The organism is Candidatus Poriferisodalis sp. (assembly GCF_965237655.1).
Taxonomy (GTDB): Bacteria; Actinomycetota; Acidimicrobiia; order Acidimicrobiales; family Poriferisodalaceae; genus Poriferisodalis.
In genome coordinates this window covers 171496-226794 of the sequence record NZ_CBDEGB010000002.1, presented here as the reverse complement: position 1 = coordinate 226794, position 55299 = coordinate 171496, and the positions used below count along the sequence as shown (strand labels likewise).

Here is a 55299-nt window from a genome sequence, read left to right as displayed (position 1 = left end):
GGTGTCCGATGGTGGCTAGGGCGTTTCGGTCGGTGAGCATCTCGAACACGCTGTCGGCGAGGCGCTGGCGGTTGTCGCGTATCTGGGCTGGAGTGCCGTCGCGTCCGCCGTCTTGGCGCCACAGGGCGTCGTTGTAGTTCTCGACTGCTTGGAGCACCAGTGCGTAGCTGACCGGGTCGAACCGGGCATTAAGCACGCCCATGCCGGTGGCCTTGTCGACGAACAGCGCCGCGGATCGGTCGCGGCGTTGGCGGTCCAGCACGGTCCGGGCGGCGTCGGGGTCGTGGCGGGCTGCGAAGCTGCGGGCGTCGTGGCGCAGCGTCTCAGGCGAGACCTCCCCAGCAGCGCGCAGCAGCTCTGCGGCGTCGTTGACGGCTTGGGGGCTGGTGCGCCGGGCGGTGTCGGCGAGCACTTCGGCGTGCTCCGCGGTGAGTTCGCCCGCGGCGAGGCCGCGTGCCACGTTGGGCATCTGGGCGACCTGTTCGCTGACCTGCACGGTGCGCTTGGCAGCGCGCCCGCTCGCACGTGCCTGGTCGCGCAGCGCCGTGCGGCCCGAGCCGGGACGGGCGGCTTCCAAAGCAGCGGTCGCTCCCAGCAGCAGCGCTTGTGTCGCTGAGCGCAGACGCGCGGCGGCGGCGATGACCTGGATGAGCGTCTCGCTGTCTGCGTCACCCAACGGCACCCGCGACGCCCCAGCGACCACGTCACGCGCCCCGCACAACACCGACAACACCGACCCGACAGGCGACACCGGCTCAAGCGACGACACCGGCTCAAGCGACGACACCGGCTCAAGCGACGACACCGACCCGACAGTCGGTGCCAGCCCAGCCGACACCGCCCCGACAGCGTCGCCCGGCGGCACCGAGCCTGTCGGCATTCCCTCCGCCAAACCGCTGCGAACGTCTGTGCGCTTCATGACAAGAACTATAAACACACTGTGTGACATCAAAAGCAGCGTCACGACAGCCACCACGGCCGAACCAGCAGCCGAAACCAGGCCCAACCCACATCGTCACAGGCCTGCTTCCCTCACCGCGATTTGTCAACCCGGTGCGCGGCCGCAGCGCAATCTCATGCCAGTCGTGTCACAGCAGGCGCATAGGGTGGTGCCATGCAGGGATCACCCGAGGTCATTGAGTTCTTGAACGAAGCACTGACGGCCGAATTGACGGCCATCAACCAGTACTTCGCCGCCTCGAAGATCGCCGACAACTGGGGTTACGGCCGGCTGGCCTCGAAGTACCACGAAGAATCGATCTCCGAGATGCGCGACGCCGAGAAGCTGATCGAGCGCATCCTGCTGCTCGACGCGCTCCCCAATATGCAGCGCCTGGGAATGGTGATGATCGGTGAGACCGTGCCCGAACAGCTCTCGCTGGATCGACAACTTGAGGAACACGCCATTGAGCGCTACCGGGCGGGAGTACGGCTGTGCCTGGACCACGGCGACGCCGGCACCCGAGAGCTGCTCGAGCACCTGCTGGTCGGCGAGGAAGAGCATCTCGACTGGATCGAGACCCAGCAGAGCATCATCGAAGACATCGGCGTCGAGCGGTACCTGCAGAGCCAGATCGGCGACGGCGACTAACGCTCGACGCCGACGAGCGTTTCGAAGCTGCCGTCGAAGGGCACACAGGGCTGATTCACCAGATGGCCGTCGGGAGGCACCTTGATCGTGTCAAGGCGCCGTGAGCCGGTAGCGTCGATCAGGCCGGTAGTCGCGGTCACTCTGGTGCACGTCAGCACGGTGCCGTGGCGCAACGAGATCAGTACGAGGTAGCGCTGGGGGCACTCCACAGGTTCATCCAGCAGGATCTCGATCCCGAGCAGCTCGCCGTTGGTGCCTTGGAGCCTCGCTGTCCAAGAGCGGTTCGATCCATCACCAGCAAGTTCGACGGGTGCGTCGGGGTTCAGCGCGCCAGCTTGAGCAGCTCCTGTGAGCACCGAAGGTTCAATGAGGTACTCACCGCGTACGTCGCCGTGGCTGATGGCGATCCCGTTGTCGAATTGCCTGAGTTCGAGTGGCCACTCGCCGTACTTGACATACGGTTGCGATGAGTCTCTCAAGCCGCCGATGACCCAAGGGAAAAAGTCTCGCTCGTCGATCAGCGAATCGTGGCGCACTTCTGGCGCAACGCTCCAATCGGCCTGTACGACAACCAGGTCGCCAGCGTGTGTGATTGCAGCTCCGTTGAAGCCAAAATCGATCCATCTCGGTCGTTGGGAGAGTTCAGGCCTGATCCAAGCGGTGCACGGAAGCACACGCAACTGCGGTAACGCCATCTCGCTCAGCCGGGATCGCCGCGTGTCGTAATAGCGAATCCGCGGCGAACCCTCTGCGGTGTCGACGTAAACCAGACCAACGAATGACGCCGACGGTGCCTTGCCGATCGAGAACGGCGAAATGGCAACGTCGTCTGAGTTCGCTGGGACGGTCGTGCCACCGGTGCTGGCGTAGTCCCGTCCGACAACAGCAGGCAGGTTGCCGTCGTAGGAGGCGCATGGCAATTCGTACAGATGCTGGCTGGGCGGCAGCTTCACTTCGTCGAGGGGGACAGTGGTTTGGTTGGCAACCAGGCTGAACCGGCCTCGGGTGACCGTGCACGAAAGCACTGCGCCATCACGAAGCGAGACGATGTACAGGTATCGCTGGCGACATCTGGTGGCGTCATTGTCGACGATCTGGATACCGAGCAGCTCGCCGTCGGTGCCGACCAGTCCGGCGCTCCACCAAGCCTGTGTGCCGTCGCCGTGCAGCACTACTGAGTCAGTCGTGGATTCGTGCGGAACTGGTGCTGGGCCCCTTCTGATCAGCAAGGGCGCCGGTGGACGTTCGCCGCCGGGGCCTTCGGTGAGGTAGCTCCGTGTGAGGTCGCCGCGGCGAAGCTCGAAGCCGTTGTCGTGGGGAATGAGCTCGATCGCAGCGTCTCCGATGTCGAGCGCGTATGACCACGACAACGCCAGTGACCGCCTCAGGTAGTCCTCTTCGTCATAGGCCGATCGGTGCAGAGGCTCGGGCGGCGAACCCCAGGCGGCATCCACCACCACCAAGTCCCCGGAATAGGACGTAGTCACATCCACGTATCCGAACTGCAGGCTGTGCTGGGTGCCCTTGGGACCAGGTGCGTTCCACGCCAAGCAGGGGTGGACATTGAGACGCGTCTCCCTCAGCTCGCCAAAGCGTGCCTGGGTGGTGTCGAAGTACTGCAAACGGGGCGTGGCTGATCCGCCGGAACTGGGGAGTGCATCGCTGTGGATGATCCCGCTGAACGACACCGGGGTCTGAGTCATGCGCTTAGGGCTGCCATGGGGCTCGTCAAGGTCGTCTTGAGCGGTCGAGCCGACCGGAGAAGTCGGACTCGACGGCCAGTGCACGGTGAGGTGAGTCGGCGCGTCATGGCCCGCGAGCGATGCCAAGTCGCCGTCGTAGAGTGGGCATGGCCGGTCGTGCAAGATCCCGCTGGGCGGCAGCCGCACTGCGTCGAGCCACGTGGCGCTGTCACCGGCACCGGCATACAGGGATGTGCTGCCGAATGCTGCGGTACACGACTCCACCGTGCCATCGCGCAGCGACAGGATCATCACGTAGCGCAGCGGGCAGTCGCGCTCATGGGGCACGACCTCAATGCCGAGATGGTCGCCGTCTGTGCCAATAAGCCAGGCACTCCAGCCCGTCTTCCCTTCGTCCCCAGGGGGTGCGTCGTTGCCATCGGCGGGAGCAAGAGCGTCTACGTCAATGAAGTACTCCCGCACGGTCTCACCTAAGCGAATCGTGAACCCGTCATCCGTCTGGTCGAGCTCGAACGTGCGGGCGCCGTAGTCAACTGTGCGGGCAAACGCCTCGTACTTGAACCACTCCGCATCTCGGAACCGGCGCGTGACCTCTCGCGACGACAGCAGCCGCATTGGCTCGCCCCACTCGCTGCGGTACACCACGAAGCTGTCGCCGAACCGCAGGTAGCCGAAGTACAACGATGTTGTGTCGTTGACGGTCCACGCAAAGCAATCCGCGCGTCCCGGCTGAACGACGCCGTGACCCAGCGCAGGATGCCCACCGTGCACTTCAGAGAGCTGACGTTGCTCGGTGTCGTAGAACTGGACGATCGCCGTCTGTCCAGTTCCCGCCTCTGGGACGTTAGCGATGCGACGCTTCGTCGGGTCGTAGCGCTGGAGCACCCTGTTCGAGGTGTGGTCTGGGTAAGCCCACGTCCCGGTAGCGGTTGCATGCACGATTCCCCGGAATGATGCCGCAGGCGCGACCGAAGCTGCTAGGGGCAGCCCCGGCATCTCTGGACCGCTCGCCGGGACGTCGGTTCGGTCCGCCGACGCTGATGATCCGACCGCAGCACTCACACCCATGCTGAGCAGCGCGCCGAACAGGACAACGACCGCAACGCCGCCTAGGCCGCTCCTGCCAGGCCATCGTGACCGGCCGTTCACCGCTCACCGTCCGTCCGGTACGTGTCTGGCGGCGTCTCCAACGTCGCAAGCAACGCCAAGTCACCATCGAATGCAGTGCACAAACCGTCATAGATCGATCCCTTCGGAGGAAGCTCGATCTCATCCAGCCACGCCTCTTCATCGGCCGCATCGGCTGTTGTGACAAGCGCAATCTGACCCTCATAGGTCCAAGTGCACGACCGCACTACCCCATCTCGCAGCGAGATCAGGAACAGATAGCTCACGGGGCTGCACGCAGGCTCGGCAGCAACGACCTCAATCCCGAGGATTTGCCCGTCAGTGCCGGCCAAGTAGGGGTACCAGCGACGTCCTATCTCGCCGTAGACGGCGTCGGCAAGCTCACCTCCGTCAAGTGGAGATGGCGAAATCGCCATCCGTGGCAAATAGCGATTCGGGTAGGAGCCGCCGTAGTAGCTGAGCGGCTGATCCAGATGGAGGGTGTACTCGCGCACGAGGTCCCCGTACCGCAAGACGAATCCCGTGTCGCTGTGTTCAAGCTCAATCTGTCCGTTTGCGTACGAAACCATGTGATTGGCACTGACGCGGCGTTGCCACCACTCGGAGTCATCGAGCGCCGATCGGGGCAGTGCTTGTGGCGACTTACCCCACTCTGCGAGGACGACCGACAGGCTGTCGCCCGTCGCTTCCTCGAAACTGAGGTGCAGGCCGTCGCGTTCTGGCCACATGGCCCAGTAACAGCTCGTGACAGCAGCTTCTCCGATGCGAAGTTCTACGAGTGTTTTGCTCGTGGTGTCGAAGTACCGCAGAAGAGGAGCACCGTGGTGATCTCCAGGCTCATAATCGACTTCGGAACTAACGAGGCCCCTGAACGGTGCCTGCGGGACCAATTTTCCGTACGACCGGGGTGGCGCTCTCAGCCGCCCCCACATGGATGTGACGCGATTGTTCGCCAGTAGCTCGGGATCTGGGGGATTCTCGATGTCGGCAGGCAGATGATGCTGCGCTGCCGGTGAGGCTTCGGCTTGGTCACTCGTTTGGTCCGATTGCGACACTTCCGAATCCGGCTCTGCGTCGGCGGAGGATCCGCCGCTATCAGCGCTCTCCGAGGCTTCGGCCAGTGTCGCCGCGGTCGTAGTGGTTGGGACAGCCGTTTCGATCGGAGCTCGAGGCGAGCTATCACCTGAATCGGCGAGTTCTTGGCCGCCAACTTCGGTGATGACGGGTGCTGAATGCTCGATCGCGGTTGTCGTTGCCGGGAGCGAGTCGAGTGGGCGCGAGTCCGAATCGGTGGCGCAGCCACTGATGACGATCGCCAGGGCAAAGAGAACTGCGACCGAGTGCTTCATGGCTGTGTGTCACTGGTTTCATTGTCGGATTCGGAAGAAGATCCCGAGACTCCTGACGAGCCCGGGGCGACGAGCGCGGCGAGGTTGCCGTCGTAGGGTTCGCACGGCATGCCCGAGAGGTTGGCGGACGGCGGCAGTTGCGCGTCTTCGAGCCAGACCTCGGTGTCGTTGGCGTCGGCGGTGGCGACCAGCGTGAACCGGTCGAAGCTCGACGTGCATGAGACCACGGTGCCGGTGCGAAGCGAGATGATGTACAGGCGATTGGGCCAGCCGCAGGCGTGGCCGTCGAAGGCCTCCACGGCGACGAATTCTCCGTTGGTTCCCGCCAGCCACGACAACCAGCCTCCCTCGACTTCGGGTCGGTAGTCGGGGTCGAGGGTCGTGGGCGGCGCCCCAGCAGGCCGCCCGGGATTCAAGTCGAAATGTGCCTGCTGCGAGCCGAGCGTGAGCGTGAACCCGCCGCTGTCCGCGGTCAGCTCGATCTGTTCGTTGCCGTACGCAGCGGCCGTCCCGAACGACGCATACTGGAAGTCCCAGTCCGAACGGTCGCTTGTGTGCACCACCATCGGTCCGCCCCACGGCGCCGCGGACACAACACGCCCGATCTGTCGCCCTCCGTTACCGGTGATCTGTATTCCGTAGAACCACAATTCGACCCCCACCGGCGACACGACCGGCCACATCAGGCACCCTTCCACGAAAACGGGTGCGGGCCCGAATTCGCCGGGGTCGAGCTCGGTTTCGGTCAGCTCAGCCCGGGCGGTGTCGAACAACAGCAGACGAGGAGGGGCTTCGCCCGCTCCCCAGACGTAACTCCAATGGGTGTGAACGATCCCGCGGAACGGGGCCGACGGCAGGTGCGTGTTCGGCGCCTGTGGTGGCACTTGTCCGATCGCGCCGGCGGTGTCGTCTTGAGCGTCGGGCGCCGGCTCGGTCGTCGCCGAACTTGAAAGCTCCGACGAGGAGGCCGTGTCACTGTCGGATGCTGTGTCCTCGTCAGGTTCGGCCGCGTGCTCGTCAACAATCACCTCCGCGACGGTGGTCGTCGCTGCCGTGGATGTCGTCGAGGTGATCGGCCCCAGATCGATGTCGCTGTCGACCGGCGCCGTGTGCCCTGCAGAAGTTGCCGGCCACGCAACCTGAACAGCGCCTAGCCCAGTACCCGACCCAACCGGTGCCTCGGCGCCGTCCGAGGGCACAGGCTGAGCGCACGACACCCCAGCACACACAACTGCGATACCGGTCGTCATCGTGCGAAGCATCGTGCTCATATCAGCTTCCTGAGAGATCACCGCTGTGTGCACCGGGACGCGTCATGGCTGTGTTTGGTTGGCTCGATTGTCACGTTACGGCGAAGAACCCGACGCACTCGACGAACTCGAGGTAACGAGCGACTCAAGTTCGCCGTCATAGCGGGTACAGGATCCATTGAAGAATGGCCCGCTCGGCGGAAGCTGCGGGTCTTCGTGCCATGGGCCTTCTGGGGCGGCAACCAATGCAATCAATCCACTTCGAAGCACTGTACAGCTCGTGACAGCTTCATCCTTCAGCGAAATGAGGTAGGTGTCTGAGACACCGCAAGCCGGTTCATCTGTTGTCAATCGGACACCGAGATGTTCACCATCAGATCCGACAAGGCTGGGCACATAGCCGTTGTGATTTGGGTCGCCAAACAGCTCAGGGTGCCCCTGACGCATGTGGCGGGTGCCCGCCTCACCGATGGGATTGGAGACCGGCACGTAGTATTCGCGATACTGGGAACCGAGTCGGATCGAGAAGCCATTCGCGAACGGCACGAGTTCAACTTCCACGTCCGCGAATGAGACAGTCCTTGAGATGAACGGCTGAGGTATGTCCAACGACTTGTGCTCGCTGTCGACGATGCCGCCTGGTTCAGACAGGACGACGGGAACTGATCCCCAAGGCGCATAGACCCTGTGAGGCTCACTTGCGGCGAGGTCACCATAGCTGACCATCAAGCCTTCGGGACTCTCCTTCGCCGAAACTATGCAAGGTGCCGAGTACGGCGACTGGAACGGCAGAGTCAAGTCGAACCTAGTTGAATCGCCGGTCCTGTAGTACTGCAACCAGGCTTCGTCTTTCCACCACGACGGATTCGGGCCAGCGTAAACTATTCCACCAAATGGAAGCTCAGGTGCTGGCTGCGATCGAGTATCGCCGTCGAAGACTTGACTAGGCGCCGAAGTTTCCGATTCGAGCTGTTGTCCTTCGCTTTGTGGAGCCGTCGTCGCAGGCACACTCTCAGATGTGCGTACTCTTGCGCCGGGTTCCTCGCCAACCTCAGTTGTCGAGGACTTGGCTCGATGTATCTGGGGGGGTGCATGTCTCTCTGCGGCGTCTCCTCGTTCGCGTGTCGCCGGCAATAAACCAGTGGTCAGTGCGCTAGAAGCCGTATCGTCACCTTTGGAAGCCTCAGCCGAGTCATTCACGGGAATGGCTGCCTCGCATGCAGCGGTCATCAGCACCGCAGATGCAAGCAACACGGTGCCTCGCCGCCGGCATCGAAGCGAGTCCCCGGTCATCAAGCCCGTCCCGCGCCCCGGTGGAGCGCCACGCTACAGGTCTTGAGCACCGCTCCACCTGAAGTGTCCGGCGGCGCGATCCGCGAACGCGTGCATCATAATGTAATCAAGGAATATCAGGTACTCAGAAATGTTGGTATCGATATCAAAGCAATCCATGCTGAGCGATGCGAGGAGGGCGTCCAGACTAGCTTGATGCGCCGTCGTCCATTGGTTGGGATTTGTGGCAGAGGTGCTCAGGTAACCGGTGGTCGTGTCCAATGTGAACGCACGAATACAGTCGCGCGCGAACAGTTGATTCGACTCTTTTCCAGTGGAGAAACTCACTGGGCATCCGGTGTCGGCATGGAAATGATCCGCGTGGACATATGGGAGTATCTCGCCGGTGTCAGGGTCGGTCCCCCGGTAGCCTCTTGAGACTACGTTTCCGAAGTACTTCCGCAGAGATGCTTCGACACCTACCATCCGTCGATACGCAGATGTTGATGAACTTACGTCAAAGTCCGCGTTGCACGGTCGGCATGCGGTGCCACTGCTCCAGTCGAACCACTTGATGTCAATTGCTTCACCAGTGTTGTGAAACGAAGGTGATGTTCGGTGGCTGACATACATGCCATCGTATACAAGCTTTGTCAACGAACCGTAAGCGCCGTATGCATCTGCGAAGTATTCCAGATTCGTTAGCCATGCACGCAAAGAGGGCGCAAATTCTTGATGGCAATCGCGACGATTGGTGTTTGGCCCAAGTAGTGTGGCATCGACATATGGGTTAATCGTCACTGAGCTCCCGGCAATAACCTTCGTCAGAGCGCAACGGTTAAGGGAGACACGTTCATGCGAACTGTTTGCAGCCAACCGCGTATTGCCAACGGACCAGATCGAAACACGATCTGATACATTGCCGCAGCCAACGGCCGGCTTCTCCCTGCAGCTGCCAACTTGTTCTGAGTCACATACATCGGTCATGTCATTGAAGCCTCAGGCTGCGTGTCGGTTTGTACGGTTCGGCTTTGGCGAAACCTGCTGAGCTGCCGATGATGACTTCTGGTGACACGCCGTGCAGGACCAGGTCTTCGGCAGTGAGTTTCTGAGCGGTGGCGGTGTACGGGGTCTTGAAGGTCTTGAGGACGCGTTCGCCGGTGGGGAGCTGCACCGCGACCTGGTAGCCGCCCTCCGTGTAGTTCACGCCCAGCAGGTGCTCCTCGTCGGGCAGGGCGAATGCGGTGTCGCCGGCGGGAAGCCGGCCTTGGACACCCGAGTGCCCGGTGGTGAGCACGACACTGCCGCTGGGGCCTTGGTAGGTGCCCCAGATGCCGCCGTGGGACACCGGCAGCGATGTTGCGTGCTCAACGGTGTTGCCCTGCAGGGCCTCGTCGAGCGAGACCAGGTCGACGGCGATGCCCGAGTCGGTGATGGACGAGTCGACATAGCGCAGCACGGCGACGGCGCTTTCGGCTTCCAAGATGGCGCCCACGGTGCCGCCTGGCAGCGGGTCCAGGCTGAACTCGACCTGTTTCCATTCGTCGCCGTCGGGAGAGACCAGTAGCACCGGCCGATGACTGGTGGGCCGGAAGGTGAAGCCGACCGGCTGCGGCGGCGCGCCGGGCTGGTTCTTGAGACGCTCGGCTTCGCCGCCGGCGTTTGCCAGCAGATCGGTGTAGGGCTGGCCGGACTTGAAAGTGACCGGCTCGAACTCTCGGATGAGATGACCGCCGGCGATGAGTAGGCGTCCGCTCGCCGCGATGCAGAAGATCTGCACATTGTCGGGTGCGCCGATGCTGTAGTCGACTTCACGCTGCTCGTCGCGCACAAAGAAGCCGGTGTCGCCGTTGCGAAGCGTTACGAGACTGCCGCCCCACACGGTGGCGTCGATGAGCCCTTCGCCGACGACGATGCGCTGCGGTTCGGGCTCGTCGGGGGCGCCGTCCCTGTCAGGGGCGCCGTCCTTGTCGCTGTTGGGGACGTTGTCGTCCTCGCCGGCTGCCGCGTAGGCGTGCCGGCCGACCGCGGCCATGCCTGCTGCGCCGCCGACGATCACCAAGAATCGCCGTCTGGTCATCTGCGGTTGACTGCTCATGGTCCGGACCTCAATGTCGGGCCGCTCAGGTCAGATCGGCGGGACGCGGACACGTATTCCCGTACGTGGTGCTGCCTTCTTCGGAGTCGCTGGCGCGGATGTACACGTCCACCGACGCCGCCCTGCTGGCGCTCGACGGAGCCGAGTTCGTGGTGGCCTCGATCGTGTAGTCGCCAGCCACGAGCCGCCCGTACAGACGCGAGTTGAGGTAGAAGCCGCCGTCGTCGTTGCTGCGCCGGAAGGTAGGACGGGCGCCACTCCCGTCAAGGAGATACAGGTAGGTGTCATCGGATGAGACCAGGTCAATGGAGATGATCTGTTCCTCGTCCAGCGTGAACCGGATGTAGTTCGACAGAAACAGCGTCTCGTATTCGCCGACAGAGTTCAGCGTCACCCTTCTGCTGATCGACGTGCACGTACTGATCTTGGACAAGGCCGTTTCCGCCCGGTGCGTTCCGTCGACGGAGCCGAGATCCAACGCGCACGAATCGCTGACCGACGGCAAGGTGACTGCCGTGATGCTCAGCGTGAAGCTGCCGCTGACACCAGAGGAAAAGGTCGTCGCCTCGATGGTGTAGTCGTCGGGCTCGAGCTCGATGGCCCGAAGCAGAGCGTTCTGGCTGCCCGCGCTGTCATCATCCTCATGATCCGTGTCGGGATCGGGCGGCGTGTTCTCATGCCCCTCATAGAGATGCAGATATGGGTCCGTAGTCGATACGAGCCGAACTGTGACGCGTGTCGCAGCTGCAATGTTGAACCGGTAGCGCACTGTTCGATGCTCAGTTCCCGAAACCGTTCGCGTCTCGGAATTGCACGTTGAAGTCCAATCGTTTTCATACGACGTCGAGCCCGGCGCCAGCGCACCGATCTGCACATCGCACGTGCTGGTGCCCGAATCCGTCCCCGTTCCTGTTCCGGTGCCCGTGCCGGTTCCAGTCCCCGTTCCGGTGCCGGTTCCGGTGCCTGTCCCTGTTCCGGCGCCGTCGTCAGGGCCGTCGTCGTGGTCGTCGTGGCAGGTGTTCGAGAAGGCGTGCCGATGCTGGCCATCGGTCGGCACGCACGGCGGCGGATGGTCGTCGTGGCAGGGGTCGTCGTGGCCGTCATCGCGGTGCTGGCCGCTCGAGCACGCAGGATGATCCGCGTGACACGTGTTGGTGTCCTGGTGCGCATGCCGTCCTGCTTGGTGGGTTCCGTCAACCCGGTGGGCGCGGCAGTCGTTGTTCGCGGCTGTGTGGTCGTTGTGACACCACGCGCTGCCGGTATAGGTGTGCTGATGCCGACCACCCGGACACGGCGTCACCGTGCTCGAGTCAGTGCCGTCATCGTCGTCGTCGTCGTCGTCGTCATCGTCGTCATCGTCGTCGGTGGTCGGACAGGGATTGGCCTGGTGAGTGCCGTTATCCCGGTGGGTGCGGCAGTCGTTGTTCGCGGCTGTGTGGTCGTTGTGACACCACGAGCCGCGGTAGGTGTGACGATGCTGCCCGCCAGCACAGCGCGGCGGGGGTGGCGCAGCAGTCGTCGGGGGTGGCGGAGATGCAGTCGTGGGCGGCGGCTGGGTCGAGTCGGTCCAGCAGTAGAGGTGACCGTTGTTCGGATTGGTGAGTCCGCTAGGGCCGCCCGTGTGGGATTGGCCAGCCCCACAAGTGTGCGCCCCTGCCGATTCCGCGGACAACGCATCTGAGATTGCCCACCCGGCCACCGCAATCACTGCAGCAACCAACCCCCATCCAAGGGCGATGCGCAGCGGACCCTTCGAGCCGACGCGTGGCTGTTCACGATCGAGTCCAGGATCCTGATTGTCTTCGAACATGATGTACCGGCATTACTTGATTATGTACAGCATGTCGTCAATGTCGGGCGAGAAATCGGTTGCCGGTCCAACCAGCAGGACCCGGCCGACCTCGTTATCGGCGATGAACCCGGCAGTGCTGGGATGCAGTCCCTCGGCCGGGGTGATGAGCCACGGAAGCGATCCGAATGCCGCGAGCAGCGCCGCAGCGATTGCGCCAGTCGGCTCTGCATCGTTCACCACGATGACGGCGTCCCCGGAATGTGCAGCGCCGGTGCCCACTCCCGCATGCTCAGCCACCGCCGCTGCTAGCGCAGAGGCATCGCGCTCTGTCTGACGCTCTACGGCGATGCCGAGTTCAGCCAGCGTCGCGAGCAGGCCGATTTTCGCCTCTTTGAAGTTGCCGACGAGCAACGCCTGCTGGACGTCGGCGGATTGCAGCAGAGAGATCGCCTCCCCACGCAAGTCCTCGGGCGGCACGAGCACCAGCGGCGCCCTTGGCGTGGATCCCTGTTGTTGGACCTGGGTTGTGGGAGTCAGGCGGCAGCTTGATGCCGGCAGCTTCGGTACCGAGAGCGAGCAGTCCTACAGACGACGAGCTGGCCGAACAAGCCCTCTCAGTCCCGGAGCGTGTCTTCGGGAAGGTGCTCGAGCCGGTCGACCGTGACCGACGCGCATCGGGTCTCGACCCGGCCATCGTGCGCCGGGTGGCCGAACCCCACGGCGGCACCGTGACGGTCGTCGCGTCACCCTTCGGGGCGAGGCCTTCACGCTGAGTCTCCCGTCATCGACCACTAGTCTCGTGCGGATGCCAGCGACCGGCACCCGTGCGCCGGGCTGTGTTTCTCGGCTCCGCGCGATGGCGCTCGCACTGGTCTTAGCAGCGCCGGCAATGGGTTGTGGAGCTCCGCTCTCGGAACCTTCCGCCACGGGACTGAGCGCGTGGGAGGCTGAGCGTCCCGACGCTCGACTCGCGGCCGCGGGCGCCGGGGTCTACCAGGAGATCTGCTCCAACTGTCACGGCGCGGCGGGACTCGGCAGCGAATGGGCACCGGCGCTGACGACCCTCGCGCTCGATGTCCGCGAGGTCTCCGCCCAGGTGCTGGCCGGGAATCCGCCATCGATGCCCTCGTTCGCGGGAACTCTGACGGAGGCCCAGATCGAAGCGGTCGCGGCCTACACGGTGCAGCTGCGTTATTCCGACTGACCCGCAGGGACGAGCTTGTAGGCGCGCCGGCCCCAGGCCGCTACCACGTATATCTCGCCCGCGGCGTCGACGCCGAACCCGTAGACGCCCTGAAGGATCTCTGGCTCGGATAGCTGCGCGGTCCAGTCGGTGTGTTCGATGACTCGGCCGTCGGGGCCGAAGGTGACCGACCTCAGCCATCCTGCGATGAAGTCGGCGTACAGGTAGCGGCCTGTCAGCTCGGGGATCGCCGAGCCCCGGTACACATGGCCGCCGATCACGGCGACCCCTTCGTCGTGGCTGTAGTACACGGCTGGCGGGACAGTGGCTACATCGCAGAAGTCGGCGCGGATGCAGACTTCTCCCTCGAACGCGCTCCATCCGAAGTTGATGCCCCCATCGGTGCCGATGCGGGCGGCGTTGATCTCCTCGCGATCATTCCATCCGACGTCCGCGATGATCAGAAGATCGCCGTCGATCGTGAAGCGCCACGGGTTGCGCAGCCCGCTGACGAACAGGGCGGGATGGCCCGATACTCCATCGGCGTACGGATTGTCAGCCGGGATCGCGTACGGCCCGGCGGGCGACGGCGCTGGATCGATTCGCACGATCCCCCCAAAGGGCGTGTGCGGGTTGAGGCCGTGGCACTCGAGGTCGCCGGATGCTCCGCCGTCGCCGACGGCAATGTACAGGTGCCCGTCCGACCCGAATCTCAGCTGGCCTGCCTTGTGTACCGGCAAGGACGGGTCCTGTTCGAACACGATGACGGTTCGTGCCGAGCCCATGTCGATCTCGCCGTCGGATCGGGCCCGCCACTCGGTGACAACGCTGTCCCCGTCGCCGAACCGGGTGTGGAAGGTGTAGAGCAGCCCGTTGGCCTGGTGATCGGGGTGGAACGCGAGCGAGAGCAGGCCCTGCTCGGAGGAGAGCGACTCGACGCCCGCGCCGGGGGGCGGCGCCGAGTCTCCGTCGGTTGCGTCGGCTTGAGACAGTACCTCGGCCTCGATGTCCAAGAAAGCGGGTTCGACCAGCCCGCCGTCGCGGGCTTCGCTGATGATCCCGTCGCGGCCGACCACGAACAGACGGCCCGTGCCGGGTTGTGACACCAACTCGACGGCGCGTGTGGCGCCGTTGATGGCGAGTTCGAGCTCGAACACGGCCGGGCCGTTCCAGGGCTCTGCGGGAGGTGTGGTGCCGCTCGACGTGGCGGAGGGCCACCGGGCCCTCTGGCCGGCGCAGTTCGGCGCGCTGCCGGAGGTCGCGGGATTCTTCCACACAGGCCGGTCAGCAGACGGCTGCCTCGTCGTCGAAGGCGCCTGCGCACTCGACGCGGCGCCGTTGGCGTCGTCGGGGCCGTCGCCCGGCGCCGTCTCAGCCGACACCCCATCTGCATGTGTCATGTCGGACGAGGCGACAGAGGCCGTGTCAGGGGAAGCTTCGACGGCCTGCCCTCCGTCGCCCGGCAACACCGCGTCGTCGGACGCGCACGCTCCAAGGCATAGCAGCGCAACCCAGACAGCGCATCGCACGAAGAGCGACATCAGATGCCGGTGGCGTCCGGAGCACGCCACCGGCGTTCGCTGGCCGAGCTGCGGGCTGGCGAGCGGCATAAGAGCATTAGGATAGGTGGTCATTGGGGTTGCCATCGGTTGCGGTGGTCGATGAGTTTGATGGTGATGATCAAGGTGACGGCGAGGGCGAGCTGGGCGAGGCGGTGCTCGGGCCGGCGGTCGGTGTTGCGTCGCAGTTGCCCGTAGTTCGACAGCCGCGAGTTGGTGCGCTCAACGGTCCAGCGCAGCCCCAGCGGCGCGCTGGCGGTTTTGGCGGAGCTGCTGTTGGGCTTGCGTCTGGAGGGCCGCACGATGTCGGTGATGCCCGCTTTGTGGGTGGCTCGGTCGACGCGGGCGCCGATGTAGCCGCGGTCGAGATGGACGGTGTCGATGTCGTGGTGCAGCTCGCGCCGTTCGATCTCGGCAATGGTCGGCTCGAACAGCATGATGTCGTTGCGGTTCGCACCCCCAGCGGCCCATCCCACCGGAGTGCCGGCCGCGTCGGTGGCCGCGGACCACTTCCAGCCCAGTTTTCGCCTGTCGGCAGGGCTCTTGCCGGTTCCTTCGCCGCCGCAAGGCGCCTTGTGGACCGAACCGTCTATGCACACATCAGCCAGCCGCAGGCCCATGATGCGGTCCCATGCGTTGAGCGGTACCGGCAGTTACAGATCGACGACGGAGCTTGACGCCGACGATCGTTCCCTACGGGGTGTCGATGAGCTCGATGTCGGGATCGTAGGCAGCCGCTGCGAACCAGAACGTGTCGACGTGCTCGATGGGCTGGAGCTGGGTTCCCACGAGCGGGCCGTCGAGCGCCCGGCCGAGCACTGTCCACGTCGAGCCGGTCTGATCGTCGGTGAACGCTCCCGGCCCTGCCGAACTTGCAGCGTCGGCCACACGCACAAATGTCAGGAGCTGCCCGTCCACGGTGGGGTCGAACACCCCGGTCGCGCCCACGTCGCGGCCGAAGGCCACCTGCTGGTTCTGGATCGGCGTCGCAGTGCCAGGCAAGTGGAAGGCAACCACCGGTACGCCTCCCAGATCGACCGGCATCACCCCGCCGACCTGCAGCGTGTCGAGTTCCACCGCTACAGCAGCGCCGCCGTGCCGAATGACCAGCACACGGGTCTGCGGAGGCAGGCGCGGATCGGGAACGTCGCCGAAGAAGGTCGGTCTGCCATCCGACTCGTCGTAGCCGACATAGGGATTGCTGCCGTACGACCGCCCGAAACCGCCGGGGCGAGTCATCACCAAGCCATTGGGGTGTTCGACCACAAACGTCTCGAAGGCCACGGTGGCGATGGGGATCAGCTCCAACTGGGATCCCGTGAGGGCGCCGGCGATGGCTTGCCCGGTGTAGTGCGCCCACAGGCTCTCGGTCTGGCGGTCGTACATGACCAGCGCTGACTTGTAGAGCCGGCCCGAGGTGCCGAAGTCGAAGATCCGATCGCCGAGCTGCCGGTGGTACCCGATGGCCGTGTTGCACAGCGGGCAGTAGGTGATGGTGACCGGTTCGCCGCCGACGGTGTCGTTGACGATCTCGTGCCAGATCATCACCTGCACCGGGTAGGCGCGGGCGTCGCCATTGAGCGTGAGCGTGACGACCGCCTCTTGGGACTGCAGGAACTCGACATCAGAGGCTCGCTCGAAGTTCGGAGCGTCGATGGAGGGGATGCCGTCGGGCGGCGGACCGCCGGAAAGGACGTCGATGGGGGACACCAGCGGCTCGGGCAGCAGCGGTGCGGTCATGCCGTCGCGCAACGCCGAGACGGTGGACTCGCGCGGACCGCCGGGGATCTGGGTGACCTTGAGGTCGATGATCGGCACCGCTGTCGTGGTCGCCGGGGCTGCGGCGGCAGCGGTGGTGGCCGGAGCGGAGCTGGCCGTCGGGTCAGGCGCGGATTGGTCGTTTTCGGACGCGGTGTCCGCGCATCCCAGTGCGCCGGCCAACAGAGCCGCTGCAAGCAAAGTCAGAACCCAACCGGTAGCGAGCCGTCGTGCCGGCGGGGACCCCAGCCGGGAGGCGTGCCGCTGTCGTGGAGCCATCAGGCGACGCTACTCCCGCACCCTGCTCAGAGGGTTCACGCGCCGGTGCACTCGCGAGCTGGCAGGTGCCAGAGCGCCCACGACGCTGCGGGTTCGTCGATGAGGTGCCGGGCGTTAGTGCACCGCTCGCCCAGGTCATCGTCAGCAATGACCAGCTCCGAGCACGGCCGGTCGCCAGCGGAAAGGCGTACCCGTTCGTGGGCGATCTCGGGCAGCTCGAGGCGGTAGAGCCACAGTGCGTAGTCCGGTACCGATGTCCGGTCGTGCGCGAGGCAGGCCAAACCGTCGTTGTCGACGGCATCGGCAACCGTGTGCGCTGCGGTGACCTGATCGCGGGCAACGGCGCCGACATCGGCGAGATGGCGGTGGTTCAGCACGGTCGCGGTAGCTCCGAGCGCGAGCATTGCTGCGACGAGTACGCCGAGAGCCGCAGCCGGCCATTCCCGTCGCCATTCGCCCCTGCGCCGCCTCGTTGTCCGGCTCCGCGTCGGGCGGCGGGATTGTTGCTTGAGGATCAGTCTCGCCGTGTCGGCGTTGCGCGACCGCCGCGAGCAGCACACCAAGCAGGACTGCGGTGAACCCAGCCACGGCGACAGCGGGCAGGCGCCCATCGAGCCAAGTCCATGCCGGGCTGAACGACAAGGTCATGATGCGGCGCGATGGTGCGTCGTAGGCATCGGCTGCCCCGATGACCACAGCGCAGGCAGCCAGCGCCACGGCTGCGCTGATAGCCAGCACATGCGAGTCGCGACGACGCCGTGCACGTCGTGTCGCGAGCCAAGCGATGGCAACGGCAGTGAGCGGCACGGCCCACGGATCGACATAGCGGCCATACAGCAATGCGTCGGCACGATCGCTGCCGGTCAGCGTCCAACCGCCAAGCACGACTGCGCCTAAGGCACCCAGCGAGACAAACAGCGCTGACGCGGCCAGCGGACCGAGGCCGTTCGAGCTGCCGGTCTTGTTGCCGGGCCACCTTCGAACGAGCCGGACAGCGATGCCCAGACCGGCGATCAGGCCCAGCAGCCCGAGTCCGACGGTGCCGCCGCCCAGCGCCAATAGTTGCCCCGACACGGTGACGATCGGTTCCACTCCGCGATCGAGCTGCGCGGCTTCGTTCAGTCGGGCCGTCGGCCAGGTGTGGGTGAGCGTGAGGGCCACCGCAGCCGCAGTTCCGCCGACGAGCAGTCCGCCGACGAGCCCCGACCAGTCTCGGCGGCTGATCCGGCACGCCAGCGCCGTCATGACGACGGCGACAACCAGCACGACCATGCGGGCGTGCAGCGCAACAGCCAAGGTCGTCAGCAGCCCTGCGCGACCCCACCAGCGCCAACTCGTGGCTGTACCGGCGTGCAGCGCCGCGCCGGCCACCGCGAGCGCCGCGAGAAGCACGGCCAGCCCGAGCAGCGTCTCGGACCACGCGATGCGCGAAGCGCTCGACAACGACGGATGCACGGCTGCGATGAGCCCGGCGGCCCCCGCCACCCACCATCGCTGCGCCCAGACGAACCCCAGCCGGCCCGCAACCACGACGGCGGCGACCGCTGCCAGCGAGTTCACCACCAACCCCAGGAGGTGCACCACCTCGCCCTGGGTTCCGAGAAGCGAAACCTGCGACACCGCTACGAGCGGCGCCACCAGCAGCCCGTACCCGGGTTGGAACGGCACGTCGGTGGGTGCTAGCCCGTCACCACCGACCCATTGGGCGATGCTGAGATACGCCGGAACGTCAGGCACGGCGACTGGCCCGCCCGCGGACATCGCAGTGACGAGATGGCCGGCAAGCACGGCAATCAGGGCCGCCATCGCCACTGTGAACCAGACGAAGACGCGCTGCATGACGCTGGGAAGGCTGTCACACCCCGGCACGCCAGAGGGCGCCTCGCGTAATATCGAACGGGCACTGAATCGAATGAAGTCGGGGGACTCATGGCGCAGAGCCAGACGGCAACGGACACGTTCACGCGACCCGCGATCAGCATCGATCCCGAGACCGGCTTGAAGATCTTCAACACACGTGCGGCAAAGGCCTCAGAGAAGATCCAGGGCAAGGGCTACTCGGTCAATGCGGACGAGCACCTGAAGGAACTGCCGCCTCCCCCGCCGGGCGCCGTCTTCAATGCCGAAGAGCAGGCCAAGTACCGGGAGTTCAAGGAAATCCGCCGGGGCGCCGCCGACTACATGGCGATGGAAGGCGAGTTCAAGCGCTACCTCGAAGACGTGTACTCCGAGCCGCCGATCGAGCGCGAGGCGCTCACCGACGAGTGCGAGGTGTTGGTGATCGGGGCCGGGTTTGCCGGGCTGCTGCTGTGGCACAAGCTGCGCGATGCCGGCATCACCGATGTCCGCTTCTGCGAGAAGGGCGGCGACGTCGGCGGCACTTGGTACTGGAACAGGTATCCGGGCATTGCCTGCGACGTGGAGTCGTACAGCTATCTGCCGCTGCTCGAGGAGATGGGGTACATCCCGTCGATGAAGTTCGCTTCTGGCTTCGAGATTCTCGAGTACTGCCAGGCGATGGCCACCAAGTTCGGATTCTACGACCACTGCCTGTTCCACACCACTGTCGACGCCACCGAGTGGGATGAGGACACCGGCCGCTGGACGGTGATCACCGACCGCGGCGACGCCATGAAGGCGCGCTACGTGATCTTGGCCAACGGCATCCTGACCAGCCCCAAGCTGGCGCGCATCGACGGCATGGCGACGTACCGAGGCGAGTCGTTCCACACATCTCGCTGGGATTACAACGTCGACCTCGAAGGCAAGCGCGTCGGCATCATCGGCACGGGAGCCACGGCTGTGCAGGTGATTCCCGAGATCGCCCAGGTGGTCGGCGAGCTGCATGTGTTCCAGCGGACGCCGTCGTCGATCGACGTGCGTGACCAGCGAACGACCGACCCTGACGAGATCGCCGAGTGGAGCAAGGAGCCGGGGTGGGCGCGGGCCCGCCGCAAGCGCTTCGCGCGCATCTCGTCGGGCCGTACCGCCATCAAGGCCAACGACGACTACCTCGCCGGCCGCGTCGCGGACTTCAAGGAACGCAAGCAGCACGAGCGCAAGCTGTCGCCTGAAGAGCTGGTCCAGAAGCAGCTCAACACGAACTTCCGGATCATGGAGCAGATCCGAGCCCGTGTTGACGCCATCATCGAAGACCCCAAGACGGCCGACGCGCTCAAGCCGTACTACCCCTACGGCTGCAAGCGCCCCACCTTCCACGACGAGTACCTGCCCACGTTCAACCTGCCGCACGTGCACTTGGTGGACACCGCGCCGATGGGCGTGCAGCAGATCAACGAGCGGGGCGTGGTGCACGACGGCGTTGAGTACCCGCTGGACGTGCTGATCTATGCCACCGGCTTTCAGTGGATGGCGACTGCGACGTTCAACATGATCAGGGGCCGCGAAGGCATCACGCTCAGCGAGAAGTGGCAGACCGAGGGCACCAGGACCTTCCTGGGCCTGCACAGCCACGGGTTCCCGAACCTGTTCATCGTGTCGGGGCCCCAAGGCGGCGGTGGCAGCTTCAACTTCACCGACGCCATCGACCAGCACGGCGACTACATCATCTGGATGCTGACCGAGATGCGCGACAAGGCGCTCAACGTGGTCGACATCACCCCCGATTCAGAGTTGAAGTACGCCGAGCACTGCCGATTGGCCGACATCACCACCGCCCCGCTGCGTGACTGCCTGTCCTATTACAACGGCCACGGCGAAGCGCAGCCGGGAAGCTTGGCGTACTACGGCGGCGGCTACTGGCACAAGTTCCGCCTTGCTGCGCAGCAATCGCTCGACCCCTACGTTTTCGAATTCAAAACCGACCGGGTGGCCCAGCCGGCCGGCTAGCTCAGTCTTTGGCGGCGCCGCCCAGGCAGGTGTCCATGAGGTCGTCGTCGGGCACGACCGCGCTGACGAGCCCGATGCAGTCAGCTTCGGCGGCGCTGAGGGCATCGTGGAGGTCGCTCACCAAGCCGTGCGTCAGCGCATTCAGCCGTTCTGGCCGGTTGAAGGTGACGCGTGCCACACCCTCCACCGGCGCATCGATGGTCAGGTTCTCGTACGACATGAAGCGTTTCCCTCCGGTCGGGTGGCGGCCGTTGTTCTGCGAGCTGCGCGGTGCCCGCACAGTAGCCAGAGCGGTTCGCGGCGCGTCAGGCCGGCTTGCTCTCAGGCCGTCCAACTAGCGTCGCCGCATGGCTCAGTCGCTCAGGTTCGGGATCGTGCACGACTTCCGCTGCCCGCCGGGCAGCGACGTCACGATGCCGCAGGTGTACGCCGAGACGTTCGATCAGGTTGTCCATGCCGAGCAGCTCGGCATGGAGCTGTGCTGGTTCACCGAGCACCACTTCATCGAAGACGGCTACCTGCCCAACTTCGTGCCGGTGGCGGGCGCGGCGGCGGCGCTGACCACCACGATGCGGTTCTCCACCGACATCTGCCTCATGCCGTTCCGGGATCCAGTGCGGCTGGCCGAAGACCTTGCCATGCTCGACAACATCTCCGGCGGCCGTATGGAGCTGGGCATCGGCATGGGCTACGCAGCGCACGAGTTCGCCGGGTTCGGCCTGCCGCTGAGCCGGCGGGTGTCGCTGACCGAGGAGGCGATCGAGATCCTGCGGCTGGCATGGTCGGGCGAGCCGTTCACGTTCAAGGGCAAGCGCTACACCTACCGCGACCTGCGGGTCACGCCCGACCCGGTGCAAGAGGGCGGTCCGCCGCTGTGGGTGGCAGCCACCAGCGAGGCCGGGGCGCTGCGGGCGGCCCGATTCGACACGAATCTGCTGCCGCAGGGACCGAAGTCCAAAGTGCTCGAACCATGGAAGGCAGCACTGGCCGCCGACGGGCGCGACTTCGGCGACAAGCGTGTCGGGATCATCCGTGGTGTGTACGTGACCGACGGCTCTGATCCCGACGACGACCCGACCTGGGAGGCGATTGCAGCCGCCGAGAGGTACCGGCGCGACGTGTACATCGGCATCATCAAGGCCAGCTCCGACCACAAGCAGGCCGCTGCCGAACGCTCGGCCCGGACCGGTCCTCGCCAGCCAGATCCGCTCAACCCGCTGGTGTGGACGGCCGGCGACGCCGACCACTGCGTGGCCGAGCTGACCACGATGATCCGCGACCACGATGTCACCGACCTGGTCACCTGGGGCGGCCCGCCAGGCCTGCCGCCATCGGTCATGCACGCCTCGCTGGAGCGCATGGCCAACGAGGTGATCCCCCGCGTCCGAGCCAACCTCGCGGTGTAGCGCGCCGGTACGACAGGAAGTGCGAGTCACCGGGGAGCGTGGCGGGCGGTGCCGTAATGTCCGGCCATGGATATTGCTGACCGTCTCGAATTGCACGAGCTGCCGGGCCGCTACGGCGACATCATCGACGACCGCGATTGGGACCGGCTGGGGACGATCTTCACCGACGATGCGGTGTTCGACCTGACCGATCTGGGTGCACCGCGGCTGGAGGGCTTGGCTGCGATCCGGGATTTCATGGCCGATGAGGCCGAGCATCCCCGCACCCACACGATGACCAACATCTATGTGAACGAGACGGCGGACGGCGTGGAGCTGAAGTTCCGCATCCTGGCGCTGATCGGTGGTGGGAAGGTGGGCACCGCCTCCTATCACGACTTGGTGGTGCGCACGCCCGACGGCTGGCGCGTCAAGGACCGGATGCTGAAGCGCCGCCGCACCCAGGTGTATCCCGACTGATGTCGTACAACCGGTGGATTCAGGCTTAGTGATGCGCCTCTTGAGGCTGTTCGCCCCCGCGGAGGCGGCGTTCGAGTCGGCTGAGACCGAACGACAGCACCAAGACGAGGCTGACGTAAATGAACACCAGCACGACGTAGCTCTCGCGAAAGCGAAAACTCCCGGCTGCGTACTGCCGAGCCCTCAGCGTCACCTCGCCGACTGCCAGCACCGACAGCAGCGACGAGTCCTTCAGAATCGCGATGAAATCATTCCCGAGCGGCGGGATCACGGCCCGCATCGCCTGCGGGAAGATCACCCGGCGCAGGGTCGCCCGACGACTCAGCCCGAGGGAAAGACCGGCTTCCATCTGCCCACGCGGCACCGACTGCACTCCGCCGCGGAAAACTTCCGCGATGTAAGCGCCATAGATGATGGCCAGCGCGATCACGCCCCGCCATTCGGTGCTGATGCTGCGATTGTCGAAGCCGAGCCAGGCGGCGACGTCGGGAACGACAACCAGCGCCAAGAAGAAGATCAGCGGCAGTATCGGAACGCCCCGGATGAACTCGATGTACGTGCGGGCAACGTTGCGGAATACGACGTTGCGTGAGATCCGGCCCAATGCCAGCAGCAGCCCGAGAGCCAACGAGATCACGAATGCGAGCGCGGTCGTGCGGATCGTGAACCCGATGCCGACGGCAATGCGGTCCCACGCGTCGCGGTAGCGCTCGGTGAACAGCGACAGCCAGCCCAGCCAGCCGACGATGAGGACGAGCAGCACCGCCCAGTAGGGAAATGATTCGGCGCTGAATCTGCTGCGCCCACCCCCGGGTTGGCTTCGCGTGTGCCCTCGACGCGTTCGGCGCAGCGATCGCACTGTCAGGAGCGCCGCACTGCACGGGATTGGCGCCGTGTCCGCAGCGAGTTCACCGGCACCGCTGGGGACCGACGTCGATGGCTGTGGCTATTCCTCGTCGTATTCAGGGAATTCGAGATCGTCGTACGTGATGGTGAATGCCGTGCCGAAGTACCGGGAACTGATCGTTTCGAGCGTTCCATCCGCCTTCATGTCGGCGAGTGCCTCGTTGATCGGTTCCACCCACTCGCTGCCCTTGGGGAAGATGAACCCAAGCTGGTCCGATGACAGCGACCCGCCGATCAGCTCGACCTGATCGGCGTTCGCGCCGATGTATCCCTGCCCTGCGGTCTCGTCGATGATGACGGCATCGACATCGCCGGCAATCAGCGATTGCACTACGAAGCCGAACTCCTCGAAGGGCTGCACCCGGTCTTCGCCGACCAGCTCGACGCCGGTGTCGTAGTTGGTGGTGCCGATCTGAGTTCCCAGTGCGAAATCCCCGGCGGCGAAGCTGGCGCCGTCGTTGAAGCGATCTTCGCCCTTGCGCACCATCAGCCGCTGATCGACGTTGATGTAGCCGTCGGAGAAGTCGACGATCTCTGCGCGTTCTTCGGTGATGGTGATCCCGTCGGCTGCCATGTCGAACTGCCCATCGGCAACGGCCTGAATCATCGGCTCCCACGGGAAGTTCTCGAACACCGGCGTGCAGCCGACGCGCTCGCAGATCTCGTCGAGCACGTCGTAATCCCAGCCGGTCGGCTCGCCCGTCTCGGGGTCGAGGTAGTTGAACGGCAGGTAAGCGTTCTCGACGGCGATGGTCAGCTCATCACCGCCTGAGTCGTCCCCGCACCCGGCGAGGCCCAATCCAAGCAGCATCGCAACCACGAGGCCGAGCGGCCAGCGACAGAGTCCGACGCTGCCTCGTTTCGGATTTCGGCGGTCGTAGACACGCCCCTCGCCGGTTCCATGCGAACGAGACTGATGGTTCATGGTGCACTCTTCCTGTTGCGAGCCGTTCATCGACGCAGGTGTCAAGTCTCACACATTGCGTGTTGCTGGGGCTCACACCGGTTCAATCAGGAGTTGGGGCGTGGCTGGCGAGCCAGGCTCGCCAGCAAGGGTCGTCTCGGTCGAACTCGACGGTGTTGTGGCCGATGGTCGGATCCGGACCTCAGGCGCGTCCAGATCGGTAAGCATCCCATCGATGGGAGATGCGGACAACCTCGACCCGCCGATTCGATTCATCGGTGCGGTAGATGACGCGGTACGTCCCCAAGCGAGCGCCTCAAAGCCCGTCGAATTTGTCTCGCAGAGGCACACCGATGCGCCGAGGCGAATCGAGCAACGGCCCCGTGATCAACTCAATGGCAGCGACAGCAACTGCCTCCGGAAGCCGTTCCGCAAGATCTGCAGTTGCTGGCCGCGTGACTACGAGGTCGTATGGCGCCGCATTCACCTTGGCCGAAGCGCCCTGACGGCTTCCACTCCGCGCACGACATCGCCTTCCTCCAAGGCTCGTAGACCTTCTGCGATCTCGGCCATCGCTTCGGGGTCGGACAGGATCGCCAGCGTCTCCTCCATCGACTCAAGATCCTCGGGACTCATGAGGACGGCCGCAGGCGTTCCGTTGCGAGTGATGACGATCCGTTCGTGGTGGCTGTGGACTCGCTCGACGAAGTCAGAGAAGCGGTCCCTCACTGTTCTCAGCGATTCAGTGGTCATGGGCACAATTGTGCCACGCATCATTCGGTTGCCGGGGCGCGGTCGGCGAGCCAGGTGCCAGCGAGGATCGCCTGTTGGGGGATGGAGGCAGTCGAATGGAGGGTCGGCGCTCTCGACGGCGAGGGTCAGCTCGTCGGCATCTTCGGCGGCACGCTCGGTCCCGATGATGTCCAGAGTCGATCAATGGGAAGCACGTACAGACGATCGCCGAGCTTGAGAGCATGAGTGCCGGTGTGCAGCAGTACGCCTGCGGTGAAAGTGCCGGGCTCGGTTTGATCCGAACGGTCGCGCAGCCAAGCGACATCGCGCAGCTGGCTCGGGGCCGGCGAAGCAGACGCCTTTACCTCGACGGCGACGATGCTTCCATCAGTTCGTTCGAGCACGATGTCGACTTCGCGGCCCGTGTTGTCACGGAAGTGGTACATGTCGATGGCTTCATCAGCAGAGGAAATCTGTTGAGCGATCTCGTTGACGACGAATGTCTCGACGAGCGGACCGGTCATCGTGGCGTTCGGCGCGCGCAGTTCATTCGCATCGAGGCGCAGCAACGCTGCCGCCAAGCCGGTGTCAGCTATGTTCAGCTTCGGGCGTTTGATCACCCGGCGAGCACGATTCCGCGTCCAGGCCGGCAGCTCATGGATCAGAAACACCGTGCGCATCCATCCGAGGTAGCCCTCGACGGTGCGACGATCGAGGCCGATGCGCCGAGCCCAGTCCGAGAGGTTCACCTCGGTGGCCGTACTGGCAGCCGCAAGCCGGATCAGCCGGCCGAGCGCTGGACCTGCTCGCAGATCACCCAAGGCGACGATGTCACGATTCAGCACCGTCGTCACGTAGCTGTCGAACCAGCGCCGTCTCGATGTCCCCGTCAGCTCGAACGGTTCGGGATAGCCGCCACGACACACGAGGCGTAGGTAGGCATCCCGTGCCGTAGCAGCGGAGGTGCCCAGATGCACATCGCCACTGAACCAGGCTGAGATGGCGGACTCGACACCGGCAGCGACGGGGCCGACGCCACCGGCTACCACCGGATCGTCGGCAATGGCGACATGGGTAGCGATTTCCCTTTGCGACAGCGGCCATAACTGCAGGATCGCTGCCCGGCCAGCCAGCGACTCGCTGATGGTCGGAACGGTGAGAAAGTTTGTCGAACCTGTCAGCAGGAAGCGTCCCGGCTCGCCCTGGTCGTCGACTGCCATCTTGACGGCACGGATCAAGCGATCACCGCCGAGCTGAATCTCGTCAATCACCAGCGGATGGGGCTGGTTGTGCAAGAACGTCGGTGGATCGTCAAGCGCGGCCGCTCGAACCAGCGGGTCGTCGAGTGTGGTGTACGTGCCTCCCCGTTCTGCAGCGACAGCTTGCGCCAGCGTCGTCTTGCCGCACTGTCGGGCGCCGTGCAGCACCACGACCCGGAACGTGTCGAGCGCGGCGTCGACCTGCGGCTTCAGGTCACGCGGGACCATCTCCATGCACGGAGCGTACCGTCAAATCACCACTTCGACATGCGGTTGATGTACAAACCAACAGTTTATTGATGTCTATTTCAACCACACTGGCATAACGAATCCACCAAGCGCCGCTGCCGCTGCGCAGGCACCGATGGCATGACGTGACCTCTCGACGCCACGCATCATGCCGTCTTCGACTACGGCCAGCTCCGTTTCCGCTGCTTGCGTGAAGGCCTCATCCTTCGCCAAGATCACTTGTGTCCCGATCAGCGATTCCATCTCTCGGCGCTGAGGCTGCTGCCGATTCATCCCGAAGCCGGAGCGCGGTCGGCGAGCCAAGCGCGCCAGCGGGGATTGTCGCGTTCGACGACCGCGGCAGCGTCGGGTCCGTAGAGGTACAGCCACACCGACACCATCGTGAATCCGCCGGCGTCCTCGGACGTCAGGAACGCCGTTCCCGGCGCTGGTTGGTCGGTCAGCACAGTGATCCGGCGAGCGTCGGTTTCGATCACCGTACCCGCCAGCCTCGTCACGTCGTCGACGCCCACGTCGAGTCGGTCGCCGACAGCAGGCATCTCGTCGATGCCCAGCCCGCCCACGAGGACCGCCCAGCCTTCGTCGGGAGTGATCTGCCACATGACCATCGGCAGCGCGGACGTTGCGGTCTGCCCAGCGAAGTGCTTCAGGTGGAGCCCGAGGTTGGACATGAACAGCTTCCAGCCGTCGATCATGGCCTCGTACTGAGGATCGTCGTCGCCGAAGCCGGCGTTGTGGAGGCGCACGGTGCACGTGCCGTCGTCGTGGGGGTCGATGGTCCATTCGAACGACAGCCCCTCGACGCCCTCACCGCCGTCGAACTGCACCCGATGCGGCGGCTCCCAGGCCGCGACCCGACCAGGGATCTGCATCTCGGGTTCCGGTCCGAACGACGCGATCGCCGCTCCCCCGGTTCGCTCCTCGACGGTGTGCGGCACGTACCACGACGAGATCCCCGGCCCCGTCGCCACGGCCCGCCACACCGTCTCGATGTCGCCGATCACCTCGACCGACAGATCAATCACCCGTCCTGAATCCGCCATGCCCCCAATCCTGCCGCACGTCCTTCATTCGCACACCTGCCGGCTGAAGTCGCTCCGCGCAATGACGTGCTTAGCTAAGGCAGATTCGCTGCTGCCCTCGCAGACTCATGGCTTGGGGGGCCAGTCGAATGGCCAACGTAAGTCGTTGCCCTCAGAGTGCTTCCACCAGCCCATGTACTGCAAACGGCCGACAACAATGCCCGGAGCGATGCCGATCGCCGTTGCAAAGCGTTCGACGTCCTCATTGGTGTGCAGCGTTCCCAGAGTGGCCTCGTGCTCACGAGGAATGAGCACCTGCTGTGCGTAGGCATCGGCCTCCTTCTCCACGCCTCCGGCCTTCTGCTCCTCCCCATCGTTGATGAAGGTGCCCTTCTTCGAGTGCAGCAACACATGGCCGATCTCGTGAAAGAGCGTGAACCAAGAGATGTCGTGGCGCTTGTGGCGAGTGCTGATCTGAACAAGCGCCTTGCTTGGCGAAAGCCATCGTGTGGCGCCATTGAGCCGCGTCCTCGCTATCTCCTGTTCGACAACAAACGCGACGCCGGCGCTCGCGCACAGAGCCTGCGCCGTCCGCACCCACGTTCCAGGGTCACTCTCGTTGGTGAGTCCCCGAAGTTCGTCAACGACAGCAAGAAGCGCTGACTTGCTGAACGGGGCGCAATCGATCTTGGTCGCTTCAATCTCGCCGATGCGCAGCCACGCTGCCACTGCGCCGGGATCCTTCACGTATGACTGCGATGCGCGGTAAGCCGCATCTGGCTGTTGCCACATGTTGCGCCAAGCCGCAGGATTGGCCACGCCAAAGAACGTGCAAATTTCGATGACACGCTCCGCCACCGCCGCCCGGCGTTCGATCCTGCGTCGCTTGACAAGTTCACCGACTGGCAGCTGCTCCAGCCACTCGGCGTCATCCGCCAGTCGTTCCTGTTCCGCGCGGCACGTGAGGTGCGAGCGGTAGGACATCTCCAAGCTGTTCCAGAGGTGTGCCGGTATGCCGGTGACCCGCTCCAGCCCCAGCGCTGTCTCGGTGGTGATCGGCGCTGCGCCCTTCACGATCTGATTGACGTGCTTGGCCGACAGCCCCGTACGAGCTGCAAGCTCGGCTTGGGTCATGTCGCGCTCGTCAAGCCATTCCGCCAACGTCTCGCCCGGCGGGAAGACCGTGTCGGGTTCGTAGGCATAGCGCTGCTTGCTACGGGTGCCCATGCTGATTTCTCCTGAATGTGGTCATCAGTGGTAGTCGTCAACGTCTGAGACCGTCACGCTGTCGACGGCTGACCAGTCGAGGCTTCCGTCGGGGCGGCGCGGCGGCGGTTCGGCGGTTGGCCGGAAGATCATTCGATGCGGATGCACCAGGTCGCAGGCGAGCGATCCCTTGAGATCGCCTGTCAGCTCGTGCCAGCGTCCGGGCAAGTTTCGAAGGTCAGCCAAAGAGCGAGCGGCTTCCATCTGCTGCAACCGCAACCCGATCTTCTTCGCCATCACGTCGCCGTGGACCTTGCGCGTATCGGCTGTCGAGTTGAGTCGCCGCTGCAGCCTGCGCGTTGCGAACAGCACTTCCAAGGGGAACTCCTCCGAACGGCGGCGGACCGGCCGGCGAAACGCAGACGGAGTGTAACGCTGCTATGGCTGCCGATGGTATACGCTGTTGCAATAATCTGACATACCTCATAGGTAATTTATTTGGCAATACAACTCGTGAACTCGCCACCACCAGAAAGATAGCACAATGACTGCTTTGACACAGCTTGAAGAACTCCGCAAGAAGATCGCCGCCGACTCTCGATCGCTGCGAGAAGCCTCTGACCGGCTCGGGGCCGTGCTCGGCGCGGCAAGCAAGCACCCCGACGCGCTGCGCACATACCGCTCTGGTTCGCTCGCCTCTCGATTCACGAACCGACCCGTCGCTGACGCAGACGGCGGCCTCGTCATCGACCGGCGCAAGCACCCGGCTCTCGGTCCCGACGGCGATGGTGAATTGCCGCGAGCGCTCGTCGACAGCGTCCACAGTCTGATCCGCCCGCTGCTCGTCCAGCGATACCCGAGTATCCGCATCGAAAAGATGAAGCGGGGCCTACTGGTGCGCTTCAACGAACCGCTCTCCTCCGGCGAGGACCCCACCGTCGACCTGGTGGTCGCGCTCAACCGTGTCGAGGCTCCCGGCCTGTGGATCCCCAACCTCGACCGCAACCCATGGGACCCGAGCCATCCCGAACGCCACGTCGAACTGTTCACGTCGGGCTGGCCACAGCTGCGGCAGACCCGCCAGCACGTGGTGAGAGTGGCCAAGGCACATGCGAAACAGTTCAGCGAGCCTGCTGTCTGCTCGTTCAACATCGCAGCACTCGCTTGGGAGTGCATCGAGTTGGCCGAACCGCTGGATCGGGCGCTGCAACGATTCTTCGACTACGCCGCCGCCTCGCTGGTCCAGCACTTGACTGCGGACCCCGCAGGGGTCAGCGCTCCCATCAAAGTCGCTGACCGCAAGCGAGCGGTGCAGCGCTTCGGGACGGTCGCCGACGCCCTCGATCTTGCCATCGAGGCCGGCGACGATGACGCCAAGGTCTACGAGATATTGGCTGCGACGGGAATCTTCTGGAAGCTCGTCGGGCCACCACCGTCCCCAGCCGCCACCATTCATCAAGCCATCGCAAGCGGTGACCCCATGTCGATCACCAAGACCGGCACATTGGTGGCAGGGATCACTTCCGGCGCAACGTCCATCAAGCCAACTCGTTCCTACGGTGGTCAGCATGTCGCCGCATATCGCCGTCGGAGCTCAGGGCCGTGGTACGGCCGCTTCGCCGATCGTCTTCGATTCGAAGGCGACACGAGGCGCCATGTCGTCGGGCTGCGGATTCCGCGGCGGCCACACCAGGGCGGTGTCCGCTATCGCTGGAATGTGGCACTTCCTGGATGCGAACGACGGCAGGTGAGGATCGAATTCCGCCTCTCGTCCCCAGGGGTGCCACGCGTTTACGTCGATGGGCCGGCGGAATCACCTCATCGCTACGAAGATGGCTCGCTGTGCATGTGGTACCCCCGCGACCCGCTGGAGCGCAGATGGTCCTATGGCGACGGCCTCCACGCCCTCCTAGGGCAAATCGCCGTGCACTTGGTGAAGGAGCACAACTGGCGGCAGACCGGTGAGTGGCCGGGGGCAGAGGTCCCCCACGGCGTCGAGGCCAAGGCTGCGCAGTGAACGACTGCACGCAGTGCGTTGCCAACGCCGGAATCGGGCGCTGGGAGGCCATCCTCATCGCAGCCGCCGTATCGGCAGTGGTCGCCCTTGTCGGAATCTGGCAGAGCGCTCGTTCGACCCGGCAGGACAGGCAGCGCCGCCTCTTCGGCGAGGCGCTAGCTGCCGTCATGGACTACCGCGAGTTCCCCTACATCATCCGCCGCCGCGCAAGTGAGGAGCAGAGCGGCGAGATTTCACGTGAACTCTCAAGCGTTCAGGGGGCGCTGAACCGCTACAGCGCCATTCTCGCTGTCGAATCGCAAGCAGTCGGCGCGGCATATGCCTTCCTCGTCGAGCAGGCCCGTGCAGTGGCCGGTCCCTTGATCGCCCAAGGCTGGAACCAGCCGATCCGCGAACGAGCGTCGGACATGCGCGTCGGCGATGTCGACCTATCCGAGCTTGAACCGGCCACTGTCGCATTCATTTGGGCGACACGGAAGCACCTGGCGATACTCCGCTTCAAACGTCGACATCGATGATGCGCCGCCACCGGGCTGCCACCACGTCGCACTCAACCTTCCAGACGAATACGCACGCGACGTTCCAGCCTGAAGTCGAGCTGCGCGGCGTCCAAGTACTTCGCAGCCGATCGTCCCGATCCTCCTGAACTCGGGACTTCGAATGCCTCCGTTTCTGGGGGATCCCTCCCTATGCCGCCGGGCCTCTCACCGAGTTGCTTCGCGCGCAAGCGCGAAGAGCCTGCAATTCAATCGTTCCCTTCGAAATACTGTGCCCTTATCGCAGGCCTTGAGGACAAGAGATGTTCCAAGTGTGAATTGGCCCATTCGCGGGCAGCCTCGCGGGTGGTCCTGTGCCCGACTTGACGGATAGTGCCTTCACCGTATTCGCGGCGCAGCTCGCTCTCGCGACGGTTCAGGTCGTTCGTGATGCCGCTGTGCTTGATCCGGTGGTCCGGGCCGATGAACTGATACTTGTAGGTGTCTCGATCGCCTGACATGTTCTTCCTCCCCACACTGGTGAAGCGCATCGTGCAAAACGCGCCTCGGCTGACACATTCGATGGTGACGACCTGACTGTTTCGCGTCATTGCTGTCCGAGGTCGGCGATCTCTGGCCTGTCGCGAACCGTTCGCACCACTGACCCTCACCGCAAGTCGTGAGCATTCAGGCACATTAGATAGTGGAAATACCCGATACAACATAGAATATTGTGAAATCCCATACTCGGGCTGCCTCCCATGCTCGAGACAGCATCCAGCATCATTCCGAGCCACGACTCGGCCGAGGGTTCCGCTCGGCTGGTCCGCAGCGCGCAAGAAGCCGCTAGCCGGAGCGGCCGGCAGGGGCATAGATGTGCACCTCTGTCCCGAGGCCTTGGAGCTTTTCCTCGATCAGCGGTCGCGCGTCGGCCCAGTTCAGCCCACCGTTGCCGCAGCCGAGCGCGGAGACGATGCGGTCATCCGCTACCTGAGGCTGCTCCCTGCTCACCCGGCCACCGATGAGCGTCTGCTCGACGTCGTCATCGAAATGCCCCCATATCGCCCCGCTCTTGTGTGGTCCCAAGACATCCTCGAGCCGCTGTACACAGCCGTCGAGTACTCACTCGGCGAGTTGATGCCGGTCAGCTGCCGATTCAGGACCGCCGAAGACCTGAAGGATCCGATCCAGCGCGAAGGCGAGCCGGTGCCAGAGCCGGCCGAAATGGTGAGCGGTACGTCCCGACAATGATCGACCCAACGGAACTTGTCGCAGTCGCCAGGAACATGCTCGGGGCGCCTGGCAGCGATACTTCCGAAGCGGCCGTTCGTCGTTCGATGTCCACCTCGTACTACGCGCTGTTCTGGGCGCTCAACGCGGAGGTCGCGGCCCCGTTTCAGTCACGAGTTCACGCCGCCGCCCACCGCCTCGCGGAACACGGCGTCGCCGTCGACGGCGTGACGCCCGAGTACGACTTTGGTGAACCGCCCGCTATCACGCCTCTGCGCAAGACGCCGCGGCGCTGGCCAATGCGATTGCAATGACCGAGGCCGAGCTCAGGTAGCTGTAATGGAAGCGCTGTCCGTCCTGACGGGTGGCGTGGCGAAGGCGACCGTGCGGCTCAAGACCGAGGATCGGCAGCTCCTCGAGCGGCTCACGCCCAAGTTCGGCGGCAGGGAGGAGACGTTGCGCGAGGCGCTGGGCTGAACGTGGTCGCAGCTACTTCGGGCGAGCTGGCTATGTCAGCGCCGGTTCGAGCCGGATGCTGCACACCCGCACGCCCGGAACAGACTCGACCGCCCGCCGCGCTGAGCGCAGCGCTTCGTCAAGCGACGGTGCCTCGCGGTCGAACTCGACGGTGTTGTGGCCGATGGTCGCGTCATTGCACCCGGCCTCGTAGAGAGCTTCGAGCGTGTCCCACTCCAGCAAGTCCGCCCCGTCGGTCACGATCTCAAAATGGTGCGTGGCCATCACCCGTTGTGCCTCCGCTCGCACTTGCCGATCAGCGATAGCAGCCTACGCGCCTCGTTGCCGGCGTTTGCCGGCGTGCTTGATATCGACTTGCTGCACTCCCGATGTCCCCGCGGACAGCGGGCGATGCCCCAGGCGTGACCGCCGCGGCCTGTGGGCCGCTTGATGGTCCAACCTGCAGCTACGAGTGCCTCGACCGCCTTTCGGACATCCTTGTCTGGATGCTTGTCCTGCGACATGGATTCAATCTACATAAAATATACTGGCATTCGCTTAGCAGTTGTTTCGGGGTAGCCTACGCGTCGACTCGTGGATCGGCTCTCTTCAGCATCGGCAGCAATGTGGCTCTGTGAACATCATCAAGGGTCCGCGTAGAGCAATTCGCATAGTCATTGTGTGACAACTCCGATTCCGACTCGCTTCAGCGAACGTCAGACGCAGGACATCGATCGCTTGGTCGCCGCAGGCGTGGGCACAAGTCGATCCGATGTGGTTCGCCAAGCGGTCGACCAGTTCGTCGACAGCATCCGGCGAGCTCTAGGAGGCGAAGCGATTGCCGAGTCATACCGCCAGGTGCCGCAGGGCCCCGAGGATGATGCGGCCGCGCTGGCCAATGCGATCGCCATGACCGAGGCCGAGCCGTGGTAGCTGTAATGGAAGCGCTGTCCGTCCTGACGGGTGGCGTGAAAGGCTGTCAGACTCGGCGCAGTGTCTGAGGGACTTGAGCCGCCACGGCGCAATCCATATCTCGACGAGGAAGCGGCCCGGCCGATGCGGCGGGCCGCCGCTCGTCTGGTGGCCGTCAAGTCCGACGGGACGCGCTTCGGATGGGGCCGGATGTTCGTACGCGAGGTGTTCAAGGAGATCTACTGGTCTGGCACTTTCGGGCTTGGCGTCATCGTCGACATCATCTTGCTGGTGCTGAGCGACCAGCCGCGCACCGTGGCGGACCGGGTCGCGGGCAGCACCATCGTCCACGTCTCGGCGCTGAACTCCTAGCCAGCCCACCACGCGCCCGTACGCGTCCCGGCCGGTGCGTCCTTGCCAACACAACGCGGCGCAGCCGCGCCCGACGTCAGCTCATGGCCGTCGCGCACCCCGTCTGCGAGAATCCTGCCCGCGTCAATGGAACTGGAGCCGCCGCCAGGGGACGTCTCCCTCGAAGACTTCGCCGCAGGACCATTTCGGCGCCTGACCGCCCACCTGATCGAGGGATTCTTCGGCCTGGAGATCCTCGTGTTGTGGTGGCTCTTCTTCCCGTACTTCCTGTGGTGGCTGTTTGCGCTGGCCCGAGGGCAGTCGCCGGGCAAACAGCTCACGGGGATCTCTGCCGTGCGAAGAGACGGCTCACGGTTCGGCTGGGGCCGGATGTTTCTCCGTGAGAGTGTCAGAGTCCTCTTCTGGACCTTCACCTTCGGTTTCGGTTCCCTGGCAGACAGCGCCGCCATCCTGCTGCGCAAGGACAGGCGGTCCATCACCGACCTCGTCGCCGGCAGCGTCATCGTCTACGTCCCCAGCGGCTGACATTCACCAGGGACGAGTCAGCCGCCCCGGGTCAGACCCGGGCCCGAACCACTAGCCCCGACATCATGGCTGTGACACCCCCTTCGTACGTTGCGTCGCATGACTACAACAACACCTCAACTCATTCCGATCATTCCGCACTATGGCTCCGACAAGCGTCCGGCTCGGTTGGTCAACGGCGCAGACGATGCGGTGCATGCCTGCCTCGCCCAAGGCGAGCCACTCGAGTGGCCGGATCTGGTAGCTCGGGCGTGTGACGAGATGCTGGCGCGCTGCACGGGATCCCGCGGTGCTGCTCGGTCAGGCGGCCGGCAGTCGCGCCCGGTGAAGCGCACGGCCCGATCACCGGACAGCGACCGTCGCATCTGCATGGCGGCGGAGCTCCTAGGGACGTTCGTGAGCCGGGTCGCCTCGTGCTCGGAGGTCGACGAACTCTGCCGAGCCGCGTTTCCGGGCTGGTGGGACGCCGCGCTCGACGACTACGCCGCCGACACCGGCGAGCCCGGGACACCTGATCCGGTCCTGTATGACCACGAGGTGCCTCTCGCCTCAATCAAGGCGTCGGAGGGGCCGTGGCCTGCCGGCCTCGATATCGCTTGCCTCGAAGTGAGCAATTTCGCGCATCTCGTCGGCGCCGCCAGCTCGAATGGGCTCGCCCTCGCGCACACCGCACCTGGCCCGGTGGTGTGGCCTCCGCCGGAGGTTTCTCAGGCAGTGAGGACGACCCGACAACAGCTCCGCAAGGCTCTCACCGAGACCACGACCAGCCAGCAGGAGCACACTGCGATGCTCTTCTCCTGCTTGAGCGCACGCGACGATCCGGACTCGCCAGATCCGATTCAAGCCGAGATCGACCAGGTGAACGCTTCGTTGCGGGAGTGGGACGAGAAGGTCCTGCCGATCGCACGGCGTCTGGCTACCGCCACCTACGCCCAAGCCTGGGAATGGGCCAGCTCTGACCCGCAACGATGGGACCCGGGCGTCACCGCGTACGCGTATGCCGAGGCGTACCTGTCGGTTTACGACCTTCGCCAAGTCGGCGACATCTACGACATGACCGATGCCGCGTGCCGCAGCTACGCCTGGTGGTGGTGCCGCGATCGCAAGCTCGACCTGTCCGGACTACGTGAGCTGGCGATCTCGTGGTAATGCGGAACGTGTACCGGTCGTCCGGCAAGAGAGCATCTACGTTGCACCCATGTCGAACGTTGAGGTAGCGGTTGTCGGACGAGGTCTGATCGGCAGTGCTGCCGCGAGGCACCTCGCAGAGGCGGGACACTCGGTGGCGCTGATCGGACCTGGTGAACCGGCGGATTACGCAACGTCGTCGGGTCCCTTCGCGAGCCACTACGACGAGGGCCGCATTACGCGGATGATTGATCCTGATCCCACCTGGTCCCAGCTTGCGATCCGCTCGATCGCCAGGTACGCAGACATCGAAAAACGCTCCGGTGTGCCGTTTCACACCGGTGCCGGACTCGTCTACGCCTCGGCTGATCCGAGGGCCGATCTCGCTCTCGCGCTGGAACTCGACATCGACGCGCGCGAGGTCACCGCGACCGAGGTCGCTGAGCGCTTCGGGATCGCCATGTCGAGTGCGGAGACGATCATTCTCGAATCCGCACCGGCCGGGCACATCAACCCGCGGCGCATGATCGTGGCTCAGAACCGGCTGGCGAGTGCAGCGGGCGGCCTGATCGTGGACGCGCCTGTTTCGGTGGCAGCACCGACACGCAACGGCGTGCAGTTGACCTTCGGGAACGACACGATGCTCGCCGACAACGTGCTGTTGTGCACTGGAGCGTGGGCGGCTGAGCTCGTCGCGGTCGACTTGCCGCTCGAACGCACGCTTCGAACGATCCTGCTCGCCGAGCTCGACGACGGTCCGCCGCTTCCGAGCCTGATCTGTAGGACAGATGCGGACTCTCGCCGCGACGTCTACTGGGTTCCGCCGGTTCGGTTTCCGGACGGACGGGTGATGTTGAAGATCGGCGGCTACGACCGCTCCGTCGGGTGCGCCACAAACCCCGCAGACGTCGTGGACTGGTTCCGCAGCGGCGGGAGCCCGACCGAGGCCGACGCACTCGAGGAGCGGTTGGGAGAACTCCTCCCCGACCGCACGATCCGGTCCCGAGACATGAAGCCCTGTGTGGTCACCGATACCCCGCACGGTCTTCCATGGATCGACTGGGTCGATGATCGCGTCGCGGTCGCGATCGGCGGGTGCGGTTCGGCAGCGAAGTCAGCCGATGAGATCGGTCGATTCGCGGGAACGCTGTTCAGCGACGAAGGCTGGAACGACCCAGTGCTCAAGTTCGAGTCATTCAGACCGTCACACGCAGTTTGACGATTGACGCGAGCTCCTGGGTTCGAACACTCAACTCAGGTGTGAGGCTTCATCAGCTCGAGGCGTACCGTCAGAAAACGATGCCGCGTTGACCTAGCGCCGTCCCTACGGTCACCGGCGTGAGTGAGATACGAACGGACTCAGCCGAACCCACTCGTATTCCGTCCGAAGGCTCCACAGTGGCAAGGCCTCCGGTGTTGCTACAGATGTCGCACTTACGCGACACTTCGTCCATGGAGGAAGTGGCTTCGCGGGAACTGCGCAACCAGACACGTGGGTTGCTCGATCGAGTGGCTGCCGGCGAGTCGATCTGCATCACCGCGCATGGTCGCCCCGTGGCCGAGCTGCGGCCTCTCGAGATCCGGCCGCAATGGATGAGCCGTGAACGCTTCGTCCGGGACGTGCTGGCCCACCAAGCCGATCCCGGACTGTCCGATGACCTGGTGGATCTCTCGGCTGAGACAACCGACGACTTGAACGTCATCCAGGTTTGAGCCCCAAGGTCACGGCGGCACACGGACCATCGGTTCACTGGTCCCGAGTGAGTGCGGAGCTCAGGCGCGAGGTTCCATCAGCTCGATGCGGTTGCCGAAGGGGTCGTCGACGTAAACCCGGTCGTAACCCTCGAGCGGGTCGTCGTCACGGACGGCGACTCCGGCGGCTCGGAACTGTTCGACAAGTGCGGGGAGACCAGCTACCAGCAGGGACGGGTGGGCTTTGCGGGCCGGGCGGAACGGGCCATCGTCGGGCTGCTCGACGCCGAGGTGGATCTTGACGGCGTCACGCTCGAACCAGCAGCCGCCGCGGGCTTCGAGGTGCGGCGGCTTGGGCACGCGTGGCAAACCGAGCAAGCCCTCGTAGAACGCCTGGGCGGCGGCCTCCTCGCCAGCTGGCATCGCGAGCTGCACGTGATCGATGGCAACGATCCTCATGTGACCGCTCCATCGCTGGCGGCAGGTGTGCGAGTGGCACGCTGCGCATCGGTCATGCTGCAAGCCTGCCAACTGTGGCGACTGATCGGCGGGAAGGGGCGGACGTGAACAGGATGACGGTGGCAGCCGAGGCCAAGGATCAGCCGTGAGCAGTGTGGTGGTGACGGGGGCGAGCTCGGGGATCGGCGAGGCGATCGCGCGACGATTCGTGGCCGACGGCTGGGACGTCCTGACTGGGAGCCGCAACGAACCCGATCTTGACGGCGCCGGATGGCTGCGCACCGACGTTGCCGACCCTGTCCAGGCTGATGCGCTAGTTGCTGCAGCCGTCGAGCAGTTCGGGTCGCTGGACGTGGTGGTCAACAACGCCGGCGTGCAGGTCGAGAAGACCGTGGCCGACACCACCGACGAGGAGTTCGACCACGTCATCGACGTCAACGTGCGGGGCGTGTTCAACATGTGCCGTGCGGCCGTGCGTCAGATGACGGGCCAAATGACGGGCCAGCAATCCGGCAGCGAAGCCGGTCGGCCCAGGGGCGGCGTCATCATCAACATCGCCTCGATCGCCGCAACCCACGCCGACGCCGGCATGGCTGTCTACAACGCGTCGAAAGGGGCCGTCGAGGCCCTGACCCGCGCCATTGCGGTCGACCACGGCCACCAGGGCATCCGCTGCGTCGCGGTCAGCCCCGGCTGGATCGCCACGGCGCTCGCCGACGCCGTGTTCGATCTCGAAGCGGACCCTGACGCTGCGCGCGCAGCGTCAGTCGAACGTCATCCCGTCGGTCGGCTCGGCACCCCTGACGACGTCGCCGAAGTCGTCGCCTGGCTGGCAGGCCCAGCGGCCAGCTTCATCTCAGGCAGCGTGTTTACTGTGGACGGTGGCCTCACAGCACAGAGCCCCATCGGCTGACGTCCGAGCGGCTGAGACGCGTGGTCACGTTGCGCCGAACGCACTGCCAAGCCGGGACCTCAGGCAGGACCAATGGGTGACATGTCGGGCAGCGCTGCGGTGATCGTCGATGACGTGACCGGCGGCGACAGTGCCGCCGGACCAATGGGTGACATGTCGGGCAGCGCTGTGGTGATGCCCGCCCGCCAGCCGTGTCCCGTTGCCGCGATCGAGGCCCTGATCGTGTCGGTGCCTGCGGTCGGGAACGCCTTCGCCGAAGGCTCCGAGGAGACCCTGCTGGTCAAGGTCATCGACGAAGACGGACGGGTCGGGATCGGCGAATCGGTCTGCACGCCGGCGGTCGTCAAAGCGATGATCGACCAGCGCACCATTCACTTCTGGAGCCAGGGCATCAAGGACGTGGTGGTGGGTGCCGACCCGATCGAAGCCGCCGCGCTCTATGACCGGGCGTACCACGGCAGCTTCTACCACGGGCGTCGCGGCACTTTCATCCAAGCGTACTCAGCGGTGGACATCGCGCTCTACGACCTCGCTGGCCGCCAGCTTGGACTGCCGGTGTACAAGCTGCTCGGCGGGGCCCGGACCGAGCGCATCCGGCCGTATGCCACCTGCTACCCGGGCGACATCTACGACGGACCGATGTCCGCAGTGCTCGACGAGATCACCCGCCAGGCCGCCATTGCCGCCGACCAGGGCCTCACTGCCGTCAAGGTGCCGGTGCTGTTCGGCGCTGAAGTGCCTGACCGGGGCATCGTCGAGTTTGTCCGCACCTGCCGGAGCAGCCTCGGCGACGACCTCACGATCGCACTCGACTTCGGGTACCGCTGGTGGGACTGGCACGACGCCGCTTGGGCACTGCGGCGCATCGAAGACTTCGACATCGCCTTTGCCGAGGCACCGCTGCGCCACGATGATCTGGCCGGTCATGCCCGGCTGGCAGCCGTGTCGCCCGTGCGGGTCGGCGGCGCCGAGTTCGCAGCGGGCCGCTGGGAGGTGCGCGAATGGCTGACCACTGGCGGCGTGTCGCTGGTGCAGCCCGGCGTCAGCCGTGCCGGCGGTTTCACCGAACTGATGCGCATCGCCGATCTGTGCGAGCTGCACGGCGCCCAGCTCATCCCCCACAGCTTCGCCACCGGCATCACCGACGTCGCCAACTTCCACCTCCAAGCGGCGGCGCTGACCATCCCGATGGTCGAATTCCGGTCGTCACGGCTCGGACCGTCCCGGCTTCGCACCGAGTTGGTGCACCCGCCTGAGCCCGAGATCATCGACGGGTACGCAGCACTTCCCACTGGCGCCGGCCTCGGTGTCGAGTTGAATGACGAGCTGGTCGCGGCGCACACGCTGGACGCCGCCAGCGGCGGGAGCGACTGAGCGGTGAGCGAGCCGTCGGCTGGGTTGTCGGCGAGGCCGATCCCAGCGTCGACGGACGGGTCGGCTGGGATGTCGGCGGAGCCTTGGGTGCCGGCCGACGGTTCGGCTGAGAGGTCGACCGACGGGTCGGCGGTTGAGTCGACCGGTGCAGTGGCGGGACACGGGGCCGTCGGCGACATCACCACCCACAACCCGCACCTCGGCAACCGGCTCGGCATCGACGACGCCCCTGCAGTGACCGGCACCACCATCGACGGGCGCCAGGTACACGTCACCTTTACTGACGGCGTGTGCCGGACCTTCTCCAGCCAGTGGCTGCGGCACTGCTGCTGGTGTCCCGAATGCGGCAACCCGGCTGACGGCATCCGCTTCACGACAGTGGCGAGCTTCCCGGCCGACATCACGCCTGCGGCAGCACAGACAGTCGATGGCGATCTTGTGCTGGTCTGGCCCGACGGCCACCGGTCCACTTACGCCGGCGACTGGCTGGCCGCCAACGCCTACGACCACGAGGCCCGCCAGCGACGAGCCGCCTGGCAGCCGATCACGTGGCGGTCCGAGCTGACCGACGACTTCCCCACCGTCGAGTGGGCCGACGCCAGCGATGGCGATGCCGGCCAACTCGACGCGTACCGGCTGCTGCGCGACTACGGCATCGTGCGCATCGACAACCTGGGCACCGACCCGGCGCGCACCGAGCAGCTCGCCAACCTCATCGGCCCCATCCACGAAACCACCGTCTACGGCCGCATCTACGACGTCCGGGCCGAACCGGTGGCGAAGCTGGGCGCCAAGACCGGCATGGCCCAGGCGCCGCACATCGATGACGCCTTCTACTACTCCCCACCCGGCATCGATGTCTTCCATTGCCTGGTCAATACCGACATCGGCGGCATGAGCACCTACGTAGACGGGTTCGCCATCGCCGAGTCACTGCGCCACGAGGAGCCCACCGCATTCGAGGCGCTCACCGCGCTGCCGATCACCCACGTGCGTCGGCACCCGGGCGAGATCAACATGCGCAGCCGCAGCCCGCTCATCCGCCTCGACGAGTTCGGCCGCCCGAGCGGCATCCGCTATTTCGACCGGGCGCTGGGCCCGCTCGACGTACCAGCCGACGAGGTCGACCGGCTCTACGACGCCATCCGGGCCTTCAGCGATCGAATGGCAAGCCCCGAGTTCACGGCCGCGATCCGGGTCGAGCCCGGTCAAGGCGTGCTGATCGACAACCACCGCGTCATGCACGGCCGCACGGCGTTCGATCCGGCCAGCGGCCGCCACATTCGCCTGTGCCACGTTCCCCGCGACGAATTCCACGGCCGCCTGCGGGAGCTCAGCCTGCGGCTCGACCCGTGGTCCCACGACCAGTACCTGCCACAGGGCTCGTGACCGTGTCCCGGCCAGCGCGCACCAACCATCAACACAACGCTCCTCGGCACATCTCTCGCCTTCGACCCCCGCATCCACCAACCCCGCACTCCAAGAACAACAGGGAGGCTGCGTCATGATCAGCGCCGATCTCACCGGCAAACGCAGCATCGTCAGCGGCGGGGCCAGCGGCATCGGCCTCGGCGTGACCCGCACGTTTGCCTCCAACGGCAGCACCGTCGCCATCGCGGACCTGCCCGGCGAGCGCCTCGCCGGCACGGTGCGAACACTGCAGGCCGAGGGTCTCGATGTGTTTGCAGCCCCATGCGACCTGCGCGACAACGACTCGGTGGCTGCCATGGTGGAAGCCGCAGCCGACCGGATGGGCGGCATCGACTACCTGCTCAACATCGCCGGGCATCCGGTCACGCTCCAGACCATTCCCGCCAGTGACCTCGAATCGCAGACTGAAAAATTGTGGGCAGAGGCGCTGTCCATCAACCTGCTCTCCGCGTTCCGCACGGCCAAGGCCGCAGCGCCCTACTTGAAGGCATCCCGCGGCGCCATCGTGAACACGGCATCCATGTCAGGCTGGCGAGGCGGCGGCTCCAGCTCGCCCTACAGCGTCGCCAAGGGCGGGCTCATCACGCTCACCAAGGAGCTCGCCCGAGGCCTGGCCCCCGAGGTGCGGGTGAACGCCATCTCGCCGAGCTACGTGCACCCCGATTCCACCAACTTCCCGATCCGCTGGGAGACCGTCTTCGAAGACTCCAAGTCGCTGCCGCTGGGCCGCCCCGGCACGGCCCCCGAATACGCCGACGCCTGCCTGTTCCTGTGCGCCGGCGCCAGCTACATCACCGGCCAGACCATCCACGTCGACGGCGGCTGGAGCGCCTAGCGCTACGGCCGACGACCACCGCACTAGGACCGGCGGCAACCGCACCAGCCGACAGCGTCGGGCATCGGTGAAAAACACCGGCAGCAAATCCCGGAAACCATCAACAGAAACGCAGCCCAGTGAGCAAACCCGCCAAGTGGTCCGACCCGGCCAAGAAGCTGTTCCCCCACCAGGTGGGCTTCACCGCGCCGCCCATGGATTTCGACGCCGCTCCCAGCGACTTCCTGCGCATGTGCCCGGACACAGTCGGCGTGCACGGGCGCCTGCTGCACGCTCCCGACTACGCCCATCGCCTGAGCGACCGAGCCGGTCTCTTCCACCTGCTCGAAGAGACCGTGCATTGCCTGTCCAACAGCGGCGCCGATGTAGTCGGGCAGGTCGGCACGAACTGGGTGCATGCCAGCGGCACTGATGCTGCCGACATCCGGCGGTTCGTCGCCGAGATGTCCGACAAGTACGAGACGCCGTTCCACATGGCCGGCCTGACACTGGTGGAAGCCTGCGAGGCGCATGGCTACGAGCGGGTCGCACTCAACGCCGTCTACTTCTGGCCCGACTGGCGCGACGGCGTCGCGCGCTTCCTGCGCAGCGCGGGCATCGACGTCGTGTGGGCGGGGAACTTCGTCGACCAGGGCTGGTACGCCACCCAGGAAGAGGTCAACGACCACATCTGGATCTTCCCCGACGACCTCGCATTGAAGTCGACGCAGCACGCGCTCGACCAGGCCCCTGACGTGGACGCCGTGCTGGTGAACGGGATGTCCAACTACCGCGGCACCGACGGTCTACCGCGGCGGTTCGTGAGCCTTGCAGCCGACATCGAAGAACGGATCGGCGTCCCGGTCATTTCTTCAGACATCAGCCTGTACTGGCGGATCCTCCGCACCCTCGGCGTGACTCCGCTAGGACGCCAAGGCTCGCTGCTCGCGTCGCTGCAGGATCCCGAACCCCCATGCAGCTGAGCGAACTGCGCGAGCGACTCGGACAGGGGGACCGGGCACAACAGCTGGCAACACGCCTGGTCGTCAGCGCTGCGGAAATCAGCGGCGCAACTGAGCTGGTGCCCATCGAGATGGCGCACATCAGCGCCTGCCACTACTCGGGCCGCGCCTCACTCGATTTCGCCGAGTTCCTGCTTCGCAACAGCGCCCGCTTCGCCGTGCCGACGCACACCAATGCCAGCCTCATCGCCTGCGCCACGCCGACCCTGCGGCCCGAGTCGACCGATCCCGAGTCGGTGGCTGGCGCCCGACGGCTCATGGAGATCTACGAGCAGCTCGGTGCGACGCCGATGTGGACGTGTGCGCCGTACCAGCAGACGGACGGGCGGCCCGATTTCGGCCAGCACGTGGCTGCGTCGGAGTCGAACGCTGTCTCGTTCTTCAACTCAGTCCTCGGCGCCCGCACCAACAAGTACGGCGACTTCCTCGACGTGAGCGCTGCGATCGTCGGGGCGGTGCCGCTCGCTGGTTTGCACACCGATGACGGCCGAGGGGCGACACACCTGTTCCGTGTCCAGCTGCCCGACTCGGCGTCCGATGCTGAGCACGAAGATGCATCGCTGGCGCATCTCGTCGGGATCATCGTCGGTCGGCTGACGGGCACCCATGTCCCGGTGATCGACGGTATGAGTTCGCTTGACGAAGATCAGCTCAAGGCTGTCGCTGCCGCGGCAGCATCCTCGGGCTCGGTGGCGATGTTCCACGTCGTCGGCGTGACGCCCGAAGCGCCGACGCTCGAAGCGGCCACCGGGGGTCGCATACCCGCACAGCAGACCGTCATCGACGCCGGCATGCTCGCCGATGCCCGCGCCGCGTTGCAGACTCGCTCGTCGGGTCGGCTCAGCGCAGTGTGCTTGGGGACGCCGCATTTCTCGGTAGGAGAATTCGGCGAGCTGCTGCGATTGCTCGACGGCCGCAGCACCCGAGTGCAGATGCTCGTCACGACGAGCCGAGCCGCTGTGGCTGAAATCGATGCCCTCGGCTGGGCGCAGCAGCTCGACGATGCAGGTGTGCGAGTGATCTGCGACACCTGCACGTATTACCCGCCGACACCCACTGGCGTGAGCGGGCTCGTCATGACGAACTCGGCGAAGTGGGCCTACTACGCGCCCGGAACGCTGGGTGTCGAGGTTGCGTTCGGCAGCCTCCGCGCCTGCGTCGAGTCGGCAGTGTGCGGCGAGGTCGTGCTGTGAGGATCGACGGCCGCTCGCTGCACGGAGGCTCGGCGAGCGGTGAGGTGGCCAAGCTGAGCGACACGATCAGCTTCTGGGGCGGCATCGACATGTCCGGAACGATCATCGATCAAGCCCACCCCCAAATGGGCACCTCGATCGCCGGGAAGATCGTTGCGCTCCCGGGTTCGCGCGGATCGAGCGGCACGCCGGCCGCGCTCTGCGAGATGCTCCGGCGGGACACGGGCCCCGCAGCCATACTGGTCACCGAGCCCGACACCAACATCGTCGTCGGGGCGATGGTCGCGGCCGAGTTGTACGAAGTCGACTGCCCCGTCGTGCTCATCGAGCCAGCTCAGTTCGACGATCTCGTCGCCGGCGAGACCGTCACCGTCACCGAACAGCACTGATTCGACCAGCACTGATTCGACCAGCACTGATTCACGTTCACCGCGCTCTAGGGCCCAGTGCCGCGCCGGCAGTCCGACAGTCCGCCGTAGATCAACCGCCGCCGACGGCCCCGGCGGGTTGCGGCCGCCGCGTCGCCCGGCGTACCCCGGTGAAGGTGATGAAGGTGACCACAACCAGCGCCAGGCCGAAGAGCGCATTGGCGTAGTTCACGCCCCGGTACTCGAATGTCGCGTACAGCGCACCCGAGGTCAGCCCGGCCAATGCGCCCGAGCCGATCATGGCGAAGTCACCGACGCCTTGCACTGCGACTCGCTGGTGGATGGGGTACAGCGTCACCAGCAGGCTCGACGCTGCGATCACCCCGAAGCACCAGCCCAAGCCGATGAGGAAGTTCCCCATGAACACACCCACCGCGCCTGCAGGCGGGGTGACTGCCGCCCACCACGCCCCCCAGGTGCACAGGCCGCCCGCGATGTACAGCATCGGATAGTTGCCGATGCGGTCCGTAAGTTGTCCGATGACCGGCGAGAACAGGTACATGCCCAGAATGTGGAACCCCATCATGAACCCGATGGCGTTCTGGGACTGGCCGCCCGCATCCATGTGCAATGGTGTCAGCGCCATGACGCCCACCATGGTCACCTGGCTGACGACCATCGCCAGCACGGCCAAACGAGCCTGTGGCTTCTGCCAGATCAGCGCCAGCGCGTCACGCGTCGTTGGCGTCGGCAACGCTTCCGATCGGCCGCGGGCGCCATTGCGTGATTCGCTGACTTCGTTCGCGACCTCCAGCGGGTCGGGCCGCAGGAACAGCTCCACGATTGCGGCGGCAACCAGGAACATGAAGGCAGCGAACACGTACGAGCCGGTCTTGTCGGGCAGTCCGATTGAGCTGCCGACGTCGCTCGCGAAGCCCGACACCAGCGAGCCGGCGGTCGAGCCGAACGTCGTGGCCCACACGATCATGCTGATCGTGCTGGCGCGCCGGTGCTCGGGTGCGAGATCGGACGCTGCGTAGCGAGTCGCCAAGTTGGCGGCGCTGCCGGCTCCCGCGCCGAACACGCCCAGACACAGCAGCGGATAGCTCAGCAGGATTGCGCCGAGCACCGCGAGCGTCGAACCCGCGGCCCCTACGAGGTACCCGAAACGCAGCCCGACGCGCCGCCCGTGGCGGTTCATCAACTTCGACATCGGCACGGCGACCACCGCCGCTCCGATCGACAAGCAGCTGGCGGCGATCGTGGCAAGTGTCGCGCTGCCGGTGATGTCCTTCGCGAGCAGAGCGCTGACGATGTAGGTCGCCACGAGGCCGAAGCCGCCCGCGGCCTGGCTGGCGATCAGTACAACGACCGTGCGCTTTTGAATGCGAATCTGGTCCGAACTCGAGTACGCGGAGGCGCGATGCACTGCGAACACCGTGCCCCCCGACATCGCTACAGCATGGCGCATGCGCTGGCTCCTCGCACGGTGCACCGTCCCGCTGCGACGGCGGCATCCCGATCGGTCCGCGTAAGGTCCCGCAGATGCACGTCGGCATCACTCCCATCAACTCCGCCGCTTACCTCGACCCCGGATTCCTGCGGTCGTTCGCACAGCAGCTCGAAGAGCTCGGCTACGAGTCGGTGTGGACGTTCGAGCACGTCATCGTGCCCCACGACTACGAGAGCCGGTACCCGTACCACCCCAGCGGCAAGCTGGGCCTCCCGACGAACGCCGGATTCACCGACCCGTTCATCGCGCTGACATTCGTGGCCGGAGCGACTGAGCGGCTACGCCTCGGTACCGGTGTCAACATCGTCACGCAGGCCAACGCGCTCTACTTCGCCAAGCAGGCGTCATCGCTCGACCATCTGTCCGATGGACGGTTGGAGCTGGGCATCGGCGTGGGCTGGCTGGAAGAGGAGTTCGACGCCATCGGCGTGCCGTTCGGCCGTCGAGGTGCGCGTGCCGACGAGTACATCGACGCGATGACGGCCGCCTGGAGCGGTGAGGACGTGGATTTTCGCGGCGAGTTCCTGAATTGGACCGGGTTCTCGATGCTCCCGACGCCGGCGCAGCGGCCCCGCATGCCGCTGCTCATCGGCGGCACAACGCCGCCTGCCATTCGCCGCCTGGTGGCCCGCGGGGACGGCTGGTACGTCATCCACAAAGACCTCGACGACTTCAAGCGGCTCATCGGCGAGATGCACGCCGAATGCGACCGCCAAGGCCGCGACCCCGCCGAGCTGTCCCTGACCGCCTATTGGAACTACCACCGCGAGGGCTTCGAAGGCCTTGAGGTGTACAGCGATCATGGCGTGCAGCGGGTGCTGGTGAACACCGCAGCGCTGCGCATGGGTCAACCCGAGGACGCCATCGCTCAGTTCGCCACCGATGCCCTGCCGGCCTGCGCCGAGGCATGACGACGCTTGGCGCTCGCCCGGCGGTGCCTCAGCCGTCTCCGATGGAGATGCGGATGCTGCCGGACGGGTGCAGCGAGCAGTAGCTGCTGAAAGCCGCCGCCTCACTGAAGCTGTGCTCGGAACTTTCGCCCGGCCCAACCTCGAAGGGTCCGATGGTGTGTGCCACCGAGTCACGGTTCACGATGATCAGCACGTCGCGCAGCTTGAAGTCCAGCTCGTCGGGAATGACTTCGACGTCCTCGCCGGCAGCCAAGCGCTCGGCTGTGCCCGGCGGGATGTCGATCGTGTGAGTGACGGGATCGGGCTGATCGACAAAGCGCGAGACGACGACGGGGATCGCCGCAATCAGCAATCCGCCCAGCAGGTACAGCAGCAGTGTCCGCTGGTTGGGCCAGCCGACATCTCGACGGCGCATGTCAATCGTCGGACCAGTTGCGTTCGTTCTGGTCGAAGTAGGTGTGCCGGGCGGTACGCGAGCTGTCGCTCTTGCCCATGTAGCCGACGGCAACGTGGTCGAGGTGGTTGATCGCTCGGCCGAGCGGCATCGCCTGCGCATTGATGGACGCCTTCGACGCCGTCACCGGCACCGGCGGCTGGTTGACGATCGCGGCGGCCAGCCGTTCGCCAGCGGGCACCAACTCGTCGTCACTCGAAACCGTCTCGGTGAAGAAGCCGAACTTGTCCAGCTCTTCCATCCCGTAGGTGCGCCCGAGGATCAGCATTTCCTTGGCGCGGTGCGGGCCGACCAGGTTGACGAGCGCCGGTAGCGAGTGCCAGGTCAGGTTGAAGCCGATGCTGACCTCGTTGAGCGTGAGGCTGATCGACGGGCTGCCGATGCGGAAGTCGCAGGCTGCGGGCAGCACTCCTCCCCCGCCGATCATGTAGCCGTGACACAAGGCGATGGTGATCGGGTTGAGGTGCATCAGCGTGTCGTACATGCGGGCGCCGTGCTTCGAGCCGAGCATCGCATCGAGGCTGCTGCCGCGCTGTTGCTTGAGGTCAGCGCCCGACGAGAGGCTCTTGCCCTCGCCGCGCACGATCACAACCCGCACGCCGGGGTCGGCGTCAAGCGCGAGACACGCCGCATGCACATCAGCCACTAGCTGTGCGTTGACGGCGTTGTGCACTTCGGGCCGGTTCAGCACCAGGTGGCGCACCGGTCCGTCACCGTCCACCCGCACTGTGGAGAATGCCGTCACTGCGTCTGCCGTCATCGCCGCGCTCCTGGGTCTCGGCCGCCGTACACGCGGGCAGTTTGACATGCCGCGCCTGCGCTCGGCCCAGGCGACAAGCGTGACCGGCTCGAGTCGGTCGCCGCAGCAGCCCTATGAATCGCCGTAGCCGGGCGCGGTGTCCGAGCCCTCGTCAAAGCCGAGGCCCATCAGGTCGCCGAAATCTCCCACGACCTCATCGGCGGGCGGCGCGGTGATTGTGATGTCGGCGTCGTAGTCGAAGAAGTCGATCACGATGGCGAATTCCGGGATGTCCTCGGCGTCGGCTCCGAATCCCTCCGCGAGGTCCCCGAACATCGACCCCAGATCCAGACTGACTCGCCGCGTGAGGCCCTCGCCGTCGATCCAGATGTCGGTGGCCAGGCCATCGCCGAACATTTCCGCGGGGAACGAGGCTGACCCCCCACCGCCGTCGGGCCCAGTCCCCTGTGATGCAGTCCCCTGCGATTCGGCCAAGGCCACAGCATCGAGGGTGTAGCGGACTACGGTCATCGGCTCGCCGTCGATGTCCTCAGAACCAATGGTTTCGACATTGTTCACGAACTCGATCAGGTGAGAGTTGTCGTTCGGCGCAGGGCAGGCGCCGACGCGGGGGGCCTCACCGGGCAGCGGCGAGGGGCACAAGATGCCCATGCCCGCTGCTGCGGTGGCGTCGAGCGTGAACCAGCCCTCCGGCAGCGCCGCACCGGCCAGACCCTGCATCTCTTCGGGAATGACGAAACGGATGTAGATGGCGCCGTCGACCATCAGGATCTCGAAGGCGAGACCACCCGCTGCCGGGTCGTCGACGCTCATCGTCATCGCCATGTTGGCGTCGGGGTCAACCTCGAACGACAGCGCAATCGCTGCCATTCCTCCGAAGTCAGACTGCATCTCGCCGCGCACCGAGCGCCCAGCGCTCGACTCGAACGCATGCGTGAGCAGCTCCAGTGGATCAGTAGGCAATTCGGCCGCCACGACGGTCGTCGTTGCCGGTGCGGTTGTGGGCGCAGCGGTAGTTGCCGGTGCAGAGGTCTCCTGAGTCGTCGCCTGAGTTGCGACTTCGCCTCCACCATCGTCGTCAGCGCCACCACCGCAGGCGGCGGCGACGAGCGTCAGCGCCGCGAGTCCGGCGGCAAGTCTCACCCAGCGAGCCTTCACGATCATCATCTCCTTGCCGGAGCGGCGGCACCATACGCTGGGCACCACTGACACAAACCGGCCTTCGGCCAGTATCTCAGCAGTTCATGTCCGCAAACGGTCAGGTCTTTCGGCCTGCGCCCGCGCTGTCAGCTATGCCGACGAGATGGGATCGTCGCTGATCTCGGTCGAGAATCCCAGCTTTTCGAGCCACTCGCCGAACTCGCCGACGATTTCTTCGGGCGGCGGCGCCTCGATGGTGATGTCGGCGCCGAAGTCGTAGAACTCCATCACGCTGACGATCCGCTGCGACTCGTCACGATCGGCGTCAATATCGGTGCCGAGTTCCTCGCCGAAGGCGGCGACATCCAGAGTCATGTCGAGGCTCATCCGGTGAATCCGGAGGTCGGCGTCAATCCACAACTCGGTCGCGATTTCGTCCGGGAACGTTGCGAGCATGAGCGCCATCAGACTGTCGCCGGAATTCTCGTCGAGAGCTGCTTCCAAGAGCGACTTGAAGTCGAGTGCCGTTTGGATCCTCGTCGTCTCGACGCCGTGCACTGTCTCGCTGCCGACGATGGTGGCGGCGAGCACATAATCAGACATCTCAGAGACGTCGTTCGGCGGCGTGCATGCCTCGCTGTTGAGCCCCGAACCGGGAATCGGAGGCCCACAGCTGACGCCCAGCAGCTCCATCGTCTCGCGGCCCAAGGTCAGCCAGCCCACGGGAATCTCGATATCCGACTCGGCGAGAACTTCGTCGGGAAGTATGAATCGGGCGTATCCGACTCCGTCGATGATGAGAATCTCAGAACCGACTTGCGCTTCAGCATCCTCCAGACCCGCATCCTGGAGCATCGTCATCCGCATGTTGGCGTTCTTGTCGATCTCATAGTGGATCGCTGTGCTGCCGGCGGGGCCCATATCGGAAGTGACCGTGGCACGCATCGCCACAGTCGGCGGGGTGTTCATGGCTGCGAGCACGAGTTCCCGAGCGTCCAGTTTCGCCGTATCCAGGCTGCCCGTGCCGGCCAGCTCATCGGCCACGCCGCCCGCGATCACTTCCTGATCAGACGAACTCCCGCACGCGCTCGCTGCGATGACTGCTGCGACAATGAAGCCTGCGAACAGCTGCTTCTTGAACCCCATGAGATGTCCTGCCTACAACGGGTGGGCGCCGGGGTCCATGCCCAGGCGAGTGCGGCCGTAGGCCTCGCCGACCGTGTCGAGGTCGGCGACTTGGTGCTGGCTGGCCATTGTCACGTCGCGGAACGCCTGCTGCAGGCGGCTGCCGTCGAACACGGCCCGTCCCCCCGCCGCCGTGGTGACCCGGTCGAGCGCTCGGCGGCACAGCTCGATGGCGTAGCTGCCTTGATACTTGGCGTGGGCTCGCAGCTGCTTGGAATCGGCTCCGTCGGCAGCTTGGCGCAACAGCCCGACCGTGTCTTCGATGAGGAGTTCCGCCGAGCGCACTTCGGTGTTGGCCTCGGCCAGGCGCATGTGCAGGCCCGGCCGTCTGGATTTTGGCGAACCCATGTAGCGGTCGTCCTGGACGCCGAAACGGTCGGCGGCATCGTCGAGCCCGGCGCGAGCGAGCCCGAGCGCGGTAGCGGCCACATGCACCGCCAACCCGGGCAGGATCGGCGTGCGGTACACGCTCGTGCGGTGGCGGCCCGACCATGGCGAGCGTCCGCCCAGCAGGTCCCCGGAGTCGATCAAGCGGTGCGTCGGCACGAACGCTTGGTTTGCGACCACGTCGCAGGAACCGGTGCCGCGCAGCCCGATGGCATACCAGTTGTCGTCGATCTCGATGTCCTCCCGCGGGATCACCACGTGAAGGAGGCGCGGTCGCTCACCCGGTGCCAGCACTTGGGAGCCCAGCAGGAACCACTGGCCCCAGATCGCACCGCTCGTGAACGGCCAGCGGCCATCGACGAGCCAACCGCCGTCGCATTCGGTGGCGGAACCGACCGGTGCCAGCGAGCCGGGCACAATCGTGTCGGGATCGACGCCGTACACCTCGTCCTGCAGTTCCTCGGTCATCGACCCGAGCATCCAGCTGTGCCCTACCAGCACCATGAGCACCCACGCCGCAGCGCCGTCGTACAGGGCGGCCTCGCGGACGTTGGCGACCATGTCGGCGAATTCCCGCTCGTCGCCGCCGGCGCGCTCGGGCACGAGCAGCCGCAGAGCGCCCGAGTCCCGCAGCGCCGACAGCGAGCTGTCTGACAACCGGCGGTGCTCTTCGTTCCACGCTGCGTGCTCTGTCAGCACAGCGCCGGTTTGCTCGTCGATGCGCAAGTCCAGGCCCGAACCGTTCGGCCCAGCTGTTCCCGGCACATCGGTCGCGCTCATCTCACTATTCCTACTGCACTTCCTACTTCACGTCTTTAGGTTCGCTTTTCTGGGCTCGCTGCTCCTACTTCACGATTCCTGCAGCGCGTAGCTCGGCGATGGCGTCGGGTGTCCTGCCCAGCTCGATCAGAATCTGATCGGTGTCGGCGCCGCGCTCGACGGCGTGGCGCAGCTCGGGCATGCCGCCTGCGAAGAGCGCGGCGGGGCGGTGCTGGCGGATCCGGCCGACGATCGGATGGTCGACTTCACGCACGACCTCCGAGTGCCGTACCTGCGCGTCGGTCGCGACCTCTTCAGGGCGCAGCGCCGGCGCCACCGGCACGTCGGCCGCGATGAGCCGTTCGACCACGTCGTCGCGGGCGACGCCGGCCACGACTTCGCCGAGGGTGTCGATCATCTCGCCGAAGTGCGCTGCCCGTAGCCCGGCTTCTGCGAAGCGTGGGTCAGCAAGCAGGTCGGGCCGGTCGAACGCGTCGGCCAGACCCTTCCAGTGCCCGTCAGTGAGCGGCATGACTGCCACGTATCCGTCGCGGCAACCCAACAACCGGTAGTCAGCCAGCAGGTTGGGGCGGTGGTCGGCGTCTTCAGCCAGGACCGTGTGGTCCATCATCGCGTCGGGCCACATGAAGCTCACCGCTGCGTCGAGCAGGGACAGCTCCACGTGCTCGCCACGGCCGGTTCGTTCCCGGGCGAACAGCGCCGCGCAGACCGCCTGGGTCCACGTGAGCGAGGTGACCTTGTCGGGGATGAAACTGCGCACGAACTGCGGCTCGCCGTCTCCGCCCTGCACGCTGGCGATGCCCGACCAGGCCTGGATGACGGCATCGTAGGCAGGGCGATTCGAGTACGGGCCGTCGCGGCCGAAGCCACTGATCGATACGTAGATCACGTTCGGGTTGCGCTTGCGCACGTCGGCCTCGCCGATGCCGAGCCGTTCGGCAACGCCGGGCCGGTACGCCTGCACGAATACGTCTGCAGTGGTCAACAAGTCGGCCATGACCTCCCTGCCGTGCTCGGAGGCAATGTCCATGCACAGCGAGCGCTTGCCGGCGTTGATGTTGGCGAACCAGCCAGACATGCCGTTGCGGCTCGACCCGAACATGCGCAGCGGGTCGCCGACGACCATGTCTTCCACCTTGATGACCTCGGCACCCTGGGACGCCAGCAGGTGCGTGCCGCCGGGCGCGGCGATGAACGTGGCGATCTCGACGACGCGGATGCCCGCCAGCGGTCCAGGTCCGGTCGACATCTCCGCCAGCAGCTAACAGGTCAAGTTGCCGCGGCGGATCATCGTCGGGGACCACCGGAGCACCCGGACTCCCCGGATTGCGGCCATGGAGTTGATTCCGCCGAGGGTGATCAGGCCCGAGGAGTTCAATCCGCCGACGGAGATGAGGCCGATGCTGTTCAGTCCCCCGATCGTGACAACGCCGATGGAGTTGGCACCGCCAATTGCCACCACGCCGATCGCGTTCCATCCACCGATCGCGAGGAATCCGATGGCGTTGTGTGTGCCGACTGCGAAGGCGGTGACATCGGAATCCGGCACATCGTCGAGGACACCCCACTGGGTGAGAGCGAACAGGATCGCCATGCCGACGCCGAGTGTGAGCGCCCACAGCCACGCGGCGCCGTCTGCAGAAACTTGAGCCTCATCAGCCTCTGTGCTGGTCATCGCCGGCCTTCCCCAGGTTGATTCGCAACCCGCTGTGAAGCTAGCAGTCGGCTCGATCGTCGAATCTGGCTCGCGGCGGGCGCGACTGCGCCAGAGGGACCTGGATCTACATTGGCGCTCGCAGGGCGGCAAGCAACGACAGTCGCCTAGGGGCATCAAGCAAGGATGAGCACGATGGACGATCTTCCCGACTTCAGCGGCTTGCGGGCACTCTTCATCAACTGCTCGATCAAGCACGACCCCGCCCAGTCACACACCCGTCGGCTGATCAACCGCGCCGCCGGGGTGATGCGCGACCGCGGGGTCGACGTCGAGATTGTCCATGCCCTTGAGCACACCATCGCCTTCGGCATGGAGAAGGACCAGACGGTCAACGGCATGGCAGACGACTGGCCGCAGATCCACGCCAAGATCATGCAGGCCGACATCTTCGTGATCGGCACGCCGATCTGGCTGGGCGTGAAGTCGAGCGTGGCGACGCTGGTGGTGGAGCGCATGTATGCCTACAGCGGCGACCGCAACGCCAAGGGCCAGTACCTGTACTACGGCAAGACGGCGGGCTGCATCATCACCGGCAACGAGGACGGGGCCAAGGCGTGTGCCATGGACCTGCTGTATGCCATGTCGCACATCGGCTACACCGTCCCCCCGCAGGCCGACTGTGCCTGGTTGGGCGAGGCTGGGCCCGGTCCCAGCTATGGCGACCCCCGCCCCGACGGCGGCCACGAGGGCTACGACAACGACTTCACCAACCGCAACACCACCTTCATGTCGTGGAACCTGATGCACACAGCGAAGATGCTGCGGGACAACGACGGGCTGCCCGCCATCGGCAACCTGCCCGAGACCTGGCAGCAGCTCACCAACGCCAAGCACCAAGACCCCGAAGCCGACTGAGCGCGGCTCTGCTGCGCAGACGACGAGCGCTGGCGGGCGCGAGACTGCGCGCTGCGAACGAGGGGGTTGCATGACGGTGACGATTGCTGAGCTGGCTGCCGGATACCGGGACGGGTCGCGCAGCCCCGTCGAGGCCACCGAGGAATGCCTGGCTGCCATTGCGGCGTTGGACGGGCGGGTCGGCGCCTGGCAGGCGGTGTACGCGGACGAGGCGCGGGCGGCGGCGGAGGCTGCGGATACGGCGCTGGCGCTGGCGGCGGG

General features: G+C 65.4%; 60 protein-coding genes (2 of these 60 cut by a window edge). 27 read left to right on the top strand and 33 right to left on the bottom strand.

Going from position 1 to position 55299, the window contains the following annotated elements; all coding sequences use genetic code 11:
• A protein-coding gene (locus tag ACPXYO_RS09020; RefSeq protein ID WP_423919220.1) for an HNH endonuclease crosses the window boundary here: on the bottom strand, positions 1-919 show its 5' portion. Its footprint begins 755 nt before the window's first position; only the first 919 of its 1674 coding nucleotides appear in the window; its start codon is at positions 917-919; its stop codon lies beyond the left edge, outside the window.
• A 195-nt stretch (positions 920-1114) separates the two neighbouring features.
• Here ACPXYO_RS09020 and bfr point away from each other — a divergent pair, with 195 nt between their 5' ends.
• Positions 1115-1591 carry a bacterioferritin gene (gene bfr / locus ACPXYO_RS09015; protein WP_423919217.1) on the top strand — a complete coding sequence of 159 codons (477 nt, stop codon included), beginning with the start codon at positions 1115-1117 and terminating at the stop codon, positions 1589-1591.
• On the opposite strand, the gene ACPXYO_RS09010 is transcribed toward bfr, so the two are convergent.
• The 8 genes from ACPXYO_RS09010 to ACPXYO_RS08975 form a co-directional block, all read right to left on the bottom strand.
• Positions 1588-4443 (bottom strand): hypothetical protein, encoded by a 2856-nt coding sequence (locus tag ACPXYO_RS09010; RefSeq protein WP_423919215.1) that lies wholly within the window; start codon positions 4441-4443, stop codon positions 1588-1590. The two genes, bfr and ACPXYO_RS09010, sit on opposite strands and share 4 nt — an antisense overlap.
• Positions 4440-5150, bottom strand: a complete 711-nt coding sequence (locus ACPXYO_RS09005; protein WP_423919213.1) for a hypothetical protein — start codon at positions 5148-5150, stop codon at positions 4440-4442. Before ACPXYO_RS09005 ends, ACPXYO_RS09010 begins: the two co-directional genes overlap by 4 nt.
• 617 nt (positions 5151-5767) lie before the next feature.
• Complete coding sequence (locus ACPXYO_RS09000; RefSeq protein ID WP_423919210.1) at positions 5768-7042, bottom strand: hypothetical protein; 1275 nt, start codon at positions 7040-7042, stop codon at positions 5768-5770.
• Positions 7043-7117: 75 nt separating this feature from the next.
• A complete protein-coding gene (locus tag ACPXYO_RS08995; protein WP_423919207.1) occupies positions 7118-7582 on the bottom strand; it encodes a hypothetical protein in 465 nt (154 codons plus the stop codon).
• 765 nt (positions 7583-8347) lie between these two features.
• The gene (locus ACPXYO_RS08990) at positions 8348-9094 is read right to left on the bottom strand and encodes a hypothetical protein (RefSeq protein ID WP_423919204.1); all 747 of its coding nucleotides are present in this window, start codon (positions 9092-9094) and stop codon (positions 8348-8350) included.
• Positions 9095-9281: 187 nt separating this feature from the next.
• Entirely contained in the window at positions 9282-10391 is a 1110-nt protein-coding gene (locus ACPXYO_RS08985; protein ID WP_423919201.1) for a hypothetical protein, read from the bottom strand.
• A gap of 25 nt (positions 10392-10416) precedes the next feature.
• Entirely contained in the window at positions 10417-12201 is a 1785-nt protein-coding gene (locus ACPXYO_RS08980) for a hypothetical protein (protein WP_423919198.1), read from the bottom strand.
• A gap of 12 nt (positions 12202-12213) precedes the next feature.
• Positions 12214-12666 (bottom strand): hypothetical protein, encoded by a 453-nt coding sequence (locus ACPXYO_RS08975; RefSeq protein ID WP_423919196.1) that lies wholly within the window; start codon positions 12664-12666, stop codon positions 12214-12216.
• A 65-nt stretch (positions 12667-12731) separates the two neighbouring features.
• Here ACPXYO_RS08975 and ACPXYO_RS08970 point away from each other — a divergent pair, with 65 nt between their 5' ends.
• Both ACPXYO_RS08970 and ACPXYO_RS08965 read left to right on the top strand, forming a co-directional pair.
• Complete coding sequence (locus ACPXYO_RS08970) at positions 12732-12956, top strand: hypothetical protein (RefSeq protein ID WP_423919193.1); 225 nt, start codon at positions 12732-12734, stop codon at positions 12954-12956.
• 83 nt (positions 12957-13039) lie between these two features.
• Entirely contained in the window at positions 13040-13387 is a 348-nt protein-coding gene (locus ACPXYO_RS08965) for a c-type cytochrome (protein ID WP_423919191.1), read from the top strand.
• On the opposite strand, the gene ACPXYO_RS08960 is transcribed toward ACPXYO_RS08965, so the two are convergent.
• From ACPXYO_RS08960 to ACPXYO_RS08945, 4 genes are all read right to left on the bottom strand, one after another.
• On the bottom strand, positions 13375-14766 hold the full coding sequence (locus ACPXYO_RS08960; protein ID WP_423919188.1) for a PQQ-dependent sugar dehydrogenase: 1392 nt from the start codon (positions 14764-14766) through the stop codon (positions 13375-13377). The genes ACPXYO_RS08965 and ACPXYO_RS08960 overlap by 13 nt on opposite strands.
• Before the next feature lie 230 nt (positions 14767-14996).
• On the bottom strand, positions 14997-15545 hold the full coding sequence (locus ACPXYO_RS08955; protein WP_423919185.1) for a transposase: 549 nt from the start codon (positions 15543-15545) through the stop codon (positions 14997-14999).
• A gap of 73 nt (positions 15546-15618) precedes the next feature.
• Positions 15619-16962, bottom strand: coding sequence for a DUF3179 domain-containing protein (locus ACPXYO_RS08950; RefSeq protein ID WP_423919182.1), 1344 nt, complete (start codon positions 16960-16962; stop codon positions 15619-15621).
• Positions 16963-17103: 141 nt separating this feature from the next.
• Entirely contained in the window at positions 17104-18801 is a 1698-nt protein-coding gene (locus tag ACPXYO_RS08945; RefSeq protein ID WP_423919179.1) for a hypothetical protein, read from the bottom strand.
• 90 nt (positions 18802-18891) lie between these two features.
• Here ACPXYO_RS08945 and ACPXYO_RS08940 point away from each other — a divergent pair, with 90 nt between their 5' ends.
• On the top strand, positions 18892-20811 hold the full coding sequence (locus tag ACPXYO_RS08940; RefSeq protein WP_423919176.1) for a flavin-containing monooxygenase: 1920 nt from the start codon (positions 18892-18894) through the stop codon (positions 20809-20811).
• Position 20812: 1 nt separating this feature from the next.
• On the opposite strand, the gene ACPXYO_RS08935 is transcribed toward ACPXYO_RS08940, so the two are convergent.
• On the bottom strand, positions 20813-21031 hold the full coding sequence (locus tag ACPXYO_RS08935) for a hypothetical protein (RefSeq protein ID WP_423919174.1): 219 nt from the start codon (positions 21029-21031) through the stop codon (positions 20813-20815).
• Positions 21032-21158: 127 nt separating this feature from the next.
• Here ACPXYO_RS08935 and ACPXYO_RS08930 point away from each other — a divergent pair, with 127 nt between their 5' ends.
• Together ACPXYO_RS08930 and ACPXYO_RS08925 are read left to right on the top strand one after the other, a co-directional pair.
• Entirely contained in the window at positions 21159-22217 is a 1059-nt protein-coding gene (locus ACPXYO_RS08930) for an LLM class flavin-dependent oxidoreductase (protein ID WP_423919172.1), read from the top strand.
• A 66-nt stretch (positions 22218-22283) separates the two neighbouring features.
• Complete coding sequence (locus tag ACPXYO_RS08925; RefSeq protein ID WP_423919169.1) at positions 22284-22676, top strand: nuclear transport factor 2 family protein; 393 nt, start codon at positions 22284-22286, stop codon at positions 22674-22676.
• A 25-nt stretch (positions 22677-22701) separates the two neighbouring features.
• On the opposite strand, the gene ACPXYO_RS08920 is transcribed toward ACPXYO_RS08925, so the two are convergent.
• The 8 genes from ACPXYO_RS08920 to ACPXYO_RS08885 form a co-directional block, all read right to left on the bottom strand.
• On the bottom strand, positions 22702-23439 hold the full coding sequence (locus tag ACPXYO_RS08920; protein ID WP_423919166.1) for an amino acid ABC transporter permease: 738 nt from the start codon (positions 23437-23439) through the stop codon (positions 22702-22704).
• A 183-nt stretch (positions 23440-23622) separates the two neighbouring features.
• Positions 23623-24507: a substrate-binding periplasmic protein gene (locus ACPXYO_RS08915; RefSeq protein WP_423919163.1), complete on the bottom strand. Its 885-nt coding sequence runs from the start codon at positions 24505-24507 to the stop codon at positions 23623-23625.
• 462 nt (positions 24508-24969) lie between these two features.
• Complete coding sequence (locus ACPXYO_RS08910) at positions 24970-25239, bottom strand: type II toxin-antitoxin system Phd/YefM family antitoxin (protein WP_420621812.1); 270 nt, start codon at positions 25237-25239, stop codon at positions 24970-24972.
• Positions 25240-25364: 125 nt separating this feature from the next.
• Positions 25365-26711, bottom strand: a complete 1347-nt coding sequence (locus ACPXYO_RS08905; protein ID WP_423919160.1) for an ATP-binding protein — start codon at positions 26709-26711, stop codon at positions 25365-25367.
• A gap of 69 nt (positions 26712-26780) precedes the next feature.
• A complete protein-coding gene (locus ACPXYO_RS08900) occupies positions 26781-26969 on the bottom strand; it encodes a hypothetical protein (RefSeq protein WP_423919158.1) in 189 nt (62 codons plus the stop codon).
• Positions 26970-26995: 26 nt separating this feature from the next.
• Positions 26996-27769: an SRPBCC family protein gene (locus ACPXYO_RS08895; protein ID WP_423919156.1), complete on the bottom strand. Its 774-nt coding sequence runs from the start codon at positions 27767-27769 to the stop codon at positions 26996-26998.
• A 105-nt stretch (positions 27770-27874) separates the two neighbouring features.
• The gene (locus ACPXYO_RS08890) at positions 27875-28975 is read right to left on the bottom strand and encodes an ImmA/IrrE family metallo-endopeptidase (protein ID WP_423919153.1); all 1101 of its coding nucleotides are present in this window, start codon (positions 28973-28975) and stop codon (positions 27875-27877) included.
• A 24-nt stretch (positions 28976-28999) separates the two neighbouring features.
• Positions 29000-29326, bottom strand: coding sequence for a type II toxin-antitoxin system RelE/ParE family toxin (locus tag ACPXYO_RS08885; RefSeq protein WP_423919151.1), 327 nt, complete (start codon positions 29324-29326; stop codon positions 29000-29002).
• Positions 29327-29498: 172 nt separating this feature from the next.
• On the opposite strand from ACPXYO_RS08885, the gene ACPXYO_RS08880 reads away from it, so the two are divergent.
• Together ACPXYO_RS08880 and ACPXYO_RS08875 are read left to right on the top strand one after the other, a co-directional pair.
• Positions 29499-30971: a hypothetical protein gene (locus ACPXYO_RS08880; RefSeq protein ID WP_423919148.1), complete on the top strand. Its 1473-nt coding sequence runs from the start codon at positions 29499-29501 to the stop codon at positions 30969-30971.
• Entirely contained in the window at positions 30968-31489 is a 522-nt protein-coding gene (locus ACPXYO_RS08875) for a hypothetical protein (RefSeq protein ID WP_423919145.1), read from the top strand. The genes ACPXYO_RS08880 and ACPXYO_RS08875 overlap by 4 nt, the downstream gene beginning before the upstream one ends.
• Before the next feature lie 227 nt (positions 31490-31716).
• Here ACPXYO_RS08875 and ACPXYO_RS08870 read toward each other — a convergent pair whose 3' ends face one another.
• Positions 31717-32058 (bottom strand): hypothetical protein, encoded by a 342-nt coding sequence (locus ACPXYO_RS08870; protein ID WP_423919142.1) that lies wholly within the window; start codon positions 32056-32058, stop codon positions 31717-31719.
• A gap of 265 nt (positions 32059-32323) precedes the next feature.
• Here ACPXYO_RS08870 and ACPXYO_RS08865 point away from each other — a divergent pair, with 265 nt between their 5' ends.
• From ACPXYO_RS08865 to ACPXYO_RS08855, 3 genes are read left to right on the top strand one after another with little or no spacing between them, the layout of a single operon-like run.
• Positions 32324-32698, top strand: a complete 375-nt coding sequence (locus ACPXYO_RS08865) for a hypothetical protein (RefSeq protein ID WP_423919139.1) — start codon at positions 32324-32326, stop codon at positions 32696-32698.
• On the top strand, positions 32695-32991 hold the full coding sequence (locus tag ACPXYO_RS08860; protein ID WP_423919136.1) for a hypothetical protein: 297 nt from the start codon (positions 32695-32697) through the stop codon (positions 32989-32991). The genes ACPXYO_RS08865 and ACPXYO_RS08860 overlap by 4 nt, the downstream gene beginning before the upstream one ends.
• A 25-nt stretch (positions 32992-33016) precedes the next feature.
• The gene (locus ACPXYO_RS08855; RefSeq protein WP_423919133.1) at positions 33017-33154 is read left to right on the top strand and encodes a hypothetical protein; all 138 of its coding nucleotides are present in this window, start codon (positions 33017-33019) and stop codon (positions 33152-33154) included.
• Between the two features lie 30 nt (positions 33155-33184).
• On the opposite strand, the gene ACPXYO_RS08850 is transcribed toward ACPXYO_RS08855, so the two are convergent.
• Entirely contained in the window at positions 33185-33418 is a 234-nt protein-coding gene (locus tag ACPXYO_RS08850) for a hypothetical protein (RefSeq protein ID WP_423919131.1), read from the bottom strand.
• A 396-nt stretch (positions 33419-33814) separates the two neighbouring features.
• On the opposite strand from ACPXYO_RS08850, the gene ACPXYO_RS08845 reads away from it, so the two are divergent.
• From ACPXYO_RS08845 to ACPXYO_RS08820, 6 genes are all read left to right on the top strand, one after another.
• A complete protein-coding gene (locus ACPXYO_RS08845; protein WP_423919128.1) occupies positions 33815-34066 on the top strand; it encodes a ribbon-helix-helix domain-containing protein in 252 nt (83 codons plus the stop codon).
• A 60-nt stretch (positions 34067-34126) separates the two neighbouring features.
• Positions 34127-34417, top strand: coding sequence for a hypothetical protein (locus tag ACPXYO_RS08840; RefSeq protein ID WP_423919127.1), 291 nt, complete (start codon positions 34127-34129; stop codon positions 34415-34417).
• A 126-nt stretch (positions 34418-34543) separates the two neighbouring features.
• Positions 34544-34942 (top strand): RDD family protein, encoded by a 399-nt coding sequence (locus tag ACPXYO_RS08835; protein WP_423919126.1) that lies wholly within the window; start codon positions 34544-34546, stop codon positions 34940-34942.
• A gap of 99 nt (positions 34943-35041) precedes the next feature.
• Positions 35042-36091: a hypothetical protein gene (locus ACPXYO_RS08830; protein ID WP_423919124.1), complete on the top strand. Its 1050-nt coding sequence runs from the start codon at positions 35042-35044 to the stop codon at positions 36089-36091.
• A 49-nt stretch (positions 36092-36140) separates the two neighbouring features.
• Positions 36141-37289, top strand: a complete 1149-nt coding sequence (locus ACPXYO_RS08825; protein ID WP_423919122.1) for an NAD(P)/FAD-dependent oxidoreductase — start codon at positions 36141-36143, stop codon at positions 37287-37289.
• Between the two features lie 233 nt (positions 37290-37522).
• The gene (locus ACPXYO_RS08820; protein WP_423919120.1) at positions 37523-37783 is read left to right on the top strand and encodes a type II toxin-antitoxin system Phd/YefM family antitoxin; all 261 of its coding nucleotides are present in this window, start codon (positions 37523-37525) and stop codon (positions 37781-37783) included.
• A gap of 60 nt (positions 37784-37843) precedes the next feature.
• Here the strand turns inward: ACPXYO_RS08820 and ACPXYO_RS08815 are convergent, their stop codons facing one another.
• The gene (locus tag ACPXYO_RS08815) at positions 37844-38221 is read right to left on the bottom strand and encodes a VOC family protein (RefSeq protein WP_423919118.1); all 378 of its coding nucleotides are present in this window, start codon (positions 38219-38221) and stop codon (positions 37844-37846) included.
• 145 nt (positions 38222-38366) lie between these two features.
• Between ACPXYO_RS08815 and ACPXYO_RS08810 the strand changes: the two genes are divergently transcribed.
• The 7 genes from ACPXYO_RS08810 to ACPXYO_RS08780 all read left to right on the top strand — a co-directional run bounded on the left by ACPXYO_RS08810 (position 38367) and on the right by ACPXYO_RS08780 (position 45357).
• Positions 38367-39134 (top strand): SDR family NAD(P)-dependent oxidoreductase, encoded by a 768-nt coding sequence (locus tag ACPXYO_RS08810; protein ID WP_423919116.1) that lies wholly within the window; start codon positions 38367-38369, stop codon positions 39132-39134.
• Between the two features lie 72 nt (positions 39135-39206).
• A complete protein-coding gene (locus ACPXYO_RS08805; RefSeq protein WP_423919115.1) occupies positions 39207-40508 on the top strand; it encodes a mandelate racemase/muconate lactonizing enzyme family protein in 1302 nt (433 codons plus the stop codon).
• Positions 40509-40577: 69 nt separating this feature from the next.
• Positions 40578-41897, top strand: coding sequence for a TauD/TfdA family dioxygenase (locus ACPXYO_RS08800; protein ID WP_423919113.1), 1320 nt, complete (start codon positions 40578-40580; stop codon positions 41895-41897).
• 115 nt (positions 41898-42012) lie between these two features.
• A complete protein-coding gene (locus ACPXYO_RS08795; RefSeq protein WP_423919112.1) occupies positions 42013-42774 on the top strand; it encodes an SDR family NAD(P)-dependent oxidoreductase in 762 nt (253 codons plus the stop codon).
• Between the two features lie 119 nt (positions 42775-42893).
• Positions 42894-43736 (top strand): hypothetical protein, encoded by an 843-nt coding sequence (locus tag ACPXYO_RS08790; protein ID WP_423919110.1) that lies wholly within the window; start codon positions 42894-42896, stop codon positions 43734-43736.
• Entirely contained in the window at positions 43727-44968 is a 1242-nt protein-coding gene (locus ACPXYO_RS08785) for an aconitase X (protein ID WP_423919108.1), read from the top strand. Before ACPXYO_RS08790 ends, ACPXYO_RS08785 begins: the two co-directional genes overlap by 10 nt.
• Complete coding sequence (locus ACPXYO_RS08780) at positions 44965-45357, top strand: aconitase X swivel domain-containing protein (protein WP_423919106.1); 393 nt, start codon at positions 44965-44967, stop codon at positions 45355-45357. The genes ACPXYO_RS08785 and ACPXYO_RS08780 overlap by 4 nt, the downstream gene beginning before the upstream one ends.
• A gap of 91 nt (positions 45358-45448) precedes the next feature.
• On the opposite strand, the gene ACPXYO_RS08775 is transcribed toward ACPXYO_RS08780, so the two are convergent.
• The gene (locus ACPXYO_RS08775; protein ID WP_423919104.1) at positions 45449-46807 is read right to left on the bottom strand and encodes an MFS transporter; all 1359 of its coding nucleotides are present in this window, start codon (positions 46805-46807) and stop codon (positions 45449-45451) included.
• 74 nt (positions 46808-46881) lie between these two features.
• On the opposite strand from ACPXYO_RS08775, the gene ACPXYO_RS08770 reads away from it, so the two are divergent.
• A complete protein-coding gene (locus tag ACPXYO_RS08770) occupies positions 46882-47760 on the top strand; it encodes an LLM class F420-dependent oxidoreductase (protein ID WP_423919103.1) in 879 nt (292 codons plus the stop codon).
• A gap of 28 nt (positions 47761-47788) precedes the next feature.
• Here the strand turns inward: ACPXYO_RS08770 and ACPXYO_RS08765 are convergent, their stop codons facing one another.
• The 7 genes from ACPXYO_RS08765 to ACPXYO_RS08735 all read right to left on the bottom strand — a co-directional run bounded on the left by ACPXYO_RS08765 (position 47789) and on the right by ACPXYO_RS08735 (position 54141).
• The gene (locus tag ACPXYO_RS08765) at positions 47789-48175 is read right to left on the bottom strand and encodes a hypothetical protein (RefSeq protein ID WP_423919101.1); all 387 of its coding nucleotides are present in this window, start codon (positions 48173-48175) and stop codon (positions 47789-47791) included.
• A gap of 1 nt (position 48176) precedes the next feature.
• Positions 48177-48974, bottom strand: a complete 798-nt coding sequence (locus tag ACPXYO_RS08760) for an enoyl-CoA hydratase/isomerase family protein (RefSeq protein WP_423919100.1) — start codon at positions 48972-48974, stop codon at positions 48177-48179.
• A 111-nt stretch (positions 48975-49085) separates the two neighbouring features.
• On the bottom strand, positions 49086-50180 hold the full coding sequence (locus ACPXYO_RS08755; protein ID WP_423919098.1) for a hypothetical protein: 1095 nt from the start codon (positions 50178-50180) through the stop codon (positions 49086-49088).
• Between the two features lie 84 nt (positions 50181-50264).
• Complete coding sequence (locus ACPXYO_RS08750; RefSeq protein WP_423919096.1) at positions 50265-51260, bottom strand: hypothetical protein; 996 nt, start codon at positions 51258-51260, stop codon at positions 50265-50267.
• 12 nt (positions 51261-51272) lie between these two features.
• Positions 51273-52466 carry an acyl-CoA dehydrogenase family protein gene (locus ACPXYO_RS08745; RefSeq protein WP_423919094.1) on the bottom strand — a complete coding sequence of 398 codons (1194 nt, stop codon included), beginning with the start codon at positions 52464-52466 and terminating at the stop codon, positions 51273-51275.
• 64 nt (positions 52467-52530) lie between these two features.
• Positions 52531-53715, bottom strand: a complete 1185-nt coding sequence (locus ACPXYO_RS08740; protein WP_423919092.1) for a CaiB/BaiF CoA transferase family protein — start codon at positions 53713-53715, stop codon at positions 52531-52533.
• A 12-nt stretch (positions 53716-53727) separates the two neighbouring features.
• Entirely contained in the window at positions 53728-54141 is a 414-nt protein-coding gene (locus tag ACPXYO_RS08735; RefSeq protein WP_423919091.1) for a hypothetical protein, read from the bottom strand.
• A gap of 174 nt (positions 54142-54315) precedes the next feature.
• On the opposite strand from ACPXYO_RS08735, the gene ACPXYO_RS08730 reads away from it, so the two are divergent.
• On the top strand, positions 54316-55038 hold the full coding sequence (locus tag ACPXYO_RS08730) for a flavodoxin family protein (RefSeq protein WP_423919090.1): 723 nt from the start codon (positions 54316-54318) through the stop codon (positions 55036-55038).
• 70 nt (positions 55039-55108) lie between these two features.
• A protein-coding gene (locus tag ACPXYO_RS08725) for an amidase (protein ID WP_423919088.1) crosses the window boundary here: on the top strand, positions 55109-55299 show its 5' end (the start). 1201 nt of this gene lie beyond the right edge of the window; 191 of the gene's 1392 nt are visible here — the first part of the coding sequence; it begins with the start codon at positions 55109-55111; its stop codon lies beyond the right edge, outside the window.

Bases quoted from the DNA above. Each gene is read 5' to 3' on its own strand.
- ACPXYO_RS08820 (WP_423919120.1), top strand. From the start codon at position 37,523: ATGGAGGAAGTGGCTTCGCGGGAACTGCGCAACCAGACACGTGGGTTG.
- ACPXYO_RS08965 (WP_423919191.1), top strand. From the start codon at position 13,040: ATGGCGCTCGCACTGGTCTTAGCAGCGCCGGCAATGGGTTGTGGAGCT.
- ACPXYO_RS08800 (WP_423919113.1), top strand. From the start codon at position 40,578: ATGTCGGCGGAGCCTTGGGTGCCGGCCGACGGTTCGGCTGAGAGGTCG.
- ACPXYO_RS08900 (WP_423919158.1), bottom strand. From the start codon at position 26,969: ATGGAATCGCTGATCGGGACACAAGTGATCTTGGCGAAGGATGAGGCC.
- ACPXYO_RS08830 (WP_423919124.1), top strand. From the start codon at position 35,042: ATGACTACAACAACACCTCAACTCATTCCGATCATTCCGCACTATGGC.
- ACPXYO_RS08985 (WP_423919201.1), bottom strand. From the start codon at position 10,391: ATGAGCAGTCAACCGCAGATGACCAGACGGCGATTCTTGGTGATCGTC.
- ACPXYO_RS08740 (WP_423919092.1), bottom strand. From the start codon at position 53,715: ATGTCGACCGGACCTGGACCGCTGGCGGGCATCCGCGTCGTCGAGATC.
- ACPXYO_RS08930 (WP_423919172.1), top strand. From the start codon at position 21,159: ATGGCTCAGTCGCTCAGGTTCGGGATCGTGCACGACTTCCGCTGCCCG.
- ACPXYO_RS08905 (WP_423919160.1), bottom strand. From the start codon at position 26,711: ATGGAGATGGTCCCGCGTGACCTGAAGCCGCAGGTCGACGCCGCGCTC.
- ACPXYO_RS09005 (WP_423919213.1), bottom strand. From the start codon at position 5,150: ATGTGGCCAGAACGCGACGGCCTGCACCTCAGTTTCGAGGAAGCGACG.
- ACPXYO_RS08760 (WP_423919100.1), bottom strand. From the start codon at position 48,974: ATGACGGCAGACGCAGTGACGGCATTCTCCACAGTGCGGGTGGACGGT.
- ACPXYO_RS08775 (WP_423919104.1), bottom strand. From the start codon at position 46,807: ATGCGCCATGCTGTAGCGATGTCGGGGGGCACGGTGTTCGCAGTGCAT.
- ACPXYO_RS08910 (WP_420621812.1), bottom strand. From the start codon at position 25,239: ATGACCACTGAATCGCTGAGAACAGTGAGGGACCGCTTCTCTGACTTC.
- ACPXYO_RS08770 (WP_423919103.1), top strand. From the start codon at position 46,882: ATGCACGTCGGCATCACTCCCATCAACTCCGCCGCTTACCTCGACCCC.
- ACPXYO_RS08895 (WP_423919156.1), bottom strand. From the start codon at position 27,769: ATGGCGGATTCAGGACGGGTGATTGATCTGTCGGTCGAGGTGATCGGC.
- ACPXYO_RS09000 (WP_423919210.1), bottom strand. From the start codon at position 7,042: ATGAGCACGATGCTTCGCACGATGACGACCGGTATCGCAGTTGTGTGT.
- ACPXYO_RS08960 (WP_423919188.1), bottom strand. From the start codon at position 14,766: ATGACACATGCAGATGGGGTGTCGGCTGAGACGGCGCCGGGCGACGGC.
- ACPXYO_RS08835 (WP_423919126.1), top strand. From the start codon at position 34,544: ATGGAACTGGAGCCGCCGCCAGGGGACGTCTCCCTCGAAGACTTCGCC.
- ACPXYO_RS08935 (WP_423919174.1), bottom strand. From the start codon at position 21,031: ATGTCGTACGAGAACCTGACCATCGATGCGCCGGTGGAGGGTGTGGCA.
- ACPXYO_RS08915 (WP_423919163.1), bottom strand. From the start codon at position 24,507: ATGAACCATCAGTCTCGTTCGCATGGAACCGGCGAGGGGCGTGTCTAC.
- ACPXYO_RS08970 (WP_423919193.1), top strand. From the start codon at position 12,732: ATGCCGGCAGCTTCGGTACCGAGAGCGAGCAGTCCTACAGACGACGAG.
- ACPXYO_RS08765 (WP_423919101.1), bottom strand. From the start codon at position 48,175: ATGCGCCGTCGAGATGTCGGCTGGCCCAACCAGCGGACACTGCTGCTG.
- ACPXYO_RS08785 (WP_423919108.1), top strand. From the start codon at position 43,727: ATGCAGCTGAGCGAACTGCGCGAGCGACTCGGACAGGGGGACCGGGCA.
- ACPXYO_RS08860 (WP_423919136.1), top strand. From the start codon at position 32,695: ATGATCGACCCAACGGAACTTGTCGCAGTCGCCAGGAACATGCTCGGG.
- ACPXYO_RS08735 (WP_423919091.1), bottom strand. From the start codon at position 54,141: ATGACCAGCACAGAGGCTGATGAGGCTCAAGTTTCTGCAGACGGCGCC.
- ACPXYO_RS08730 (WP_423919090.1), top strand. From the start codon at position 54,316: ATGGACGATCTTCCCGACTTCAGCGGCTTGCGGGCACTCTTCATCAAC.
- ACPXYO_RS08955 (WP_423919185.1), bottom strand. From the start codon at position 15,545: ATGGGCCTGCGGCTGGCTGATGTGTGCATAGACGGTTCGGTCCACAAG.
- ACPXYO_RS08855 (WP_423919133.1), top strand. From the start codon at position 33,017: ATGGAAGCGCTGTCCGTCCTGACGGGTGGCGTGGCGAAGGCGACCGTG.
- ACPXYO_RS08745 (WP_423919094.1), bottom strand. From the start codon at position 52,466: ATGAGCGCGACCGATGTGCCGGGAACAGCTGGGCCGAACGGTTCGGGC.
- ACPXYO_RS08945 (WP_423919179.1), bottom strand. From the start codon at position 18,801: ATGCAGCGCGTCTTCGTCTGGTTCACAGTGGCGATGGCGGCCCTGATT.
- ACPXYO_RS08940 (WP_423919176.1), top strand. From the start codon at position 18,892: ATGGCGCAGAGCCAGACGGCAACGGACACGTTCACGCGACCCGCGATC.
- ACPXYO_RS08880 (WP_423919148.1), top strand. From the start codon at position 29,499: ATGACTGCTTTGACACAGCTTGAAGAACTCCGCAAGAAGATCGCCGCC.
- ACPXYO_RS08890 (WP_423919153.1), bottom strand. From the start codon at position 28,975: ATGGGCACCCGTAGCAAGCAGCGCTATGCCTACGAACCCGACACGGTC.
- ACPXYO_RS08870 (WP_423919142.1), bottom strand. From the start codon at position 32,058: ATGACGCGAAACAGTCAGGTCGTCACCATCGAATGTGTCAGCCGAGGC.
- ACPXYO_RS08925 (WP_423919169.1), top strand. From the start codon at position 22,284: ATGGATATTGCTGACCGTCTCGAATTGCACGAGCTGCCGGGCCGCTAC.
- ACPXYO_RS08805 (WP_423919115.1), top strand. From the start codon at position 39,207: ATGGGTGACATGTCGGGCAGCGCTGCGGTGATCGTCGATGACGTGACC.
- ACPXYO_RS08815 (WP_423919118.1), bottom strand. From the start codon at position 38,221: ATGAGGATCGTTGCCATCGATCACGTGCAGCTCGCGATGCCAGCTGGC.
- bfr (WP_423919217.1), top strand. From the start codon at position 1,115: ATGCAGGGATCACCCGAGGTCATTGAGTTCTTGAACGAAGCACTGACG.
- ACPXYO_RS08795 (WP_423919112.1), top strand. From the start codon at position 42,013: ATGATCAGCGCCGATCTCACCGGCAAACGCAGCATCGTCAGCGGCGGG.
- ACPXYO_RS08950 (WP_423919182.1), bottom strand. From the start codon at position 16,962: ATGGCTCCACGACAGCGGCACGCCTCCCGGCTGGGGTCCCCGCCGGCA.
- ACPXYO_RS08750 (WP_423919096.1), bottom strand. From the start codon at position 51,260: ATGGGGTTCAAGAAGCAGCTGTTCGCAGGCTTCATTGTCGCAGCAGTC.
- ACPXYO_RS08825 (WP_423919122.1), top strand. From the start codon at position 36,141: ATGTCGAACGTTGAGGTAGCGGTTGTCGGACGAGGTCTGATCGGCAGT.
- ACPXYO_RS08850 (WP_423919131.1), bottom strand. From the start codon at position 33,418: ATGGCCACGCACCATTTTGAGATCGTGACCGACGGGGCGGACTTGCTG.
- ACPXYO_RS08980 (WP_423919198.1), bottom strand. From the start codon at position 12,201: ATGTTCGAAGACAATCAGGATCCTGGACTCGATCGTGAACAGCCACGC.